General features: G+C 61.3%; 65 protein-coding genes (2 of these 65 running past the window's edge). 28 read left to right on the plus strand and 37 right to left on the minus strand.

The features are described 5' to 3' along the window. Together JL2886_RS07955 and JL2886_RS07960 are read left to right on the plus strand one after the other, a co-directional pair. Nucleotides 1–765, plus strand: the 3' portion of a protein-coding gene (locus JL2886_RS07955) for an acyl-CoA dehydrogenase family protein (RefSeq protein WP_065271517.1). Its footprint begins 921 nt before the window's first position; 765 of the gene's 1686 nt are visible here — the last part of the coding sequence; its start codon lies off the left edge, out of view; it ends in the stop codon at nt 763–765. Nucleotides 766–1040: 275 nt separating this feature from the next. Next, entirely contained in the window at nt 1041–1466 is a 426-nt protein-coding gene (locus JL2886_RS07960; RefSeq protein ID WP_237028438.1) for an META domain-containing protein, read from the plus strand. Here the strand turns inward: JL2886_RS07960 and recO are convergent, their stop codons facing one another. The 12 genes from recO to folK all read right to left on the minus strand — a co-directional run bounded on the left by recO (nt 1467) and on the right by folK (nt 10714). Continuing rightward, entirely contained in the window at nt 1467–2192 is a 726-nt protein-coding gene (gene recO, locus JL2886_RS07965) for a DNA repair protein RecO (RefSeq protein ID WP_065271518.1), read from the minus strand. Between the two features lie 3 nt (nt 2193–2195). Next, nucleotides 2196–2525, minus strand: coding sequence for a DUF1491 family protein (locus JL2886_RS07970; protein ID WP_065271519.1), 330 nt, complete (start codon nt 2523–2525; stop codon nt 2196–2198). Then, nucleotides 2522–3430: a GTPase Era gene (gene era / locus JL2886_RS07975; RefSeq protein WP_065271520.1), complete on the minus strand. Its 909-nt coding sequence runs from the start codon at nt 3428–3430 to the stop codon at nt 2522–2524. Before era ends, JL2886_RS07970 begins: the two co-directional genes overlap by 4 nt. Then, a complete protein-coding gene (gene rnc / locus JL2886_RS07980; RefSeq protein ID WP_065271521.1) occupies nt 3427–4113 on the minus strand; it encodes a ribonuclease III in 687 nt (228 codons plus the stop codon). The genes era and rnc overlap by 4 nt, the downstream gene beginning before the upstream one ends. Next, the gene (lepB, locus tag JL2886_RS07985; protein WP_065271522.1) at nt 4110–4946 is read right to left on the minus strand and encodes a signal peptidase I; all 837 of its coding nucleotides are present in this window, start codon (nt 4944–4946) and stop codon (nt 4110–4112) included. The genes rnc and lepB overlap by 4 nt, the downstream gene beginning before the upstream one ends. A 59-nt stretch (nt 4947–5005) precedes the next feature. After that, nucleotides 5006–5437 carry a holo-ACP synthase gene (gene acpS / locus JL2886_RS07990; RefSeq protein ID WP_065271523.1) on the minus strand — a complete coding sequence of 144 codons (432 nt, stop codon included), beginning with the start codon at nt 5435–5437 and terminating at the stop codon, nt 5006–5008. 16 nt (nt 5438–5453) lie between these two features. Beyond that, complete coding sequence (locus JL2886_RS07995) at nt 5454–5891, minus strand: ABZJ_00895 family protein (RefSeq protein WP_065271524.1); 438 nt, start codon at nt 5889–5891, stop codon at nt 5454–5456. Beyond that, complete coding sequence (locus JL2886_RS08000) at nt 5888–6658, minus strand: pyridoxine 5'-phosphate synthase (RefSeq protein WP_065271525.1); 771 nt, start codon at nt 6656–6658, stop codon at nt 5888–5890. The genes JL2886_RS07995 and JL2886_RS08000 overlap by 4 nt, the downstream gene beginning before the upstream one ends. Nucleotides 6659–6758: 100 nt before the next feature. Then, nucleotides 6759–7481: a DUF2062 domain-containing protein gene (locus JL2886_RS08005; protein WP_065271526.1), complete on the minus strand. Its 723-nt coding sequence runs from the start codon at nt 7479–7481 to the stop codon at nt 6759–6761. Nucleotides 7482–7514: 33 nt separating this feature from the next. Next, entirely contained in the window at nt 7515–9659 is a 2145-nt protein-coding gene (locus JL2886_RS08010; protein ID WP_065271527.1) for a RelA/SpoT family protein, read from the minus strand. A gap of 38 nt (nt 9660–9697) precedes the next feature. Next, nucleotides 9698–10051 carry a DNA-directed RNA polymerase subunit omega gene (rpoZ, locus tag JL2886_RS08015; protein ID WP_065271528.1) on the minus strand — a complete coding sequence of 118 codons (354 nt, stop codon included), beginning with the start codon at nt 10049–10051 and terminating at the stop codon, nt 9698–9700. A gap of 90 nt (nt 10052–10141) precedes the next feature. Beyond that, nucleotides 10142–10714, minus strand: a complete 573-nt coding sequence (folK, locus tag JL2886_RS08020) for a 2-amino-4-hydroxy-6-hydroxymethyldihydropteridine diphosphokinase (RefSeq protein ID WP_065271529.1) — start codon at nt 10712–10714, stop codon at nt 10142–10144. 135 nt (nt 10715–10849) lie between these two features. On the opposite strand from folK, the gene JL2886_RS08025 reads away from it, so the two are divergent. Beyond that, nucleotides 10850–11422, plus strand: a complete 573-nt coding sequence (locus JL2886_RS08025) for an NYN domain-containing protein (protein WP_065271530.1) — start codon at nt 10850–10852, stop codon at nt 11420–11422. A gap of 169 nt (nt 11423–11591) precedes the next feature. On the opposite strand, the gene JL2886_RS08030 is transcribed toward JL2886_RS08025, so the two are convergent. After that, the gene (locus JL2886_RS08030) at nt 11592–13793 is read right to left on the minus strand and encodes an ATP-binding protein (protein ID WP_065271531.1); all 2202 of its coding nucleotides are present in this window, start codon (nt 13791–13793) and stop codon (nt 11592–11594) included. A 267-nt stretch (nt 13794–14060) separates the two neighbouring features. Between JL2886_RS08030 and ispH the strand changes: the two genes are divergently transcribed. From ispH to JL2886_RS08060, 6 genes are all read left to right on the plus strand, one after another. Then, nucleotides 14061–15056 (plus strand): 4-hydroxy-3-methylbut-2-enyl diphosphate reductase, encoded by a 996-nt coding sequence (gene ispH / locus JL2886_RS08035; RefSeq protein WP_065271532.1) that lies wholly within the window; start codon nt 14061–14063, stop codon nt 15054–15056. Between the two features lie 142 nt (nt 15057–15198). Further along, nucleotides 15199–15813, plus strand: a complete 615-nt coding sequence (locus JL2886_RS08040) for a LysE family translocator (RefSeq protein ID WP_065271533.1) — start codon at nt 15199–15201, stop codon at nt 15811–15813. Beyond that, nucleotides 15810–16262, plus strand: coding sequence for a DUF3429 domain-containing protein (locus tag JL2886_RS08045; RefSeq protein ID WP_065271534.1), 453 nt, complete (start codon nt 15810–15812; stop codon nt 16260–16262). The genes JL2886_RS08040 and JL2886_RS08045 overlap by 4 nt, the downstream gene beginning before the upstream one ends. Continuing rightward, nucleotides 16259–16852 carry a class I SAM-dependent methyltransferase gene (locus JL2886_RS08050; RefSeq protein WP_065271535.1) on the plus strand — a complete coding sequence of 198 codons (594 nt, stop codon included), beginning with the start codon at nt 16259–16261 and terminating at the stop codon, nt 16850–16852. The genes JL2886_RS08045 and JL2886_RS08050 overlap by 4 nt, the downstream gene beginning before the upstream one ends. After that, a complete protein-coding gene (rnhA, locus tag JL2886_RS08055) occupies nt 16845–17315 on the plus strand; it encodes a ribonuclease HI (RefSeq protein ID WP_065271536.1) in 471 nt (156 codons plus the stop codon). The genes JL2886_RS08050 and rnhA overlap by 8 nt, the downstream gene beginning before the upstream one ends. 58 nt (nt 17316–17373) lie before the next feature. Further along, on the plus strand, nt 17374–17997 hold the full coding sequence (locus JL2886_RS08060) for a trimeric intracellular cation channel family protein (protein ID WP_065271537.1): 624 nt from the start codon (nt 17374–17376) through the stop codon (nt 17995–17997). Nucleotides 17998–18002: 5 nt separating this feature from the next. Here the strand turns inward: JL2886_RS08060 and JL2886_RS08065 are convergent, their stop codons facing one another. The 5 genes from JL2886_RS08065 to def (JL2886_RS08085) form a co-directional block, all read right to left on the minus strand. Beyond that, nucleotides 18003–18239, minus strand: coding sequence for a GlsB/YeaQ/YmgE family stress response membrane protein (locus JL2886_RS08065; RefSeq protein WP_065271538.1), 237 nt, complete (start codon nt 18237–18239; stop codon nt 18003–18005). 94 nt (nt 18240–18333) lie between these two features. Next, nucleotides 18334–19239 (minus strand): methionyl-tRNA formyltransferase, encoded by a 906-nt coding sequence (gene fmt / locus JL2886_RS08070; RefSeq protein WP_065271539.1) that lies wholly within the window; start codon nt 19237–19239, stop codon nt 18334–18336. Nucleotides 19240–19252: 13 nt separating this feature from the next. Further along, nucleotides 19253–19750 carry a peptide deformylase gene (def, locus tag JL2886_RS08075; protein WP_065271540.1) on the minus strand — a complete coding sequence of 166 codons (498 nt, stop codon included), beginning with the start codon at nt 19748–19750 and terminating at the stop codon, nt 19253–19255. Further along, nucleotides 19747–20253, minus strand: a complete 507-nt coding sequence (gene def / locus JL2886_RS08080; protein WP_065271541.1) for a peptide deformylase — start codon at nt 20251–20253, stop codon at nt 19747–19749. Before def (JL2886_RS08080) ends, def (JL2886_RS08075) begins: the two co-directional genes overlap by 4 nt. A gap of 36 nt (nt 20254–20289) precedes the next feature. Then, on the minus strand, nt 20290–20811 hold the full coding sequence (gene def, locus JL2886_RS08085; RefSeq protein WP_065271542.1) for a peptide deformylase: 522 nt from the start codon (nt 20809–20811) through the stop codon (nt 20290–20292). Between the two features lie 98 nt (nt 20812–20909). On the opposite strand from def (JL2886_RS08085), the gene JL2886_RS08090 reads away from it, so the two are divergent. After that, nucleotides 20910–22082 (plus strand): MalY/PatB family protein, encoded by a 1173-nt coding sequence (locus tag JL2886_RS08090; RefSeq protein ID WP_065271543.1) that lies wholly within the window; start codon nt 20910–20912, stop codon nt 22080–22082. A gap of 93 nt (nt 22083–22175) precedes the next feature. Here JL2886_RS08090 and JL2886_RS08095 read toward each other — a convergent pair whose 3' ends face one another. Next, nucleotides 22176–22544, minus strand: a complete 369-nt coding sequence (locus JL2886_RS08095) for a hypothetical protein (protein WP_065271544.1) — start codon at nt 22542–22544, stop codon at nt 22176–22178. Between the two features lie 223 nt (nt 22545–22767). On the opposite strand from JL2886_RS08095, the gene JL2886_RS08100 reads away from it, so the two are divergent. From JL2886_RS08100 to JL2886_RS08115, 4 genes are all read left to right on the plus strand, one after another. Beyond that, complete coding sequence (locus JL2886_RS08100) at nt 22768–23742, plus strand: glutathione S-transferase family protein (protein WP_065271545.1); 975 nt, start codon at nt 22768–22770, stop codon at nt 23740–23742. A gap of 143 nt (nt 23743–23885) precedes the next feature. Then, nucleotides 23886–24848 (plus strand): threonine-phosphate decarboxylase, encoded by a 963-nt coding sequence (locus JL2886_RS08105; RefSeq protein ID WP_065271546.1) that lies wholly within the window; start codon nt 23886–23888, stop codon nt 24846–24848. Further along, nucleotides 24845–25759, plus strand: coding sequence for an adenosylcobinamide-phosphate synthase CbiB (gene cbiB / locus JL2886_RS08110; RefSeq protein WP_065271547.1), 915 nt, complete (start codon nt 24845–24847; stop codon nt 25757–25759). The genes JL2886_RS08105 and cbiB overlap by 4 nt, the downstream gene beginning before the upstream one ends. Nucleotides 25760–25802: 43 nt before the next feature. Then, nucleotides 25803–26972 carry a lytic murein transglycosylase gene (locus JL2886_RS08115; protein ID WP_065271548.1) on the plus strand — a complete coding sequence of 390 codons (1170 nt, stop codon included), beginning with the start codon at nt 25803–25805 and terminating at the stop codon, nt 26970–26972. Here JL2886_RS08115 and JL2886_RS08120 read toward each other — a convergent pair. The 5 genes from JL2886_RS08120 to JL2886_RS08140 form a co-directional block, all read right to left on the minus strand. Further along, a complete protein-coding gene (locus JL2886_RS08120; RefSeq protein WP_065271549.1) occupies nt 26969–27346 on the minus strand; it encodes a hypothetical protein in 378 nt (125 codons plus the stop codon). The two genes, JL2886_RS08115 and JL2886_RS08120, sit on opposite strands and share 4 nt — an antisense overlap. 78 nt (nt 27347–27424) lie before the next feature. Further along, nucleotides 27425–27898, minus strand: coding sequence for a YbjN domain-containing protein (locus JL2886_RS08125; RefSeq protein ID WP_065271550.1), 474 nt, complete (start codon nt 27896–27898; stop codon nt 27425–27427). A 105-nt stretch (nt 27899–28003) separates the two neighbouring features. Then, nucleotides 28004–31459, minus strand: a complete 3456-nt coding sequence (locus JL2886_RS08130) for a chromosome segregation SMC family protein (protein WP_065271551.1) — start codon at nt 31457–31459, stop codon at nt 28004–28006. Between the two features lie 166 nt (nt 31460–31625). Beyond that, nucleotides 31626–31913 carry a hypothetical protein gene (locus JL2886_RS08135; RefSeq protein ID WP_065271552.1) on the minus strand — a complete coding sequence of 96 codons (288 nt, stop codon included), beginning with the start codon at nt 31911–31913 and terminating at the stop codon, nt 31626–31628. A gap of 51 nt (nt 31914–31964) precedes the next feature. Beyond that, complete coding sequence (locus JL2886_RS08140) at nt 31965–33224, minus strand: PLP-dependent aminotransferase family protein (protein ID WP_065271553.1); 1260 nt, start codon at nt 33222–33224, stop codon at nt 31965–31967. Between the two features lie 205 nt (nt 33225–33429). On the opposite strand from JL2886_RS08140, the gene JL2886_RS08145 reads away from it, so the two are divergent. Further along, nucleotides 33430–34200 (plus strand): FadR/GntR family transcriptional regulator, encoded by a 771-nt coding sequence (locus tag JL2886_RS08145; RefSeq protein ID WP_065271554.1) that lies wholly within the window; start codon nt 33430–33432, stop codon nt 34198–34200. Between the two features lie 53 nt (nt 34201–34253). Here JL2886_RS08145 and JL2886_RS08150 read toward each other — a convergent pair whose 3' ends face one another. The 7 genes from JL2886_RS08150 to JL2886_RS08180 all read right to left on the minus strand — a co-directional run bounded on the left by JL2886_RS08150 (nt 34254) and on the right by JL2886_RS08180 (nt 37945). After that, nucleotides 34254–34628, minus strand: a complete 375-nt coding sequence (locus JL2886_RS08150) for a CZB domain-containing protein (RefSeq protein WP_065271555.1) — start codon at nt 34626–34628, stop codon at nt 34254–34256. 191 nt (nt 34629–34819) lie between these two features. Further along, entirely contained in the window at nt 34820–35026 is a 207-nt protein-coding gene (locus JL2886_RS08155; RefSeq protein ID WP_065271556.1) for a hypothetical protein, read from the minus strand. A 211-nt stretch (nt 35027–35237) separates the two neighbouring features. Next, complete coding sequence (locus JL2886_RS08160; RefSeq protein WP_065271557.1) at nt 35238–35798, minus strand: F0F1 ATP synthase subunit B; 561 nt, start codon at nt 35796–35798, stop codon at nt 35238–35240. A gap of 4 nt (nt 35799–35802) precedes the next feature. Then, complete coding sequence (locus tag JL2886_RS08165; protein ID WP_065271558.1) at nt 35803–36351, minus strand: F0F1 ATP synthase subunit B'; 549 nt, start codon at nt 36349–36351, stop codon at nt 35803–35805. Between the two features lie 85 nt (nt 36352–36436). Then, entirely contained in the window at nt 36437–36673 is a 237-nt protein-coding gene (locus JL2886_RS08170) for a F0F1 ATP synthase subunit C (RefSeq protein WP_008205040.1), read from the minus strand. Between the two features lie 83 nt (nt 36674–36756). Further along, nucleotides 36757–37560 carry a F0F1 ATP synthase subunit A gene (locus tag JL2886_RS08175; protein ID WP_065271559.1) on the minus strand — a complete coding sequence of 268 codons (804 nt, stop codon included), beginning with the start codon at nt 37558–37560 and terminating at the stop codon, nt 36757–36759. 40 nt (nt 37561–37600) lie between these two features. After that, nucleotides 37601–37945 (minus strand): AtpZ/AtpI family protein, encoded by a 345-nt coding sequence (locus JL2886_RS08180; RefSeq protein ID WP_197492345.1) that lies wholly within the window; start codon nt 37943–37945, stop codon nt 37601–37603. Nucleotides 37946–38220: 275 nt separating this feature from the next. Between JL2886_RS08180 and JL2886_RS08185 the strand changes: the two genes are divergently transcribed. Then, nucleotides 38221–38571 carry an ArsR/SmtB family transcription factor gene (locus JL2886_RS08185; protein WP_065271560.1) on the plus strand — a complete coding sequence of 117 codons (351 nt, stop codon included), beginning with the start codon at nt 38221–38223 and terminating at the stop codon, nt 38569–38571. Between the two features lie 18 nt (nt 38572–38589). On the opposite strand, the gene JL2886_RS08190 is transcribed toward JL2886_RS08185, so the two are convergent. Both JL2886_RS08190 and JL2886_RS08195 read right to left on the minus strand, forming a co-directional pair. After that, the gene (locus JL2886_RS08190; protein ID WP_165832694.1) at nt 38590–39501 is read right to left on the minus strand and encodes a DMT family transporter; all 912 of its coding nucleotides are present in this window, start codon (nt 39499–39501) and stop codon (nt 38590–38592) included. Beyond that, a complete protein-coding gene (locus tag JL2886_RS08195; RefSeq protein ID WP_065271561.1) occupies nt 39489–40367 on the minus strand; it encodes a LysR family transcriptional regulator in 879 nt (292 codons plus the stop codon). Before JL2886_RS08195 ends, JL2886_RS08190 begins: the two co-directional genes overlap by 13 nt. A gap of 130 nt (nt 40368–40497) precedes the next feature. Between JL2886_RS08195 and JL2886_RS08200 the strand changes: the two genes are divergently transcribed. Continuing rightward, nucleotides 40498–41079, plus strand: coding sequence for an FMN-dependent NADH-azoreductase (locus JL2886_RS08200; protein WP_065271562.1), 582 nt, complete (start codon nt 40498–40500; stop codon nt 41077–41079). 98 nt (nt 41080–41177) lie between these two features. On the opposite strand, the gene rpiB is transcribed toward JL2886_RS08200, so the two are convergent. Further along, complete coding sequence (rpiB, locus tag JL2886_RS08205) at nt 41178–41627, minus strand: ribose 5-phosphate isomerase B (RefSeq protein ID WP_065271563.1); 450 nt, start codon at nt 41625–41627, stop codon at nt 41178–41180. Between the two features lie 49 nt (nt 41628–41676). After that, on the minus strand, nt 41677–42216 hold the full coding sequence (locus JL2886_RS08210; protein WP_237028439.1) for a prolyl-tRNA synthetase associated domain-containing protein: 540 nt from the start codon (nt 42214–42216) through the stop codon (nt 41677–41679). Nucleotides 42217–42531: 315 nt separating this feature from the next. Between JL2886_RS08210 and ffh the strand changes: the two genes are divergently transcribed. The 7 genes from ffh (at nt 42532) to rimM (ending at nt 47255) form a co-directional block, all read left to right on the plus strand. Beyond that, the gene (gene ffh, locus JL2886_RS08215; RefSeq protein WP_065271564.1) at nt 42532–44070 is read left to right on the plus strand and encodes a signal recognition particle protein; all 1539 of its coding nucleotides are present in this window, start codon (nt 42532–42534) and stop codon (nt 44068–44070) included. A 6-nt stretch (nt 44071–44076) separates the two neighbouring features. Further along, the gene (locus tag JL2886_RS08220) at nt 44077–44622 is read left to right on the plus strand and encodes a GNAT family N-acetyltransferase (protein ID WP_065271565.1); all 546 of its coding nucleotides are present in this window, start codon (nt 44077–44079) and stop codon (nt 44620–44622) included. After that, nucleotides 44622–45224, plus strand: coding sequence for a GNAT family N-acetyltransferase (locus JL2886_RS08225; RefSeq protein ID WP_065271566.1), 603 nt, complete (start codon nt 44622–44624; stop codon nt 45222–45224). The genes JL2886_RS08220 and JL2886_RS08225 overlap by 1 nt, the downstream gene beginning before the upstream one ends. 1 nt (nt 45225) lies before the next feature. Continuing rightward, nucleotides 45226–45525, plus strand: a complete 300-nt coding sequence (locus JL2886_RS08230; protein ID WP_065271567.1) for a chorismate mutase — start codon at nt 45226–45228, stop codon at nt 45523–45525. A 58-nt stretch (nt 45526–45583) separates the two neighbouring features. After that, nucleotides 45584–45961 (plus strand): 30S ribosomal protein S16, encoded by a 378-nt coding sequence (rpsP, locus tag JL2886_RS08235; RefSeq protein WP_065271568.1) that lies wholly within the window; start codon nt 45584–45586, stop codon nt 45959–45961. A 4-nt stretch (nt 45962–45965) separates the two neighbouring features. Continuing rightward, nucleotides 45966–46622 carry a 5,6-dimethylbenzimidazole synthase gene (bluB, locus tag JL2886_RS08240; RefSeq protein ID WP_065271569.1) on the plus strand — a complete coding sequence of 219 codons (657 nt, stop codon included), beginning with the start codon at nt 45966–45968 and terminating at the stop codon, nt 46620–46622. A 129-nt stretch (nt 46623–46751) separates the two neighbouring features. Continuing rightward, the gene (rimM, locus tag JL2886_RS08245; RefSeq protein ID WP_065271570.1) at nt 46752–47255 is read left to right on the plus strand and encodes a ribosome maturation factor RimM; all 504 of its coding nucleotides are present in this window, start codon (nt 46752–46754) and stop codon (nt 47253–47255) included. A 31-nt stretch (nt 47256–47286) separates the two neighbouring features. On the opposite strand, the gene JL2886_RS08250 is transcribed toward rimM, so the two are convergent. Beyond that, nucleotides 47287–48342: a phosphotransferase family protein gene (locus JL2886_RS08250; RefSeq protein WP_082996038.1), complete on the minus strand. Its 1056-nt coding sequence runs from the start codon at nt 48340–48342 to the stop codon at nt 47287–47289. A 55-nt stretch (nt 48343–48397) separates the two neighbouring features. Between JL2886_RS08250 and trmD the strand changes: the two genes are divergently transcribed. After that, nucleotides 48398–49195, plus strand: a complete 798-nt coding sequence (gene trmD / locus JL2886_RS08255; RefSeq protein WP_065271571.1) for a tRNA (guanosine(37)-N1)-methyltransferase TrmD — start codon at nt 48398–48400, stop codon at nt 49193–49195. A gap of 39 nt (nt 49196–49234) precedes the next feature. Here trmD and JL2886_RS08260 read toward each other — a convergent pair whose 3' ends face one another. Then, nucleotides 49235–51322, minus strand: coding sequence for a hypothetical protein (locus tag JL2886_RS08260; protein WP_065271572.1), 2088 nt, complete (start codon nt 51320–51322; stop codon nt 49235–49237). A 403-nt stretch (nt 51323–51725) separates the two neighbouring features. Here JL2886_RS08260 and rplS point away from each other — a divergent pair, with 403 nt between their 5' ends. The 3 genes from rplS to JL2886_RS08275 form a co-directional block, all read left to right on the plus strand. Then, on the plus strand, nt 51726–52097 hold the full coding sequence (gene rplS / locus JL2886_RS08265) for a 50S ribosomal protein L19 (protein ID WP_065273597.1): 372 nt from the start codon (nt 51726–51728) through the stop codon (nt 52095–52097). Between the two features lie 11 nt (nt 52098–52108). Then, a complete protein-coding gene (gene rpmE, locus JL2886_RS08270; protein ID WP_065271573.1) occupies nt 52109–52330 on the plus strand; it encodes a 50S ribosomal protein L31 in 222 nt (73 codons plus the stop codon). A gap of 189 nt (nt 52331–52519) precedes the next feature. Further along, nucleotides 52520–54146 carry the 5' portion of a tetratricopeptide repeat-containing sulfotransferase family protein gene (locus JL2886_RS08275; protein ID WP_082996039.1) on the plus strand. The gene runs 92 nt beyond the window's last position, so only the first 1627 of its 1719 coding nucleotides appear in the window; it begins with the start codon at nt 52520–52522; its stop codon lies off the right edge, out of view.

The raw sequence follows: 54146 nt of genomic DNA on the forward strand, positions 1-54146 counted from the left end.
CTGCGTACCCGCGCGGTGAAGAACGCCGATGGCGATTACGAGGTTACCGGCAACAAGACCTGGATCACCCATGCGGCCCGGACCCATGTGATGACCCTGCTGGCACGCACCAACCCCGACACCACCGATCACCGCGGTTTGTCGATGTTCCTGGCGGAAAAAACGCCCGGCACCGATGAAAACCCCTTCCCCACCGAAGGCATGACCGGCGGTGAAATCGAGGTTCTGGGCTATCGCGGCATGAAGGAATATGAGCTTGGCTTTGACGGTTTCAAGGTCAAGGGTGAGAACCTTCTGGGCGGCGAAGAAGGCAAAGGCTTCAAACAGCTGATGGAGACCTTTGAATCTGCCCGCATCCAGACCGCAGCCCGCGCCATCGGCGTGGCACAATCGGCGCTGGATATCGCGATGCAGTATGCACAGGACCGCAAGCAGTTCGGCAAATCGCTGATCAACTTCCCACGGGTGTCGTCGAAACTGGCGATGATGGCGGTTGAGATCATGGTTGCCCGCCAGCTGACCTATTTCTCGGCTTGGGAAAAGGACAACGGCCACCGCTGCGACCTTGAGGCTGGCATGGCCAAACTGCTGGGCGCCCGTGTTGCCTGGGCGGCAGCGGACAACGGTCTGCAGATCCACGGCGGCAACGGCTTTGCGCTGGAGTACAAGATCTCCCGCGTGCTGTGCGACGCCCGGATCCTGAACATCTTCGAAGGGGCCGCCGAAATTCAGGCGCAGGTCATCGCCCGCCGACTGCTGGCCTGACCCCTTCACACCTATCACTCCCCGGGGACATCCCCGACTGGCCCGGCCTTGTGCCGGGCCTCTTTTTTTATTGAGGTAACGGCTCCCGGCAGGCGGTTTTCCTTTCAATCATCGCTGCATGCCCCCCATGAAGTGAACCATTTGGTTACCGGTCGGCGCTGGTGTCCCACGGCAATCTGTCCTACCACGCGACGAACCTAGTCCCCCGTCGGTTGAAGACCCGCAAAAATTGACTGCGGATTGCTGCTCTGATTGAATACGAAGAAGGCTGCCCTATGCCCGTTTCCCATTTCACAAAAATGATTTCATGGCCCGCCCGTCTGGTACCGGTCCTGCTGGTTGCCCTAACTGCCTGCGCCGGGGACGAAACCCTGTCGGCCTATGGTGCAGCGGGCAAGACATGGCGGCTGAGCCAAATTGATGGCGCGCCCTTCAGCGCCGCCGCGACGCTGGAATTCCCCGCCCCCGGCAAGATCGCCGGACAGGCGCCCTGCAACGCTTACCGCGCCGAATCCACCGCACCCTACCCCTGGTTCGATACCACAGGCCTATCATCGACCCGCAAGGTTTGCCCCGAATTGCTGGAAGAAACCCGTTTCCTGGAGGCACTGCAAACCATGGGCGAGGCCGAAGTCACCGGCGACGTGCTGATCCTGCGCAATGGGTCAGGCCGCGAGATGCTGTTCAGGGCCGACGGCTGATCAGGGCCGACGGCTGATCAGATCCACCAGCCGCCCGCGCGTCTCGGGCAGGGGGCGGTTGCCCAAAGCGCGCGCCAGATGGCTTTCGAGGAAATAACCAGTGGTGCGCAGGGCAATCGCGATCTCGGGATCCTCTGCCGCCCCCTGCCCCAATAGCACCGGTGGCAGCGGCAACAGACGGTCCGCCCAGTCCCCTGCCCCCGCCGCCGACACCGCGCGCCCGGTTTTGGGGGAGACATAGACCAGCCCCTCCTCTGCCCCGGTGACAGCGCAGGCCGTCAGATCCAGGCCAAAGCCCATCTCCTCCAGTAGCGCCACCTCCCAATGCAGATAGGCCAGCGGCCAGAGGTCTTCTTGTTCGAGAAGATCCAAGAGTTGTTCCGTGCGCGCGTATAGCGCCGGGTAAGCTTCGCGTTCCGGCAGGCAAAAGGACAAAAGCGCTGTCACCGCATTGAGGCCCGCGAGAGCCAACCGCCCGGACAGGGCCGCCGCCGCGCGGCTGCGCAGGGGTTCAGCCTGATAACTGCCCAGATGTTCCTCAAGCCGCGCGCGCCAAGTCAGATCCAGCTGCGCCCCCGGTTGCAGGATCGGCGCCATCCGCCGCCCGGCGCCACCACGCACGACCCCGGCATGGCGCCCGTGTCCTTCGGTGAAGACATCGATGATGGCAGCGCTCTCACCATGGCGGCGCACGGTCAGCAATATACCGTGGTCACGCCAGTCCATCGCCTACTCGAGCCCCGGTTCATCCAGCAGGTGACGCCCCTGCCGGTCCTCGACCTCGATCACCCAGAGGTCAGGGTCAAACTCGCCCTGCCGCCGGACCGAAGCATCGACATCAGTCTCTGGCCCTTCGGCCAGCAGAACCCATTTGCGGTCGCCGCTCATCAGATCGTAAGAGCGGTGAAAGGCCTGCGCCTGCCCATCAAGTGTGTTCAGCTTGACCAGAACCGCGCCGGCGGTGTCATCGCCATGCGCGGTCACAAAGGCCGGAATGTCAGAAAACCGGAGCCGGGCAAGATAGGCATCGACCCAAAAGCGCGCGGTCAGACGGCTCATGCGTTTCCGTCTTTGAAATCAAGTCCCATCTCCGAATAGCGCTCGGATTCTTCGAGCCAGTTCGGGCGGACCTTGACCTGCAGGAACAGATGCACCTTGCGGTCCAGGAACTCCTCCAACTCGGCGCGGGCAGCCTGGCTGACGGCCTTGATGGTTTCGCCGCGCTTGCCCAGAACGATGCCCTTGTGACCATCGCGAACCACATAAATGATCTGGTCGATCTTGGCGGAGCCATCCTTGCGCTCTTCCCAGTTCTCGGTCTCGACGGTCAACTGGTAGGGCAGTTCCTGGTGCAGGCGGAGCGTCAGCTTCTCGCGGGTCATCTCTGCCGCGATCATGCGCATGGGCAGATCAGCGATCTGATCCTCAGGGTAAAGCCACGGCCCCTCGGGGACCTGCTCTGCCAACCAGTGACGTAGATCCTCGACCCCGTGGCCGCGTTCGGCGGAAATCAGGAAGGTTTCGGAGAATTCATAGGCGTCGTTCAGCTTCTTGGTCAGCGCGAGGAGGTCCTCGGCCTGCACCTTGTCGATCTTGTTGATCGCCAGCGCCACAGTGCGGCCCTTGCCGATGTCGGCCAGCCCTTCAAGGATGCGCTCCACGCCTTCGGTAACGCCGCGATGGGCCTCGATCAGCAGCACCACGACATCCGCATCCGCTGCGCCGCCCCAGGCGGCTGCTACCATGGCGCGGTCCAGTCGGCGGCGCGGTTTGAACAGGCCGGGCGTGTCGACAAACACCAGCTGGCTGTCGCCCTCCATCGCCACACCCCGGATCCGGGCGCGGGTGGTCTGTACCTTGTGGGTCACGATCGAGACCTTGGCCCCCACCATGCGGTTCAAAAGGGTGGATTTGCCTGCGTTCGGCTCTCCGATCAGGGCAATGAACCCGGCGCGTGTGGTCATGTGTCTTGCTCCAATCGTGTCAAAAGCGCCTTGGCAGCGGCCTGTTCAGCCTGCCGCTTCGACCCGGCGCTGGCCTGTTCCTCAGTCCCGTCATCCAGTCGGACCGCGATGGTAAAGATCGGTTGGTGATCCGGGCCTTCGCGGGCAACCTGCACATAGGCCGGCGGGTTCTGGCGGCGCGCCTGCACATATTCCTGCAAAGCGGTCTTCGGGTCGCGGGCGTCGTCCTCGACCTTGCCGATACGCGATCCCCACAGCCGCAGGATCATCTCCTGCGCTGCCTCGAACCCGGCGTCCTTGTAGACGGCGGCGATTACCGCCTCCATCGCATCGCCCAGCAGGGCCTCCTTGCGGCGCCCGCCGGACATCATTTCAGACCGGCCCAGTTTCAGCACCGAGCCAAGGTCGATCTCGCGGGCGACATCGGCGCAGGCTTCCTTGCGCACCAGCGCGTTAAAGCGCGGCGCGAGCTGGCCTTCGGTCGCGGTCTTGTCATGTTCCAACAGCGCGGTGGACATCACGAGGCCCAGCACCCTATCGCCGAGAAATTCCAGCCTCTGGTTGTCCTTGCGGTTCGGCGAAGACACCGAAGCATGGGTCAGCGCGCGCAGCAAAAGTTCGGGCCGGGCAAAGCTGTGCCCGATCCGATCCTCAAATGCCCGCATGTCTTTAGACAGTTTCACTCGATCCCCTTGAAGAAACGATCACCACGCCAGGTCCAGAAATACAGCATCGAGCGCCCGGCAGAAGAGAACATGATGCGATCCGCGCGCCCGATCAGGTTTTCAAACGGTACGAAGCCGACACCTCCGGCAGATTGCGGCAGGCGGCTATCGCTGGAATTGTCGCGGTTGTCGCCCATGAAGAAATAATGGCCTTCGGGCACCTGATAAACGCCCGTGTGATCCATGCCCTGATTGGCGATATTCAGGATTACATGCTCCACCCCACCCGGCAAGGTTTCGATCTGCCGTGATTTGGCACAGGTCGCGCCCTCACCCACCGGTGCGTTCTCGCAGCGCGGGTAAGAGCCGATCGGCCCCTGACGCTCCATCAGCTCCTCGAAATCGCCTGCGTCCTGCAGCGCGACAGCAGTGCCATTGATCTGCAGAACGCCATTGGTCACCTGAATACGGTCGCCGGGCAGGCCGATCAGTCGCTTGATGAAATCGGTGCCCGTCACCGGATGCCGGAAGACGACGACATCACCGCGCTCGGGCTCGCTCCCCAGAATGCGGGTGTTTTCCCCGTCCAGAAAGCCGCAGATGTCACTGGCATCGACGTCGATCCCGATACTGCCCAGCCGTACGCTGGGGCAGGAAGCATAGGAATAGCCATAGGCCATCTTGTTTACGAACAGGAAATCACCAATCAGCAGCGTTTCCTTCATCGAACCCGAAGGGATCCAGAACGGCTGAAAGAACAACGTCCGGAACACGCCGGCAATCAGCAGCGCGTAGACAATGGTCTTTATCGTCTCAAGGATCGAGTGTCCGGCATGGGATTTGGCCGTCATCAGGCTCTCCGGTGTTGTAGGTTGGGTCGGGGGCTACATGCGGCCCGGCTGGGTCTAAGTCAAGCATCCCCGCCGGATTCCCCCGCTGCGTCAGCAAAGGGTCGCGCTTCGATCATCACGATGGCCTGCGCCCAAGGGTGATCATCGGTCAGGGTGACATGGATATGCGCCTCGTGGCCCGGCGGGGTCATCTTGGCGAGTCTGTCCGCAGCCCAGCCGGTCACATGCATGACGGGCTGGCCGGTGCGCAGGTTGCTAACGGACATGTCTTTCCAGGCGATGCCCATGCGCAGCCCGGTTCCCAGCGCCTTGGAGCATGCCTCCTTGGCCGCCCAGCGTTTTGCATAGGTGCCCGCCACATCACGGCGACGCTCGGACTTGCGCTGTTCGACCTCGGTAAAGACCCGGTTGCGGAACCGGTCGCCAAAACGGTCCAGCGTGCGCTGGATGCGGTCAATGTTGGCCAGATCGGTCCCGATGCCAAGGATCATGAAGCACCCATGGCGGTCAGTCCCGCCCTTCTTTCTTGCGGATCGCGGTCAGTTGAGATTTCGCACCCATGCCGGTAAAGAACCGCACGAGCACAAGCCCCAGCGCCGCCTGCAGCAGCGCTCCCCCAAACAGGACGCTGGCGCCGACCGGATCGCTCATCATCTGGCGCAGCGGTGGCATGATGACGCTGAGAAGCACCACGAAGATCAGGCTCAGCCCAAGGATCATCAGCGCTGCAGCCTTTGCAAACCGCCACAGGACAGCGCTTTCCGGCACCGCACGTTCTGCCTTGGCGTATCGTTGCCCTTCGACCATCGCCGCAACGATGGCAGGAATGATGCTCATCCCGCCATTGGCAATGTTATGACCCAAAAGGACCTGCACGGCATAGACAACCGCGATCACCCCTAGAGCCGTAGCCACATAGACCAGCGTAAAGCGTTTGAGGTTCATGCCTCTGCCCCGCTGCGCGCGGCATCCATCCGGCGGCGCATTTCCGCGATGGCTGCAGGCAGCCCCACAAACAGGGCTTCGCCGATCAGGAAATGACCGATGTTCAGCTCCATGACCTGCGGAAGGGCGGCGATGGGACCAACGCTGTCGTAGGTCAGACCGTGTCCGACATGGACCTCCAGCCCCAGATCATGCGCATAGGCGGCCATTTCGGTGATCTTCGCCAGTTCGGCGTCACGCTCGTCCCAGCGACCTTCGGCCCAGGCATCCGCATAGGCACCTGCGTGCAGTTCGATCACCGGCGCGCCGATGCGGTGGCTGGCTTCGACCTGGGCCTTATCGGCAGCGATGAACATGGACACCCGGCTGCCCGCCTCGCGCAGGGGGGTGATGTATTCTGCCAGCGCATTGTCATTCCCGGCCACGTCAAGCCCGCCCTCGGTCGTGCGCTCTTCGCGCTTCTCCGGCACCAGGCAGATCGCATGGGGCTTGTGACGCAGGGCGATGGCCTGCATTTCTTCAGTGGCAGCCATTTCAAAATTCAGCGGTGCCTGCAGCACCTGCATCATGCCTTCGATGTCGCTGTCGATGATATGGCGGCGATCTTCGCGCAGGTGTGCAGTGATCCCGTCGGCGCCCGCGTTCTGCGCCAGCAGAGCGGCGCGCACCGGATCCGGGTTGTCACCGCCGCGGGCGTTGCGCACGGTGGCCACGTGGTCGATGTTGACGCCCAGCCTCAACCTGTTCTGTGCCTTGTTCTCTGCCATGGTCCTCGGTCCTGAAAGGAATGTCCTGCGCCAGAGACTAGACAGGCAAACTCTGGGGGCAACCCCGATTTTCCATCCTGATTAGGGAAACCACGGCAGTCTAATCCGCGCGGCGTTTCACACGCGCACCCAGCGATGACTTGAGGCTGGTTTTCAACCCCTTCTTCGCCGGAGGTTCTGTGCTTTCCGCACCTTCCAGCGCGGCGCGGCGTTTGATCTCTTCAAACTTGGCCTTGATCTTGGCCCGGCGGCGCTGCTGATAGGCCCGGATCAGCGGCAGGCTGACCATATAGCAAACCGTAGCGCAGATGATGCCCGGAATGATGCCGCCGATCATATAGGGATAGAACACCTCGTTGTAGAACACCTGCAACCCGTGCCAATCCGCCGGGCGGTCACTGTAGAGGGCAAAGAGGTTGTTCTTCAGATCGTCACCGGCAGCGAAAAATTTGCCCACCAGAGACTTGTCCACTTCCTCGTCAAAATGGGTGCCCAGCAGCCAGTGGCCGGTCTGCAGCGAGGCCACCCCGATCGGCACATAGGTCAGAGGGTTGCCGAAGAAGGTCGAGCTGAGCGCCGCAAGGATATTGCCATTCATCACCCGCGCGATGATCGCCGCCACAACGAAATGCATCCCGTAGAACGGTGTGAAGGTGGTAAAGACCCCAGCCCAGATGCCGCGGGCAATGCGTTCAGGCGAATCGGGAAGCCTGCGGACGCGGTGCTTGACGTAGTGAAACGCCCGGGTCCAACCGCCCCGAGGCCAGAAAAAATCCGCAACCGCACGAAGGGGCGGACGTCTGTCCCGGCGCCTGAATACCAACGGTCTGCGTCCTTCCCGGTTCCAGCCGAACCATTATCCCGGAATTGTGTGCTTTACCGGTTTTTCCCTGAACCGCACCACTTCGGCGACATGACTTTCCGCCTCCAACGTCAACATGAGGGAATGGAGCTGTTCCACATCCCGTAGCTCGACATTGATCATAAGCCGGTAAAAGTCTGGTTTCCGATCAACAAATTCCAGGTCCGAAATATTGGCCTTCTTCTCACCAATCAATGTACAAATCCGCCCCAGCACGCCTGCATCGTTGCCGACGATCATCTCAAGCGTGGTGTTGTAGACGGCCGGGTGGGTGCCGCTATGCCAATGCACATCGACCCAGCGCTCTGGCTGCTCTTCGAATTCGCCCAGCCGGTCACAATCGGCCGCATGCACGACTACGCCTTGGCCGCGGTAGGTGATGCCAATGATCCGCTCCCCAGGCAGGGGCTGGCAGCATGGCGCGCGTTCAAAGCTTTGCCCCGGCTCCAGACCGATCACCGCGCGGCGTGGGGAAATTTCCTCGCTCTCGTGGGCTGTCAGCTCAGGATAGACCGCCTGAACGACATCATGGGCCACGATCTCTGCCGCGCCCAGACGGGCAAGCAGTTCATCGACAGTACCGACGCGCAGCGCCCGGGCCGCTGTTTCCAGAGCCTTGTCTGTTGCCTTGCGGTTCACATGCTCAAAGGCCGAGCGCGCCAATTCATGCCCCAGCTTGACGAAGCGCGCCCGGTCCGCTTCGCGCAACGAGCGGCGGATGGCGGTGCGAGCCTTGCCAGTGGTGGCGATTTCCAGCCAGCTGACCTGCGGCGTTTGTCCCTCGGCGGTGATCACCTCGACCGACTGGCCATTGCGCAGCCGCGACCACAGCGGCACCCGGATGCCATCCACCTTGGCGCCAACGCAGGCATGGCCGATACGAGTGTGGATTGCATAAGCGAAGTCGATCGGCGTCGCGCCCTTGGGCAGCTTGATCACGTCCCCCTTGGGGGTGAAGCAGAAGACCTGGTCGGAATACATCTCCAGCTTGACGGCTTCGAGGAATTCATCGTGATCCTCCTCGGCGTCGAACTGTTCGGTGAGAGAGGAAATCCATTTCGCCGGATCCACCGCAAATGGGTTTTCCGAGCGCACGCCATCGCGATAGGACCAATGCGCGGCAACGCCGGTTTCGGCCACATCGTGCATCTGGCGGGTGCGGATCTGCACCTCGACACGCTTGCCGTCACGGCCAGACACCGTGGTGTGGATCGAACGATACCCGTTGGATTTCGGCTGACTGATGTAATCCTTGAACCGGCCCGGAACCGCCCGCCAGCGCTGGTGGATGGCGCCCAGCGCGCGATAGCTGTCTTCCTCGGACTGGGTAATCACACGGAAACCGTAGATATCGGAGAGGCGCGAGAATCCCTGATCCTTGGCCTGCATCTTGCGCCAGATCGAATAAGGCTTCTTGGCGCGGCCAAAGACTTCGGCTTCGATCCCGGCCTTTTCCAACTCGGCGCGCATATCGCCGGTGATCCGGTGGATCACATCGCCGGTTTCCCGCTGCAATGTCACGAAACGGCGGATGATCGACTGGCGGCCCTCGGGGTTCAGCACCCGAAACGCCAGATCCTCAAGCTCCTCACGCATCCACTGCATGCCCATGCGCCCGGCCAGAGGCGCGTAGATATCCATGGTTTCGCGGGCTTTCTGCGCCTGTTTTTCCGGGCGCATCGCCTTGATCGTGCGCATATTGTGCAACCGGTCAGCCAGCTTCACCAGGATCACCCGCAGATCCTTGGACATCGCCATGAACAGCTTGCGGAAGTTTTCCGCCTGCTTGGTTTCCCGGCTCGACAGTTGCAGGTTGGTCAGCTTGGTGACCCCATCAACCAGCATGGCCACCTCATCGCCAAATCGGCGGGCAACCTCGTCATAAGACGCTTTGGTATCTTCGATGGTGTCGTGCAGCAGCGCGGTGATGATGGTCGCATCATCAAGGCGCTGCTCGGTCAGGATCGCTGCGACGGCCACCGGATGGGTGAAATAGGGTTCACCCGAGTGGCGGAACTGGCCTTTGTGCATCTCTTCGCCAAAGGCATAGGCTTCGGCGATGCGATCCGCGTTTGTCTTGGGGTTATAGTTGCGGACCAGAGCAATCAGATCTCCGGCGGAAATTTCAGCAGAAGTCATATCCGGTCCGCAGCCTCAGGTAGCAATCTCTGCGCCGCTCAGCCCTGGCTCTGGGCCTCCATCAGCGCACGCAGCAGTTTTTCCTCAGACATATCGTCCTCGGAGGGTTTGTCGTTGTCGGCCCCCATCAGAAGCGCCATCGAATCCTCTTCGGGTTCGTCGACTTCGATCTGGGTCTGGTTGCTTTCGATCAGACGCTCACGCAGCTCGTCGGCGCTCTGGGTCTCTTCTGCGATCTCGCGCAGCGACACGACGGGGTTCTTGTCGTTGTCACGCTCCACGGTGATCGGGGCGCCTGCGGAAATCTCGCGGGCACGATGGGCCGCAAGCATTACCAGCTCAAACCGGTTGGGGACTTTGTCTACGCAATCTTCAACCGTCACGCGGGCCATGGGCGACTCTCCAAAATATTAGTGGGTCCGGAAGGGAGACTTCTACGCCCATATGTTTTTATTGACAAGCGAAGAAAACCCCGAAACGGGTCAATATATCGGGATAACGCTGTCGATATCTGCTTTTGGCAGGGCATCCCGCATCTGGGCGGCTGTTTTATGCAGCACAGGATGACACCAATCCGGCGCGATGTCGCACAGCGGCACCAGAACAAAGGCGCGGTCCTGCACCCGCGGATGCGGTAGAATCAGTTGGTCCGGCGTTGCCTTCATCTGCACTTCCAGCGGCAGATCGCGCCAGCGGACATATTCATCCTGATCCGGCAGGACACTGTCTCCTAACGAGATCAGATCGAGATCAAGCGTCCGCATACCCCAGCGCTCTCCGCGCTCGCGGGCATAATGCGCCTCGATCTCGTGCAGCCGGGTCAGCAGTGCCTGCGCAGAAAGGCTTGTTTCGATCTCAACGACAGCATTGGCATAGTCAGGCCCGGCCCCCGCAGGAAAACTGGGCGTCCTGAAAAACCGGGAAACCGCGCGCAAGGAAATTTCCGCACCGGGCAATTCCCCGACGGCCGCCGCAAGGGTGTCCTGCGGCAACAAATCGCGCAGGTTCAGGTTTCCTCCCAGTGCAATCAGTGATTTTGACCGGTTTTCGGTCATTTTGGCCTCGCTTCCGAAAATCCTTCCACTTGCGGCAGATGTCAAATAACTTACATTAAGTCCACCTGTTTCGCCGCTTTTTAGCATTCACTCACGGTACACTGGCGGAATAGTTATATCGGAAGGACAATTTTGATGTTTTACAAAGACGAACGGCTTGCGCTGTTCATCGATGGATCGAATCTATACGCAGCCGCCAAGGCATTGGGTTTTGACATCGATTACAAGCTTTTGCGGCAGGAATTCATGCGTCGCGGCAAGCTTCTGCGGGCCTTTTATTATACGGCACTGCTGGAAAATGACGAGTATTCTCCGATCCGTCCTCTGGTCGACTGGCTGCATTACAATGGCTTCACCATGGTTACTAAGCCAGCCAAGGAATACACTGACAGCATGGGCCGCCGGAAGGTCAAAGGAAACATGGATATCGAACTGACCGTCGATGCCATGGAGCTGGCGCCACGTGTGGACCATATCGTGCTGTTCTCAGGAGATGGCGACTTCCGCCCGCTGATCGCCAGCCTGCAGCGGCAGGGCGTTCGGGTATCGGTGGTCTCGACCATCCGCAGCCAGCCGCCGATGATCTCGGACGAACTGCGCCGTCAGACCGACAATTTCATCGAGCTGGAAGAGCTCAAGGATGTGATTGGCCGCCCGCCGCGCGAATACCCGAACGAGCAGCGCACCCCCGCAGCGGCCCAGTCCTGACCTCTCACAGCTGAATATTGGGGCTGCACAGGCCTTCAGATATCAAAACAAAAGAAAGGCGCCCAACCACTCGGGGCGCCTTTCTTTGTATTCCGGTCCCTTGTCGGACAGAAACTGCAGGAAACACCGGCCGTTCTCGGCTCCCCCGCCCCCTTCTACCTTCGGGCTTTTATCCTCCGGCAGAACGGGCAGCAGGCGGTGGCCGCCCCAGCCCCTGCGGCAGCGCCGAGCCCGATGGCATATGAACGTTCAAAACCTTTTCAAGCGCGGCAATGGTCACCGGCTTTGACAAGTAGTCATCCATGCCCGCCGCAAGGCATTTATCCGCCTCCCCTTCCAGCGCATTGGCCGTGACGGCAATCACCGGCGTATGACCGCGCCCGTCCCGGGCTTCGGCCGCGCGCAGGGCGGCCGTCAGCTCAAACCCATCCATCGTCGGCATCTGGCAATCCGTCAGCACAAGGTCAAACTGACCGGTCTCCCAGGCCTCAAGGCATTCCTTGCCGTCCCGGACAATCGTTGCGGAATACCCCAGCAGTTCCAACTGGGATTCAAAAACGGCCTGATTGATCTCGTTATCCTCAGCCACCAGGATGCGCCCGCCGACATGTCCCGACGCTTCAGAAACGGGGGCGCCCCGCGTCTGGTCCTGCGGCGCCGCCCTACCGGACAGGTAAGCCAGACCGTCCCAGAAATGTTTGGGGATCACCGGCAGGTCCTGAACCGAATACCGTCCCGGGGCGCGAATGCCCGTGACATCAGTCCGGTCGCGGCTCAGGGACAGCAGCTTGACGCCTGGCGCTTCTTCTTCGATCCGGCTGCGCAGCCATTCACTGGTGCGATCCTGCTCGGTCGGTGCCGTCAGCACAAAGATCTTGTCGGGTCCCGCCTTGCGCGCGATCGCCATGTACTCATCCCGGTTTGCGACCCATTTGATATCGCAATCCGCCGCCAGCGCATAAGAAGACCAGCAGGCCCGATCGGTGCCCTTGGGCAGCATGGCAACGACTTGTTTCCCCGACAGCCGCAGGCATTTGAGCGGGCCGGAAGCATCCGCCACCGGCAGCCGCAGGGTAAAAGTCGCCCCGTCTCCCAGAGTACTATCGACCGAGATTTCGCCGCCCATCTTCTCTGCAAGTTGTTTGACGATGGTCAGCCCCAGACCATTGCCCTGGATCATACGCTTGACCACATCCCCGGAGCGTTCAAAGGGCTGAAAGATCGCCTTCTGAACCTCTGCATCCATGCCGATACCATTATCTTCGACAACGAACTCGATCCAGTCGTCCCCCTGCAACTGCACCCGCAAGCTGACCTGGCCAACGGGTTCATCCGACTGCGGTGCCGAAAACTTGATCGCATTTCCGAGCAGATTCAGCAGCACCTGACGCAGACGACCGGCGTCTCCCAGGATAGAATCCGGCAGGTTCGCCTGCACCGACAGGGACAATTCGACCCGTTTCTGATCTGCATGGGCCCGCAGGGTTTCGGCGACGCTTTCGACAACGGGCAACAAACGCATCGGCGCATTCGACAGCTCCATCTTGCCCGCTTCGATTTTCGACACGTCCAGAATATCGTCGATGATCCACAGCAAGGAAGACGACGACTCCTTGATCGCATGCAGGATACGCCGCTGTTCCGGGGAAAGCTCGGTGCTCTCTAGAATTTCGACCATGCCGATGACCCCGTTCATCGGGGTGCGGATTTCATGGCTCATCGCGGCCAAAAATTCGCTTTTAGCACGATTGGCCTTGCGCTCTTTCTGATGCGATTTCCACAGTTCCTGACCATAGGAATCCGTCAGCTGCCCAAAGGCCATCATCTCGATCATGATAATGCCGAAGACGGTCAGCATGATCGGTATCGACAGGTAGGTCCGAGAAAATTCCTCGTCAAAGATCGGAGAGCCAAAGTAATCATAACCCAGAAGCCGGTACCCGATCCAGGCACACAGAACCGCCACGATCAGCCCGATAATATAGGGCTTTTCCCGCTTCAGAGAGAAGGCCATGAACGGCCCGCCGAGAAGCGCCACGAACATGAACTCGACGCTGCTGGCCGGGTGCAGGTTGAAAACCCCGCCCAGAACCGTGCACAGGCCGGCGACGAACCAGATTAGCCGCGCCGCCATTTTGTGCCGCGTGCGCATCAGATACCAGGCAGCCGCTGAACCGGCGCCGGCGATCAGGGCGATTTCGACGACCGTCAGCTCTCCCATGTAGATGCCAAAACCCATCCACAGAACACTCATCACCACAACAAGATTGGCCGTGGTCCGTACCGTACGGAACCGGCGTTCCATACTGTCCTCGACCGCGCGCCATTCAGCGGTGCTGCTGATTTTCTTTGTACTCGCTACGTCCGCCACTCCGGCCCCCAAGACCAAACGCTCGCCCTGTGAAGAGGGTTTCGCGAAAACCGGTGTTTTCAGTCCCGCACTCTAACCGCAGGCAAAGCACTGAAATCACCTTATCCAAAACAGCAGCCTGCCTGCATCAGGTTAACATTCCGTCATTTCTGCGACAATCTACAGTCGTTTTCAGCAGGATGCCCTAGGGTGGCCTGCAACAGGCAGCTGCCTCTGGACCTTGCGGCCGGAAAACCCTACCTCTGCCGTGCAAGGAGATGCGCGACCATGACTTCAGACCTGTCCTCCGGCCAGCAGGCCCAGACCAATCAGCCCGCGAAACCGGCCCTGACCCTTTACCTGGCCGCCCCGCGTGGTTTTTGCGCGGGCGTGGACCGGGCGATCAAGATCGTGGAGATGGCGCTGGAGAAATGGGGCGCACCGGTCTACGTGCGCCATGAGATCGTGCACAACAAATACGTGGTTGATGGGCTGCGCGCCAAAGGCGCCGTCTTTGTCGAGGAACTGGACGAATGCCCGCTCGACCGCCCCGTGATCTTCTCCGCGCATGGGGTTCCGAAATCCGTCCCCGCAGAAGCGGAAAAACGTCAGATGGTCTATGTGGACGCCACCTGTCCGCTGGTGTCCAAGGTCCATATCGAGGCCCAGCGCCACGCCGAGGCGGGCCTGCAGATGATCATGATCGGCCACAAGGGCCACCCAGAGACAATCGGCACCATGGGTCAGCTGCCCGAAGGCGAGGTTCTTCTGGTCGAAACCCCCGGTGACGTCGCCTCGGTCGAGGTCCGCGATCCGGACCGGCTCGCCTATGTGACGCAAACCACCTTGTCGGTGGACGACACCAAGGACATCGTCGCAGCGCTTGAGGCGCGGTTTCCCAACATCGTCGGCCCCCACAAGGAAGACATCTGCTATGCCACCACCAACCGTCAGGAAGCGGTAAAGGCCGTGGCGCCAAAATCCGACGCACTGCTGGTGGTCGGCGCGCCCAATTCCTCCAATTCGCGGCGGCTGGTCGAAGTCGGTGCCAAGGCGGGCTGCGCTTATTCACAGCTTGTGCAGCGGGCCGAGAATATCGACTGGCGCGCCCTCGAAGGAATCCGCAGCATCGCCATCACCGCAGGCGCCTCTGCGCCGGAACTGCTGGTGAACGAGGTCATCGATGCCTTCCGTGCCCGTTTCGATGTCACCGTCGACATCGTGGAAACCGCGGTCGAGCGGGTCGAGTTCAAAGTTCCCCGCGTGCTGCGCGCCCCGGCCTGAAGCGGACCAGAACCGGGTCGGCCTTTATAGCAGACGGATCCCAAACACGCGCGACAGATCTGCCGCGTGCCGGGACTCCCCTGAACGGGCGCGGCGTGTTAGCAGTTGATCAACACCACTGCGCCGCAAGGAGGCCCGAGAGATGATTTCAATGCAGTTCCTGATCACCGCCCTTGTGGTTGTCATCGCGCCCGGCACCGGGGTCGTCTACACGCTGGCACTTGGGCTTGGCCAGGGAACGCGGGCTGCCCTCTGGGCGGCGCTTGGCTGTACCTTCGGCATCCTTCCCCATCTGGCAGCTGCAACGTTAGGCCTTGCTGCCGTGCTGCACAGTTCCGCCCTGCTGTTTCAGGTCGTCAAACTGGCAGGGGTTGCCTATCTGCTGTATCTGGCCTGGCAGGCGCTGAAATCCGGTGGTGCCCTCTCGATCACGTCGGACAGCCGCCCGCAATCAGGCCTGCGCATCGCCCGGCGCGGCGCGCTGATCAATATCCTGAACCCGAAACTGTCGGTCTTCTTCCTCGCTCTGCTGCCGCCCTTCCTGTCGGGCATCCCGGAGAGCGCCACCGCCGAGATGACCCTTCTCGGCGCCGTATTCATGGTGCTGACCTTTGTGGTTTTTGTTCTTTATGGCGTCTTTGCCGCCAAGGCCCGCGACTTCGTTCTTGGCTCTGAACGGGTGCTGACTTGGCTGAACCGTGGCTTTGCCGCGATTTTTGCCGCTCTTGCCGTGCGGCTGGCGGCAGAACGGGCATGAACCGTATCCCGCTTGTCCCTCTGATCCTGGGCCTCACCGGTCTGATCCCCTTTGTCTGGGGCGCAACCACGCTGTGGCTGCCCGACCTGCAGGCCTGGGGCAGCAGCCATTTGGGCCCAAGGTTCGTCGGTCCCTATGTACAGCTTTTCTATGGCTCAGTGATCCTAAGCTTCATGTCCGGCGTTCTCTGGGGTTTTGCCACAAAGACGAGCGGCACCAAGGCCGCCGCCGGGTACACCCTGTCGGTGATCCCTGCCCTCTGGGCGTTCTTCATGACCGGCGGCGGACCGTTGAGCGCCGGGACCAACCTGATCTACGGTTTCGCAGGGCTGCTGCTGCTGGACTGCGTCTTTTCCATCTGGAACCTGACCCCGCACTGGTGGCTGCGTCTGCGGGTGCTGCTGACGCTGGTGGTCATCCTCTCCCTCTCTGCCGGAGTATACCTGTGAGCGATACCGAAACCATCAAGGTCTATGATGCCCGCGCGAAAGACTACGCCGCGCTGAACCAGGACTACCTCAGCAGCGATCCTAGGCTAGCCGCCTTTATCGCGGCCTGCCCTGCGAATGGCCGGGTTCTGGATCTGGGCTGCGGGCCGGGCACCTCGGCCGGGGTGATGGCAGAGGCAGGCCTGCGGGTGGACGCCACGGATGCCTCCGCCGAAATGACTGCCCTTGCCGCGCAGATTGACGGCGTCAACGCCCGGCAAGCGCGCTTTGACGAGATCACCGGAGACGGGATCTACGACGGGATCTGGGCCAACTTCAGCCTGCTGCACGCCCCGCGCAGCGACATGCCCCGGCATCTGCAGGATATCCACCGGGCATTGAAACCCAATGGCGCCTTTTACATTGCGCTCAAGCTCGGTAAAGGCGAGGCCCGCGACACCATTGGCCGCCTTTACACCTACTACGAGGAAGACGAATTGATCGATCTGCTGACCACCGCCGGTTTCACCCCTCTGGACCGCAGCCACGGCAAAGGCCCCGGACTGGATGGCTCGGTTTCCCACTGGATTTCGGTGGCCACCCATGGCTGATCTGTTTGCCTATACCGATGGCGCCTGCTCGGGCAATCCCGGTCCCGGCGGCTGGGGCGTGCTGCTGCGCGCGATGGACGGCGATGAGATCGTCAAGGAACGCGAGCTGAAGGGCGGCGAGCCAGAGACCACAAATAACCGGATGGAGCTTCTGGCGGCGATCAACGCGCTGGAGAGCCTCAGCCGTCCGACGAAAATTACCATCGTTACTGACAGTAACTACGTGAAGAACGGCATCACCGGCTGGATCTTCGGCTGGAAGAAGAACGGCTGGAAGAACGCTGCCAAGAAACCCGTGAAAAACGCCGAGCTGTGGCAGCGTCTGGATGCGGCGCAGCACCAGCACGACGTGACATGGGAATGGGTCAAGGGCCACGCCGGTCATCCCGAAAACGAACGCGCCGATGAGCTGGCCCGCGCCGGCATGGCACCTTTCAAACCCGGCAAACGTAAATCGGCCTGAGAGGGAACTCTCCCCGGCCCGGCCAACTCCGCAGCACCGCCCAAGGGTTATTGCGACCATGAGTTTTCTGACCCTGCTTGATTACGCTTCGGTGCTGGTCTTTGCCCTGACCGGCGCGCTGGTGGCCAGCCGGGCACAGCTTGATGTCGTCGGCTTTGCCTTTGTGGCCTGCTTGACTGCGGTCGGTGGCGGTACGGTGCGCGATCTGTTGCTGGACCGGCACCCGGTGTTCTGGGTGGATGATCCCAATTTCATCCTGCTGGCGGCGGGCGCGGCCGGTATCGTCTTTGTCACCGCCCATCTGGTGGAAAGCCGGATGAAATGGGTGATCTGGCTCGACAGTTTTGCCCTTGCCGTGGCGGTCCCGGCGGGCACCGGCGCCGCGCTTGCCATGGGCAAACCGCCGGTGATCGTGGTCTTGATGGGCATGGCAACCGGATCGCTCGGCGGGTTGATGCGCGATGTGGTCTGCAACGAGGTGCCGCTGGTGCTAAAACAGGGCGAGCTTTACATCTCCTGCGCCATGGCGGGGGCGATCACTGCCGTAACCGCCATCTGGGCGCGGCTGGACACCGGGCCTGCCCTGCTGGCCTGTGGGGCTGTCTGCTGGGGACTTCGCGCGGGGTCCATCGCCTTTGGCTGGCACCTGCCAGTCTACAAAAGCCGACCGCCGCGCAGCTGAGGCTGCTACTTTTGCAGGTATTTCTGCCAGAGCCAGATCAGCAGCAGCGCCCCCAGCACCGCCCCGACCAGACCGGAGAGCATCCCCATCACCGCCAGCAGCGTGCGCAGTACCAACCCGCCAATCAGGGCGCCCGCGATGCCGATCGCCACGGTGGTGATGATATCCGCCTCGATCCGCATCATCCGCGTCGCCAGAAACCCGGCTGCGGCCCCGATGATGATAAGCGCGACAATGGACATCTGATTTCCTCCAATGGCTTGGCACGAGGATCAGCGCCCCGTTAGAGAAGAGGATGGCATTCACGCCCGGCAAAGGAAAGACGCAGCAGACCCGTTAAAGCCTGACGCCCTTTGCCACCGGAAAGCCACGCAGAAAGATCTCGCGATCCTGCGCGCCCTTGCCCGCACGCTGCAGGCGCAACAGCTCGACCGCGCCGCTGCCGCAGGCAACGGTCAGGCTATCGTCCAGCACCTCACCTGCTTCGCCGCTGCCATCAGCAAGGCGCGAGGCAAGCAGTTTTACCCGCTGTCCGTCAATCTCACACCAGGCGCCGGGGAAGGGCGACAGTCCGCGGATCTTGCGATCCACATCTTCCGCCGGGCGCGACCAGTCGATCTGCGCCTCGCTCTTGTCGATCTTGCTGGCGTAGGTGACACCGTCTTCGGGCTGCACCTCAGGCACAAGCTCGGTCAGCTTCTCCAGCGCCTCAACGATCAGGCCAGCGCCCATCGCGGACAGGCGGTCGTGCAACTGCGCAGTGGTTTCTTCGGCCTCAATGGCGGTAGCGCGGCGCAGCAGCACCGGGCCGGTATCCAGTCCTGCCTCCATCTGCATGATGCAGATGCCCGTCTCCGCGTCCCCAGCCATGATGGCACGGTGGATCGGCGCCGCCCCGCGCCAGCGCGGCAACAGGCTGGCGTGGATATTGAGACAGCCATGTTTCGGCGCATCCAGCACCGCCTGCGGCAGGATCAGCCCATAGGCCACCACCACGGCGACATCCGCGCCGAGCGCAGCAAACTCAGCTTGTTCCTCGGCGCCTTTCAGCGAGACTGGATGGCGCACGTCAAGGCCCAGCGCCTCGGCCCGGGCATGGACCGGCGTTGGGCGGTCCTTCTTGCCGCGTCCTGCCGGGCGCGGCGGCTGGCAATAGACGGCAGCGATCTCGTGCCCCGCATCCACCAGCGCATCCAGAACCGGCACGGAAAAATCGGGCGTTCCCATAAAGATGACGCGCATGGTGCCTGCCCCCTTAGCCAGTCAGTTTCTTGGATTTGCGGATCAGCATGTCGCGCTTCACCTTGCTGAGACGGTCGATATAGAGCTTGCCATCGAGGTGGTCGATCTGGTGCTGCACCGAGGTCGCCTCGATCCCGACGAAATCCCGCTCGGTGATCTCGCCGCTCTCGTCCATGTAGCGCACGGTGACGGCCCGGGGACGTTTCACCTTGGCCGACACGCCCGGCAGGTTGGGCGAGGCTTCATCGTGTTCGCGCAGCTGGGTGGAGGCATGCAGGATCTCGGGGTTCGCCATCCGTACTGCCTTGCCGCGCTCGGTCGAGCCATCCACCACCGCAAGGCGCAGCATCACGCCAATCTGGTTGGCGCCAAGGCCAACGCCCGGCATCGCCTCCATCGTGTCGATCATGTCCTGCCAAATCTGCCGGATCTCATCTGTGATCTCGCTCACCTCTTCGGCGCGAGTACGCAGGCGTTTGTCGGGCCAGGGCAGGCAGGGGCGGACAGTCATTCGGAAGTCCCTTTCAGGGCGTTGTATTCGGCCTCGACCGCAGAGCGGGCTTCGGGATCGAGATGGTCAAAGGTCACGGTGCCGTTCAGATGGTCGAATTCATGCTGGATGCAACGGGCCTCGAACCCATCAAAATCGGCCATGTGGATGTCCCCTTCCGCAGCGGTCCATTGCACGGTGACCGCCACGGGGCGTTCGACCGGAACCATGACACCGGGGATCGACAGGCAGCCTTCTTCCATCGTCACCGGCACGCGTTCCACCGCCATGATCGACGGGTTGATCATCACCATCGGAGAGCGTTTCCCCTCTTTCCAGGTGCAATCCATCACGAAGAGGCGTTTCAGCACCCCCACCTGCGGCGCAGCCAGACCCCGGCCATTGGCGGCGTACATTGTGTCGAACATGTCGGCGATCAGATCGTCGAGCTGCTCCTGCTCCACCGGGGCGCAGTGCTGGCTGAGCCGCGGATCAGGCCATTTCAGGATCGGTAAAACGGCCATGGGCAAGCCCCCTCTTTCAACATTCCGGTCAGAGCCTTACTGCTCCCGGGCGCGCTCGCGTTTCAGCTTTTGCATCTTGCGGGTGATCATCTGCCGCTTCAGCGGTTTCAGATAATCGATGAACAGTTTTCCGTTCAGATGATCGATCTCGTGCTGCACGCAGGTCGCCCAGAGCCCGTCAAAGGTTTCCCGCTGCGCATTGCCGTCCCGGTCCATCCATTCCACCTCGACCTCTTTGGGGCGGGTGACTTCGGCGTATTGCTCGGGGATCGACAGGCAGCCTTCCTCGTAGACGTTGGTTTCGTCCGAAGAGGCAATAACAGCGGGGTTGAACATCACCAGCGGGCGCGCATCGCCCTCGCCTTCCTTGGCGCAATCCAGTGCGATCACCCGTTGCAGGATGCCAACCTGCGGCGCCGCCAGACCGATGCCCGGCGCCGCATACATGGTTTCCAGCATGTCATCAGCCAGGGTGCGCAGATCGTCCGAAATATCGGCAACCGGTACGCAAACCTTTTTCAGGCGGGGGTCGGGATGGATCAGGATAGGACGTTTCATGCGCTTGATTTAGGCGATTGCACCCCGCCCTGCAACGCCCCCCTTGCGCGCAGCGTCATTGTGCGTAGCTTCTCTGCCAAACAACCGGAGTTTAAACCATGGATTTTGACACCCTGATCGACCGTCGCGGCACCCATTGCGCCAAATGGGACATGATGGAGAGCCTTTATGGCGTCTCGCCCGATGAAGGGCTTGCGATGTGGGTGGCCGATATGGATTTCCCGGTGCCCCCTGCAGTCACCGACAAGATGCGCGAAATGGCAGATCACGGCGTCTATGGTTATGTAAACTGCGACGAGCCCTACAAAAACGCAATCCAATGGTGGATGCAGAACCGCCACGGCTGGCAGGTCGAGGCCGATGCGATCTTCACCACAACCGGTCTCGTGAACGGTGTCGGCATGTGCCTTGATACCTTCACCCAGCCGGGCGATGGCATCGTGCTGTTCACCCCGGTCTACCACGCCTTTGCCAAGGTGATCCGCAATGCGGGCCGCGAAGTGGTCGAATGCCTGATGACCAACAACGACGGTCGTTACGAGATGGATTTCGACGCCTATGACGCCCAGATGACCGGCAAAGAGAAGATGGTGATCCTCTGCTCGCCGCACAATCCGGGCGGCCGCGTCTGGACCCAGGAAGAGCTGCAGGCGGTTGCGGATTTCGCCAAACGCCATGACCTGATCCTGTTGTCGGACGAGATCCACCACGATCTGGTCTATCCCGGCCACACCCACATCCCGATGCAGAACGCCGTGCCCGAGGTGACCGAACGGCTCTTGATGCTGACCGCACCGTCGAAGACCTTTAACTTTGCCGGGCTGCACACCGGTCAGGTGATCATCCCCGACCCGCATCTGCGCGAACAATTCCAGCGCCGCATGCTGGCCCTGGCGCTGGCGCCGAATTCGGCCGGGCAATACGCCACCGCTGCCGCCTATTCCCCCGAGGGCGCCGCATGGGCAGACCAGCTGATCGCCTATCTGGATGGCAACCGGAAGGTCTTTGACGCAGCGATCGAAAAGATCCCCGGCCTGTCCTCGATGCCGCTGGCGGCCACCTACCTGTCCTGGGTCGATTTCTCCGGCACCGGGATGAGCCGCGAGGAATTCACCAAACGGGTCGAACAGGGCGCAAAGATCGCCGCCAACCACGGCACCACCTTTGGCACCGGGGGCGAGAACTTCCTGCGGTTCAACCTCGGCACCCAGCGTTCCCGCATCGAGGAAGCCTGCCGCCGCCTGACCGAGGCTTTCTCGGATCTGCAGTAATTCCACAGAAGCGGGCGCAGCGATCACGCTGCGCCCGAAAATATCGGCCCGATCTTCGGGCTCGGAATTGGAAGAGGTCAGAGCGGGCTCGGTTCAGGCCTCGCCATGCACCCCGTCATAAGCGATCAGAGCCACCGGCGCGTCCGGGGCGCGATAGAAATCCAGCGGCGCGGTTTCGGCGGCAGCAGTGGAACGCTTGAACTCGTACCGCATTTCGCCGCCCTCCGCCTCAGAGGCGACGATCAGGCACTGCGAGATGTGGCGGGCACCATCATAGAGATCGACGAGGCCCCGCAGTTGCGGCGCGGTTGCCTCTTCTACCGAAAAACCGGTCTTCCACATGCGCAGAACCGGAAACTGCGACTCTCCGACCTGCACGCGCAGGCGGCTTTTCTTTTTCAGCCCCTGAACGCGGGCGGCGTCCAGCGCCTCTTGAACGGCTTTCGGAACATAGGTGGTCATGGCATCTGCCTTTCCGGTGGATCATCTGATCGGCTCTGCTGAGCCTCTCTAGGGTGACTCATAATTGCCTAAAATCAAGTGAACTTTTTTCAATGCTGCGGCGCCCGTGGCTACTGCTTCCTGCAGGTTGTGCAGATCCGCAGGGAGGCTGCGCGCCTGTCGGCATGGGCGACCCCCTCCGAAGTGCCTAGTTTGCGGGCATGGAACGGAAGGAGCGAAAACAATGGGTCTTTTGATCGACGGTACCTGGCACGACAAATGGTATGATACCAAATCCACAGGCGGCGCCTTTGAACGCTCCGTATCGCAGTTTCGCAACTGGATTACGGCGGATGGCAGCGCCGGACCATCGGGCGATTCGGGATTTGCCGCCGAAAGCGGGCGGTATCACCTCTATGTCTCTCTCGCCTGCCCCTGGGCCCACCGGACGCTGATCTTTCGCCAGTTGAAAGAGCTGACCGACCATATCTCAGTCTCAGTGGTGCATCCCGACATGCTGGACCGGGGCTGGACCTTTGAGAAAGACGAACATGGTGCCACCGGCGACACCCTGTTCGGTCACGATTACGCCTACGAGATCTACACCCGCGCCGATCCGACCTATTCCGGGCGCGTCACGGTGCCGATCCTCTGGGACAAGCGGCGCGAAACCATCGTGTCGAACGAAAGCTCGGAAATCATCCGCATGTTCAACTCGGCCTTTGATGATCTGACCGGTAACCGGGACGATTACTGGCCCGAGGAGCTGCGGGAGCCGATCGAAGCAGTTAACGCGCGCGTCTATGACACGGTGAACAATGGCGTCTACCGCTGCGGCTTTGCCACCAGTCAGGCCGCCTATGACGAGGCAGTCACCCCGCTCTTCGACACGCTGGACTGGCTGGAGGACCTCCTGTCCGAGCATCGTTACCTGCTGGGCACACGCGTGACCGAGGCCGACTGGCGCCTGTTCACCACCCTCCTGCGGTTCGATCCGGTCTATCACCTGCATTTCAAATGCAACCGCAAGCGCATCATCGATTACCCGAACCTCTGGGCCTATACGCGCGAACTGTATCAGTGGCCCGGTGTGCAGCAGACCATCGGGATGGATCACATCGTGCGCCACTATCACTTTAGCCATGACACCATTAACCCGAACCGGATTCTGCCCATCAACCCGGTGATCGACTGGCTGGAACCGCACGGGCGAGGCTAAGGAATTCCTTACTTTTGGGGCTTTCGGGCCTGCATTGCAGCTTCTGATTGCGACATTCGGTTGCCTTATCACCCGGGCTGTTTCATACGGCCCGGGTCCGGCACCGGGATGTCCCGTGGCCTTTTCACGAGTCAGGGCCTGCAATGGTAGCAAGCAATACAGCAAGCAAGAACGCGCAGCGCGATCACGGCGGCAATCTCGCGGCCGCGATGGAACAATACGGCGGGACACGGGAGGGTTGGATCGACCTCTCCACCGGCATCAACCCGGCCCCCTACCCGCTTCCATGTTTCACAGAAGCCGATTGGTCGGCGCTGCCTGACAGCGCTGCAAGCCACGATCTGCATCAGGCAGCGCGCCGGTTCTGGAACGTTCCGGAAGGAGCCGAGATCCTTTCTGCCCCCGGTGCCTCCTCCCTGATTGCCCTGGCCCCTGCGCTGGCCGATCCGCGCTGGGTGCGGATTGAGACACCGACCTATAACGAACACGCGGCCGCCTTTCGCGCCCATGGCTGGAGCGTCACGGGCCAAGGCCCCGCCGAAGCCTGCGTCGCGGTACACCCCAACAATCCGACCGGCCGCCAGTGGCAAGCCGAAGAGCTGGCTGCGCCCTTCCGTATCATCGATGAAAGCTTCTGCGACATCTGCCCAGATCAGAGCCTGATCCATCTGGCGGCAGAACCCGGCACGCTGGTGTTGAAAAGCTTTGGCAAGTTCTGGGGACTGGCCGGTCTGCGCCTTGGCTTTGCCATTGGCGATCCTGAGCTGATCTCCCGCCTGTCCGAACTGCAAGGCCCTTGGTCGGTGTCAGGCCCGGCGCTAAAGACCGGGATCCAGGCGCTGTCGGATACCGATTGGGCGGCACAGACCCGGGCAAGGCTGGCTGAGGACGCTGCTCGGATGGACGACATGATCCTACCCAAAGGCGCGGAACTGGCAGGCGGCACCGATCTGTTCCGTCTCTATCACATCGATGATGCCGCCGCCTGGCAGCAGCGACTGGCGCGCGCCCATATCTGGAGCCGCATTTTCCCCTATTCAGACACCTACCTGCGCCTTGGCCTGCCTCCGGCAGCAGGCTGGGACCGGCTGGAGGCCGCCCTTTGATCACCGCAACCCTTCTGATCCCCGCCCTGATCCTAGATGCCATTCTGGGGGAACCCCGTTGGCTGTGGAACAGATTACCGCATCCGGCGGTGCTGATGGGGCAACTGGTTGGTGCCCTCGATGCAGGGCTCAACTCCGGCGCCGGGCGCCGGGCCAAGGGCGTGGTCGCCGTTCTGGTCCTTGTCATCACCGGACTGCTGATCGGTTGGCTGCTGTCACTCTTTGGCGCCTTGATGGAGATCCTCGTGGCCGCAATCCTGATCGCCCAGCGCTCGCTCTGCGATCATCTACAGGCGGTGGTTCAGGGCCTGCAAAAGGACGGTCTGCACGGCGGGCGCGCGGCAGTTGCCATGATCGTCAGCCGCGACACCACCGAGATGACCGGACCGCAGGTCGCCCGCGCTGCCATCGAAAGCGGCGCCGAAAACATGTCAGACGGTGTGATCGCCCCCGCCTTCTGGTTTCTGATCGCCGGGCTGCCCGGATTGCTGGCCTACAAGATGATCAACACCGCCGACAGCATGATCGGCTACCGCAACGCGCGTTATCGCGACTTTGGCTGGGCGGCGGCGCGGCTCGATGACCTGGTGAACTGGATCCCGGCGCGGCTGACGTCGCTTTTGATGGCGCTGTCCGGAGGAACCTTGCGGGACTGGTCCGCGATTGCCGAGGACGCCCGCAAGCATCGCTCCCCGAATGCCGGCTGGCCCGAGGCCGCCATGGCGCGGGCGCTGGATGCGGCCCTATCCGGACCGCGTTCCTATGACGGCGAGATGCAAGAATTTCCCTGGGTGCACGAAGATGGTGCCAAAGGCATCGGCGCCGAGGCAATTCGGCGCTGCACCGAGATGCTTTGGAAAACCTGGGGGCTTGGCCTGCTGCTGACGGTTGCTATTGCGGTAATCTTCTAGCACACACTTGGGGCAATCACGGTCTAGAAAGGACGCCCAAGACATGCGCAAACTGATCCTGGCCCTGGCAGCCGCGATGCTGCCCACCGGCGCCTTCGCCCAATGTGGCGGCAGCTTCTCTGACTTCGTACAGGGTCTGAAACAGGAAGCGGTGACCGCTGGCTACGATGCTGCCACCGTGAATGCGTTCTTCAAAGGCACCAAACGGGACCCCAAGGTGCTGCGCGCAGACCGGGCGCAGGGTGTGTTTCAGAAACCCTTCATCGAGTTTTCGCGGCGACTGATTTCCCAGAACCGGATCGACCGGGGCCGGGCCATGTCGAAAAAGCATGACAGCACCTTCCGCCGCATCGAAAACACCTACGGCATCAACCGCGGTGTGCTATTGGCGTTCTGGGCGTTTGAAACGGACTTTGGCGCCTTTCAGGGCGATTTCAACACCCGCAATGCGCTGGTTACCCTGTCCCACGATTGCCGCCGCCCCGAATTGTTCCGCCCGCAGATTTTTGCCGCGCTTGAGCTGTTCCGGCACGGCGATTTTGACCCGGCCCGCACCACTGGCGCCTGGGCCGGAGAGATCGGCATGGTACAGATGCTGCCCCGGGATATTCTGGACAATGGCGTTGATGCCGATGGCGACGGGCATGTCACCCTGAAAACCTCGGCGCCGGATGCCCTGATGTCGGGAGCCAAGATGCTGTCGCATCTGGGCTGGCAGCCGGGTCAGCCCTGGATTCAGGAGGTGACGCTGCCCAAGGGTCTGGACCTGTCGCTCACCGGACCTGCGCACAAGCTGTCGGTGGCGGACTGGCAGCGGATGGGCATCGTGCCCCGCGAAGGGCGCCTGCCCGATCCAGCCATGCGCGCCTCGCTGATCGTCCCGCAGGGCCATAAGGGACCTGCCTTCCTCGCCTATCCCAATTTCGATGTCTATTTCGAATGGAACCAAAGCTTTACCTACGTGATGACCGCCGCCTATTTCGCCACCCGGCTGGAAGGCGCGGCGATCTATGACGCCGGAAGCCCCGATCAGGGCCTCAGCGGCGCCGGGATGAAACAGTTGCAACAGAAACTGCAGGCGCGCGGTCACGACGTGGGAGACATCGACGGCATTCTGGGCGCCAAGACCCGGATCGCGGTACAAAAAGAGCAAGAACGCCTTGGCCTGCCCGCTGACGCCTGGCCCACTCCGGCCCTGCTAAACCGGCTCTAACGCACAGGAAACCTGTCGCCAGCCTGGTTGATCAGCACCACCCGGCCATGGCTGTGCACATAGAGATCGCAGCGCGAAAACCCGTCGACATAATCGATGCAGACGCTGCCATCTTGTGCGATCCGGTAGCTGCCCCAGCTGGTGGCCCCGCCATTGGCGGCCGAGTTGGTATAGGAATAGGCACCATCCTTGCCGAACCGCGCCTCTCCGTCATCAAAGAACACAAAGGCCTGCCCAGGCAGCGCCGCGAGCTCAGACGGAGCAAAGGGCTGGTCGGCGGGTTTCAGGTTCCAGTCTTCCGCATCGGCCGGGCCTGCGCCAAGACAGATCGTGGCGGCGGCAAGAGAGCAGGCAATAAGGGAAACACGTGTCATGCCCCCGGTATATCGCAAAAGCCGCCGGGCGCAGGTCACGATCCGGTGACGCCGAAAATACCTGTTCCGCGGGCGTGCCTACCAGTCGATGAAGGTTTCGAAGTCTTTCATCGCCCGTGCCCAGAGTGACACCTGCTGGGCAAAGTCATCAGCACTGACACCGTCCCGGCCCAGATAGATATCCATCTCGATGCGGGCCGACCCTTCATCCGAGATATAGGCACGTGCAAACCGGTTCTCCGTGTTCCATTCATTGATCTTTGCCAGCCGTACCGATCCTTCGGTCTGGTAGCCGGAAAAGAACTGGACGGCGTTGCAATCGGTGTTGTTGTCACAGCCATAGTAATAGACTGAGAAATCACTACCGTAATAAGTCACGCGCAGCTTGGGATCGCCAACATTGTCCGTTGTCGCTTCGACCTCTGCCCCTTCATTTTCGAAGAACCTGTAAAGGCTATCGCCATCCGTCGCAAAAACGGGTTCGGCCTGTGCTGCAATGGGCAGAGTCAGCGCAGCGGCCGTGAGGATGGCGAGGCATCGTGAAGGGTACATACTAGGTCTCCTGAAAACACTTGTACCGATCCTAAGCAGGACGTCTCGGCCACACAAGGAAGTCGCCCGCGCCCCAACCTAAAGCCGCACTGCTGAGACCGCGGATCAGGCGACCAGCGCTTCTGCCTTTTTCAGATCGACAGAAACCAGCTGGCTGACGCCTTTTTCCTGCATCGTCACCCCGAACAGCCGGTCCATGCGGGCCATGGTGACCGCGTGGTGGGTGATGATCAGGAACCGGGTATCAGTCTGGCGGCACATCTCGTCCAGAAGATCGCAGAACCGGGTCACATTGGCATCATCCAGCGGCGCGTCGACCTCGTCCAGCACACAGATCGGCGCCGGGTTCGACAGGAAGACGGCAAAGATCAGCGCCATCGCCGTCAGGGTCTGCTCACCACCGGAGAGCAGCGACAGGGTCGACAGTTTCTTGCCCGGCGGCTGGCACATGATCTCAAGTCCCGCATCCAGCGGATCGTCGCTTTCGACCATTACGAGGTTGGCCTCGCCGCCGCCGAACAGATGGGTGAACAGCATCGCGAAACTGGCGTTGACCTGCTCAAACGCGGTCAGCAGCCGTTCGCGCCCTTCGCGGTTGAGGCTGGCGATGCCACTGCGCAGGGTCCGCACGGCCTCTTCCAGATCCTGCTTTTCCGACACCAGCTCGTCATGTTCGGTCTGGATCTCCCGGGCGTCTTCCTCGGCCCGCAGGTTCACCGCGCCCAGCGCATCGCGCTGCCGCTTGTGACGAGAAACCTCGGCCTCCAGCGTCTCGGCCGTGGGCATCTGATCGGGGTCGGTATCAAGCTGTTCCAGCAGCGCCTGCGGCGCGCAGTTCTGCTCTTCTGCGATCCGTTCGGCGGCATGGGTCACGGTTTCCCGCGCTGCCTCGAACCGGGCTTCGGATCTGGCTCGCGCCTCGCGCGCTTCGGAGGCCAGACGCTCGCAATCGCGTTCGGCCTGCACCGTCTCGCGCAGCACCGCCTCTGCCGCGATCAGCGCATCGGTCGCTGCCGCCTTGCGGGCTTCGGCCTCTTCAATGGCCTCGTTCAGCTCTTCGCGCTTTTCGGCAATCTCGGCGGGCACCGCGTGGGCGTCTTCCAGCTCTTCCTGAGAGGCCTCGCGCCGTTCGGCCAACTCAGCGATCCTGCGCTCGGCAGTGTCGAGTCGGTGACGCCAGCCCGACAGATCCTTGGTGACCTGCTGCGCCCGTTTGGTGCGTGCTTCGCCTTCGCGGCGCAGCTCATCATGGGCCGAGCGGTGGGTCAACATGGTAATCCGCGCCGCCTCCACCTGCTGCTTGATCTCCTCGACCATGGCGCGGGCCTGCTCCAGATCCCCGAGTTCTGCCAGCGCGGTCTCGGCATCTGTCAATTGCAGGCGGGCGGCCATGGCGTCTTCTTCATGCCGGGTCACCGCGATGCCCAGGGTTTCCAGCTTGCCCTCGGCCATATTCCGGTCAGCCTCCGCCCTGCTCAGCGCCCGGGCGGCATCGGCAACGCGTTGATCGGCGGCGCGGCGGGCCTGGCGAGCCAGCTGATCCGCCTGAGACACCTCTTCCAATTTGCGCAGCAGCGCATCATGGGCGGCGCGGGCGCCATCCGCGCGGGCACCGACGCGTTCCAGATCCTGTTTCAGCGCCTCCAGCCGGTTCAGCTGTTCCAGCCGCAGGGCGGCGGCGCTTGGCGCATCCTCGGCCCAGGACCGATAGCCATCCCAGCGCCACAGATCGCCCTCCAGCGTTACCAGACGTTGCCCCGGTTGCAGCTGCGACTGCAGATCGCGCGCGGCGTCGCCATCTACCAATCCGATCTGTCCGATCCGCCGCCCCAGCGCCACCGGGCCAGACACATATTTCGCCAGCGGCTCAACCCCATCAGGCAAAGGCACATCGCGATCATATCCCGCAAGTGTGACCCAGCCGGTCGGCCCGTCCACGTCGGCCATCGGCGCGCGCAAATCATCGGCGAGCGCCGCGCCAAGCGCCTTTTCATAACCCGGGGCCACGCTCAGCTCATCCAGGATCTGGCCGCCTTCAGCGGTGTCCCGTTCCACCAGTTTCGCCAGTGCCGTGACCTCGGCCCGCAGGGTGCCAAGCTCACCCTCGGCCTCAGATCGCTGCGCGCGCGCCTCGGTCTCGCGTTCCTGCGTGTCCGCGCGCATTTCATCCGCAGCAGCGAGCGCCTCTTCGGCGGCTTCGGCGGCCTCGCGGGCGTCTTCCTCGGCAGTGACAGCCTCTTCGAACCGTTCGGTTGCTTGTTCCAGTGCCTCTTCGGCCTCTGCCTGGGCGCCACGGGATTTTTCGCCTTCATCCGTGGCCCGTTGCAGCGCGCGCTGGCAATCCTCGACCAGACGGCGCGCCGATTGGTGACGGGCCACAAGACGGGCAACATCCTCGGTCACCTGCGACAGGTGGTCCTCACGGGCCTCAAGGATCTGCCCGGCATCGCGCGCCAGATCAGAGGCCTCGGCCAGACGATCCTCGTGGCCTTCGCTGGCCTTGGCCAGTTCCCTCTGTTCCCAATCCAGCCGTTCGATGGTTTCGCCCGCATCCCGGTTCAGCCCGGTCTCGCGCTCGATATCGTTGCCGAGCTGCTGAATACGGGAGGTCAGCCGCTCAATGGCCTGGCGTGCCTGCGCGTCCTGATCGCTGAGCGCATCGCGCTGCACCATCAGCCGCTGCAGGATTGCCGCCGCGATGGCTTCCTCTTCGCGCAGGGGCGGCAGGGCGGCCTCATCCTCGGCCCGCTTGGCGCCCGCTGCGCGGCTCAGCGCCTCGGCCTTGGCCGCCTTGGTGACGCGGGTACTCAGCTCTTCCTCGGCTGCAGCGCGGGCGTCGTCTGCCTCACGCCAGCGGCGGTACAGCAGCATGCCCTCGGCGAGGCGCAGTTTCTCCCCGATATCACGATAGCGCTGCGCCTGTTTCGCCTGGCGCGCCAGCTGCGAAAGCTGCGCCGCCAGCTGTTCGATCACATCATCGACGCGCAGCAGGTTCTGTTCGGTATTCTTCAGCTTCAGTTCCGCCTCGTGGCGACGCTGATAAAGGCCCGAGATGCCGGCCGCCTCTTCCAGAATACGGCGGCGCGCCTTGGGTTTGGCATTGATCAGTTCGGAAATCTGCCCCTGCCGCACCAGCGCAGGCGAATGCGCCCCGGTCGAGGCATCGGCAAACAGCATCTGCACGTCCCGCGCGCGCACATCCTTGCCGTTGGATTTATAGGCGCTGCCTACATCGCGGGTGATCCGGCGCACGATTTCCAGCTGATCGCTGTCGTTGAACCCCGAGGGTGCCAGCCGGTCGCTGTTGTCGATCTGCAGGCTGACCTCGGCGAAATTGCGCGCCGAACGGGAGGTCGTCCCGGCAAAGATCACGTCCTCCATACCGCCGCCACGCATGGCCCGGGCGCGGGTTTCGCCCATCACCCAGCGCAGCGCCTCCAAAAGGTTCGACTTGCCACAGCCATTCGGCCCGACAACGCCGGTCAGCCCATCCGCGATGATCAGATCGGTCGGATCGACAAAGCTTTTGAAGCCATTGAGCCTGAGTTTGGAAAAGCGCAAAGCCGCCCCTGAGTGATTCCGTGATAGTGAACCTCAGCAGGTTCGCGGGTCTTGAGTCAACGCCACAGCCCCCAAATCGGGCAAACCTACCTGCTTTGGCCACTATATCTTGTGGATAATCCCGAGAAATACAGCCTCAGCGGGAAAAATTTCCGGAACTGGCCTTTTACGGGCAGGACAAACGCCCGACAAGCACCGCCTGATCACCGCTGACCCAGAGGACACGGCAGCCGGTCGAGGCCGCCATTGCCCGTCTGGCCCGGTGCCGCAGTGGTCCCAGCCGGGGCGCATATTGCGGGTTGATGCGCACCGCCTCGACCAGAGTTCCGCGCTGACGGATATCAAAGGCGCTGCCCTCAACCGTAATCCGCGCAGGCGCAATACCCCGGAAATGCGCACTCGGGGTATCACAGCCCGCCACCAGCAGAACGCACAGAAGACTCAGTACACGCATGGCCGCCTCACGGTTGCTTCCTCGCCCTCGATAGGAGAGCCTCGGAGGAGATTATACCACCTCTGCGCTGACCTGCCGAGGCGACACAGCGTCCTGCTCTGCCAGAGTCTCTGCGATCAGACGGGCCAGACGAGCGATCCCCTCTTCAATCGCCGCCTCATCCAGCACCGAGTAGCTGAGCCGGATCGTGTTGGGGCCACCGCCATCGGCAAAAAAGGCCTGACCGGGCACAAAGGCCACCTTCACGCTGTCCAGCGAGCGCGCCAGAAGTTGTGCCCCGTCCAGCCCCGCAGGCAGAGTAATCCAGATGAACATCCCGCCTTCGGGGCGGGTCCAATCCACGCCCGGCGGCATGTGCTGCTTCAGCGCGCGCAGCATGGCATCCCGGCGCGCCTTGTAAGCGGCGCGGACCTTTTCCACATGGCTGTCGAACTGCTGTCGTGCGACGGTGTTTACCGCCATCTGGTTCAGGGTTGGTGAGTGCAAATCCGCCGCCTGTTTGATCAGCACCATCTGTGCAATCACCGGCCGGGCCGCGACGATCCAGCCAACGCGAAGCCCGGGCGACAGGGTCTTGGAAAAGGTGCCGCAGTAGATTGTGCGGCAGTTGTCCAGCGTTCCCTTCTTCGCCAGCTCAAGCGCCAGAATGGGCGGCACCGGATCGCCGTCATAGCGCAGGTCCTGATAGGCACCGTCTTCGACGATGGCGCATTGCAGGTCTTCGGCGAGATCCAGCAGACGTTCCCGGTCGGCCTGACCGACGGTCTCCCCAGTCGGGTTGGCAAAATCCGCTGACAAATAGGCGAATTTGACCGCCCCACCATTCTGTGCGGCGCCATCGCGATAGCTTTGTGCAGTACGGTTCCCGGAAAGGTTCAGCTGATCATAGCGCGGTTCATAGGCGTTGAAGGCCGCCAGCGCCCCCAAATAGGTCGGCGCCGTCACGAGCGCGGTGTCCCCTGGCGACAGGAACAGTTTGCCAAGGTAATCAAGCCCCTGCTGCGAGCCTGAGGTGATCAGGATGTTGTCCGGATCACAGTCAACGCCCATGCGCGCCATCTGGCCAACGATCCATTCTTTCAGCGGCAGGTATCCTTCGCTGACCGAATATTGCAGGGACTGTGCTTGCTGTCCGCCGGACAAGGCGCCTTGGAACGCTTCGGCAAAAGCCTCGGCCGGGAACAGGTTCGGGTCGGGAATGCCACCTGCAAAGGACAGAATGCCCGGCTGATCCAGAAGTTTCAGCAACTCGCGGATTTCCGACGCCTTCATCCGCATCGCACGACTGGCAAATATGTCTTTCAGCTGCATGAGACCCTCCTGACGGCACGCCTTTGGGCGATTGGCAATCTTTCTTTCAGGTAAGTCAATATAACTGACCTTTTATTTCAAAAAGGTGATCGGGATTTTATGGATCTTGCGCATGACTTGCGGTCTTGCCTGAGATGCGGTCATATGATTTGACCAATTCGGGAAAACCACTCCCGTCCTGCAATACACAGATCCCGAGGCTCCGATGCCGTTTCAGAAAGTTCAGCCGGAAAAACTCTCGACCTCGGTCGTGCGCCAGATCGAGCAGCTGATTCTGCGAGGTATCCTGTCGCCTGGTGAGCGCCTGCCGGCCGAGCGGGAACTAGCGGAACGTCTGGGCGTATCACGCCCCTCGCTACGCGAAGCCATCGGCGAGCTGCAGGAACGCGGGCTTCTGACCTCGAAAGCAGGATCCGGTGTTTTTGTCGGCGATGTTCTGGGCTCGGCCTTTTCCCCCGCGCTGGTGCAGCTGTTTTCCAGCCATGATGAGGCGCTGTTCGATTACCTGTCCTTCCGCCGCGACATGGAAGGTCTGGCCGCCGAACGCGCAGCGCGGCTGGGGTCAGACGATGATCTGAAAGTGATCCAGACCATCTTTGACAAGATGAAAGCCGCTGGAAACCCCGCCGAATCCGAAGAAGCGGCAAAGCTGGATGCGCAGTTTCATTCCGCGATCATGGATGCCAGCCACAACGTGGTGATGCTGCATATGATGCGGTCGATGATCGATCTTCTGCGCGAAGGGGTGTTCTACAATCGCAAGGTCATGTTTCAGCAGTATACCTCGTATGAGGCGATCCTGGAGCAACACGAAGCCATCAATGCCGCATTGCAGGCGCGTGATCCCGCGGCAGCGCGCGCAGCCGTGGAACGGCATCTGGATTATGTGAAACAGGCCCTGATGGACCACCAGCGCGCCGAGCGGAACGCCGATGTTGCCCGGCAGCGGCTGGAACACGAAAAAAGCAAATCCTGACCCAGACGGGCGGACTTTGGATGACTGCGCCCACGCGACACAGCCATCTGCGCCTAGTGCAGGCTTTTCCGCCAGTCGATGATCGCCTTGCCAAGCCGATCCGCGATCTTCTGAAAATCGCCACTGCTCAGCAGCTCTGCCGCCGCATCCCGCCGGTTCTTTTCCACACAGGTCGCGATATGACCCGCCGCCTGATGAAAACGACTATGCGCCTGCGCTACAGCCCGAAAGTACGGAGAGTCACCGATTTCGGGATCCTGACGCAGCTTTACCAGCCATTTTCCAAAAGTGCATTGGTCGTCCTGGGAAATCTGCTCTGCCGACCAAGGCAGCTTCCCGGTCGCAACGGCCTCTTTCAGCTGTAGTTTCCAGCATCCATGCGCGCCGACCGCGTCTTTAATCTGCCGGTCCAGATCTACCTTGTCCATCCGGACACCTTTCAAAACTGCTACTCATAACAACCATAAAACCATAACCGAGCATACGTAAATGATGGTTAACGCCGCCGGGCTGCCGATCCGGGAAATACTACCGGCCCGGTGGCGCCACCTGTGGAGAGAGCACAGGGACGTCCATCCGGGCGGGAGAAGGGGCGCGTTGCAACCCGTTTTAACTTTCTTCAGGCGGCTGCAAAATCCATCAGGAAGCCACGCGACGGATCGGTCTCTGCCAGCCGTTTGCGAACCGGTCCCAAGGCGCCAAGGCATTGCGTGTCGATGATGCTTGCACCTGCGGTTTCCAGCGCCACGGCGATTGCCAGCGGTTCAAACGCACCCGACGGTCCCATCGGGTGAAATGTCTTCAGGCGGCTTTGCTGCGGCGTCATAGCGTCCTCCGGTTCCTTTGAACGTTGCTTAATCCACCATACCCGACAGGCCTGCGCGCCGCAGCACGGCAGGAGAACAGTCAGCGATGCTGACGGGTTAGCCCTCCTATCCAAAAGGATGGGAAACGGTCCCGACCCGCAGAAGACCCCGGAAACGCAAAAACCCGGGCGTTATCGCCCGGGTTTTCTAAGGTTTTAAACTGACTTTGGATCAGTGCAGTTTGGCGTCCACATCCGCGATGGCCGCGTCGATCAGCTTGTTCGCCTCGGTTGCAGTCATCTGCTTGGCGATAACCTGATCCGCAGCTGCAACCGCGATGGAAATGGCCTGATCACGCACTTCCTTCACAGCCGATGCTTCGGCAGAAGCGATCTGCTCTTCGGCTGCAGCCAGACGGCGTGCAATCGAGGTTTCCAGATCGGATTTTGCTTCATCTGCGGCTTTGACGGCGTCCTCGCGGGCGGCCGCAACGATGCGGTCGGCCTGCGCCTGGACTTCCTGCTGCTTACGCTCGTAGGAGGCCAGGATGGTCTGGGCTTCTTCCCGCAGGGCGCGGGCTTCGTCCAGCTCTTTCTGGATACCTTCGGCGCGCGAATCCAGCTGGCTGCCCAGCAGGCTCGGCACCTTCACGAACAGCAGAATGCCGACGAACAGAAGGAACGCGATCAGAACAACAAAGTTGGTGTTGCTCATGGACAGGAACGGACCACTTGCGGCAAAGGCCGGGGAAGTGGCGCCAAGGGTCAGGGCAATTGCCAGAACTGTGCGCATGTCCTTATCCTTTCATCCGTTCATCGACCGCAGCCGATACCGCTTTCGCGTCCGCCTTGCCGCCCAGGGCTGCAACCAGCGCCTCTGCGGTGTCGGTCGCCACAACCTTCACGCTTTCCAGCGCGCCGGCTTTGATCTCTGCGATGGCCTTTTCGGACTCGGCGGCCTTCTCGGCGATCTGTGCATCCGCCTTGGCGATTGCATCGTTCAGATCAGCCTGAATTTCCGCGCGGGTCTCTGCGGCGATGCGCTGCGCCTCGGCGCGTGCGTCGGCCAGAGCCTTGTTATATGCGTTTTCGGCCTCGACCGCTTTGGCTTTCAGATCTTCAGCCGCGGCGAGGTCATTGGTGATCGTTCCCTGGCGTTCCGCCAGTACCGCCGCAATGCGGGGCAGAGCCACGCGCGACAGAATGAGGTAGATCACGACCAGCGCAACGGCGAGCCAGAAGATCTGGTTTCCGAAGGTCGAGAAATCCAGTTGCGGCATGCCCGGTGCAGACCCGTGCGCTGCGTCCGCCGCGCCGTGTGCTGCCTCTTGCGTATTTGATGCCATGTCGTTCTCCTTGGGAACTTGCCGTTACACCGGGCAGCGCGATGATCCGCACTGCCCGGCCGTAAGGATTGAGGTTCCTGAGGTCTTAGACAGCGAACATCAGCAGCAGAGCGACCAGGAACGAGAAGATGCCCAGAGCTTCTGCAAAGGCGATGCCGATGAAGAGAGTTGCGGTCTGGCCGGCGGCTGCCGACGGGTTGCGCAGAGCGCCTGCCAGGAAGTTGCCGGCTACGTGGCCCACACCGATTGCGGCTGCGCCGGAACCGATTGCTGCCAGGCCTGCGCCGATGAACTGACCGAGTTGTGCGATATCGCCTTCCATGGGTTTTCTCCTTACGATGGAATTGGTGATTTAGGGTCTCGGGTGAGCCGGACAGCTCACCCGGATGAGGGAACGATCCTGCCTTAGTGGCTCGGGTGCAGTGCGTCCTTGAGGTACACGCAAGTCAGGATGGTAAAGACGTAGGCCTGGATGAAGGCCACAAGAACTTCGAGAGCGTAAACTGCGGTGATGGCAAAGATCGGCAGGAAGCTGAATGCGCCCAGAGCAGCGGCAAAACCTGCGAACACCTTCAGAACCGCGTGGCCAGCCATGACGTTACCCGCAAGACGAATGGAGTGGCTGACGGGGCGAACGAAGTAGGAAATAAGTTCGATGATGGCCAGGATGGGGCGCAGCGGCAGCGGCGCGCTCGACACCCAGAACAGGCCCAGGAAACCGGCGCCGTTCTTGACGAAACCGACGATGGTCACGGTGAAGAACACCAGCGCAGCCAGAACCGCGGTCACGGCGATGTGGGAGGTGGTGGTGAAGGACATAGGCAGCAGACCCAGGAAGTTCGCCATCACGATGAACATGAACAGGGTCATGATGTAGGGGAAGAACTTCACACCGTCCTTGCCTGCAACGTCTTCAACCATCTTGTAGATGAAGCCGTAGGCCAGTTCCGCAACCGACTGGGCGCGGCTCGGCACGATGGCGCGGCGCGAAGAGCCCAGAACCAGCAGCGCGAAGACTGCGACGACTGCGAGGCCCATCCACAGGGTCACGTTGGTGGGGGTGTACCAGGAAATGTGGTCACCGCCGAACAGCGGGGTCACGATGAACTGATCCATCGGGTGGATCGCCAGGGCGGCATGCTCGGGTGCAAACACAACCCCTGCTACAAGGGCCAGCGCCAGTGCCGCGTAAAAGAAAATCTTGCCCATCTGTCCGTGTCTCCTGTCGCCAGTGCCTTCCCCCTTGGGGTCAGCCCCGGTCTTGCGCATTTTTGTCGGCCTCTTCGGCCAGTTTCTCGTTCTGGATCTCCTGCGCCGTGCGAAGCATCGTCTTCACCCCGGCGGCAAGCCCCAGCATTATGAACAGCACCATGAAGATGGGCAGGGTTCCAAACAGGTGGTCCAGCCCGTATCCGATGCCAAAGCCGATCCCGAGACCGGCTACCAATTCGATCACCATCCGCCAGGCCTGATTGGCCAGAGAGTAGTGTTCATCCACGCGCGGCTTGGGCTCCTGGGCCTTACGCGCCTCCGCCAGCTTTGCCTCCAGCTGCGCCATGCGCTGCTTTTGGTCGTCATCTGTCACGGGCGCCATCCTCACGTGAATTCTGAAGAGGGTGCTAAGGGGTGCGGGGCTCAGAGTCAATTGCCCAGATAGGGCTGCGACAAGCAGTCTACCGCATTGAAATTAAACCACATTCCAAACCATCGCCATCGCCGGGTTTGTCGAACAGGAGGCCAGATGCGTCGATTCCGGGTAAAAACCCTTATTCAACTTTTCGGTTAAGTAAGAAAACAGCGCCTAAGCGCGCTATACGACAGAGCATGCTGGGCCTTGACCGGTGGGCGCGCTGCGTCTAACGCCAAAGGGTGACTAACCGCGCCGATCTCGATACCGTCTTTGCCGCTCTCGCCGATCCCACCCGGCGGGCGATCCTGACCATGTTGCTCGAAGACGACATGGCCGTCACTGATGTGGCCGATCCTTTCGAGATGTCTTTGGCTGCGATTTCCAAGCACCTGACCATTCTGACCCGGGCCGGGCTCATCGCGCAGGAAAAACGCGGCCGGGTGAAATGGTGCAAGCTGCAACCTGACGCCCTGCGCAGCGCCTCGGTCTGGATGCAGGGTTTTGGCCAGTTCGAGCCGGTGAACCTTGATGCCTTTGAACGGTTTCTCGCCACCGAACTCGGCAGCGATACGGCAGAGGCCAGCGAATAATCCCATCGGGCCCGCCCCTCAGGTCGGGGCGCGGGCCGGTTTCGCGTCATCTTCCAGCAACAGCACCAGCGCGATGACCGTCAGAGCGATCCCTACCAGCAACAGCCCAGATGGCACCGGACGCCCCAACGCAATTTCCCAGACAATCACCCAGCTGGGCGTCAGATAAGTATAAGCCATGACCTTGGCCGAGGGCAGGTGCAGGGTTGCGTATTGCAGCAGGACAAAGGTCGTCGCGCTGGCAAAGATCGCCAGATAGAAAAGTCCGATCCAGACAATGCCCGGCAGGTTCATCCAATCCGTGCTGCGGATATCGTTCCAGCCAAAGACGGTCAGGATCACCCCGCCAGCGATCAGCATCCCGAAGGTAAAGACCACCGCAGGCTCGCCCCGGTTCAGCTTGCGCACCATGGGGGTATAGACCGCGTGCGAGACACAGCCGATGAAATAGATCATCTCTCCCTGGCCGATCTCAAAGGCGGTGAAGGCGGACCAATCGGCGCGGAAGATGACCCAGAGCGCGCCAGTGGCTCCGATGGCCAGCGCCAGCGCCATACGCGGCGTTGTCACCTGCCGCAGCAGGATCCAGCCGAAGACGCCGCTCATCACCGGGGTCAGGGTAAAGACCGCTGAGGCGCTGACCGGATCCGCTGTCTTCAGCCCATAGAACATCAGCACAAAATAGGCCGCGAACAGTCCGCCCAGCACCAGGAACCGCCATGGAGCGCGAAAATGGCTGGCGCGGAACTTCCGCGTGCCGAGCGCCACAGCGCCGATCAGCACCGCCGCAAGGGCAAACCGCGCCGCGTTGAGCGCCGCCGGGGCGATTTCATTGGCAACCATGACCCCAAGCGAGAAAGACCCCGCCACCAGAGCCGAAAACAAAAGCATGGCGATGTGGCCGCGCAGCGCCGGGGTCAGGCCACCCATTCTTTCGACCTTTCCTTCAGGAACTTCAGGAAGCTCTGCACCTTGTTGGTGCGGTGCAGATCGACATGGGTGACCAGCCACAGGCTGCCTTCCCACTCCTTCAACGGCTCCATCATCGGCACCAGATTGCTGTGCCGGGCGGCTTCCCACAGGGACATGAAACCGATCCCGGCATCGGCAAGAATGGCCTCCTGCATCGCAACACCGTCCGTGCAGCGGAACATGATCGTCTCGGGCGTCGTGTGATCCCGCAGCCACCTGTTAAAGGGCGCCCGGCTGTCTGCGTTGTCGCTGCCGACGAAACGGTGGTTCGGCAGATCCTCGACACCGTTCAGCATGCCGTGCTTATCCACGTAACTCTGGGTGGCGAACAGCCCCACTCGCTGACTCAGGAAGGGTTGTACCACGTTGTCGGGCTGATCGGGGGCATTGCCTGCCCGCAGCGCCACATGCGCCTCACCATACTCCAGCCGAAACAGGCGCTCACCGGTCAGATAGCGGATGATCAATCCAGGATGCATCTGCTGGAACTCGGTCAGCACCGGCACCAGAAGATGCGACAGGGACGACAGAGAGGTCACCACCAGTTCACCCGTGACTTCATCCCCCTGCCCTTTGAGCCGCCCGGCCAGCTGGCTGAACTGATCATCCGTGGTCTGCGCCACCCGCAGCAGATCCTGCCCCGCTTCGGTCGGGGTATAGCCGCGCGCGTGACGCTGGAACAGTTTCACCCCCATCCGGGCTTCGATTGCGTCGATATGGCGGATGACCGTGGCGTGGTGGACCCCCAGAACCTCTGCCGCGCCGCTGACCGTTCCCATGCGAGCCACCTGATAGGCCGTACGCACCTCATCCCAGTTTTCCATTCCGGTCTCCGTCTGCAAATTACCCAGTTGCGCACGCACGCACACGAGCTGTGATTTATCAGCGATTGTGTTCAGTTTTGCAATCGTACATCTCAATAGCAGAGCTTCACTCGTGAACAGGAAAAAGACAATGACCAAGACCGTATTGCATATCGACTCCTCGGCCCGCCGCGAAGGTTCGGTGTCCCGTGACCTCAGCGCCAAGATCGTTGACCGCCTGGCAGCAGACACAGTTGTCCGCCGCGATCTGGCCACGCCGCTGCCGATGCTGAGCGAGGACTGGATCAACGCCAACTTCACACCGGCCGATCAGCGCAGCGACGAGCAGAAACAGCTTCTGGCCCAGTCCGATGCCTTGGTGGAAGAACTGAAAGCCGCAGACACACTGGTCATCGGCGCGCCGATCTACAACTTTGCCGTTGCTTCCAGCCTCAAGGCCTGGATCGATCTGGTTGCCCGCGTCGGCGTGACCTTCAAATACACCGATCAAGGCCCGGTTGGCCTGCTGGAGGGCAAGCGCGCGATCATCGCCCTCGCCTCCGGCGGCACCGAAATCGGCTCTTCCATCGACTTTGCCTCCGGGTACCTGCGCTACATGCTGGGCTTCATGGGCATCACCGACGTCGAAATCGTGGCAGCTGACACGCTGGCCGTCGATGCGGATGCAGCCCTGGCGCGCGCCAACACCCAGATCGAGTCGCTGGCGGCCTGATCCCCGGCCCTTCTCGGGACACACAAAAAACAAAAGAGCCCCCGCATCGGGGGCTCTTTGCGTTTAAAATGCTGCCTGAATGGCAACAGGCCGGGCGATCAGGCCTCGATCTCTTTGATCATGTCGACGCGTGTTGCGTGGCGGCCACCTTCGAATTCGGCAGACAGAAAAGCGTCAGCGATCTCCAGCGCCAGACCTTCACCCACCACGCGGGCACCGATCGACAGGATATTGGCATCGTTGTGTTCGCGGATCATCCGGGCCGAAAACGGGTCAGAGCAAACGCCGCAGCGGATGCCTTTGACTTTGTTCGCGGCCATCATGATGCCCTGCCCGGTGCCACAAAGGATGATGCCCAGGTCGCAATCGCCCGAAGCCACTTTCTGCGCCGCTGCTTCGCCGTGCTTGGGGTAATGGGTGCTTTCCGGCGTGGTCGGGCCGATGTCAACCACCTCCCAGCCCTGTGCCTCGATATGCTTGGCGATGGCCTGCCGCATGTCGATCGCGGCATGATCGCTGGAAAGAACGATACGTTTGGTGTCTGCCATGATAAAGGTGTTCCCTTGATGATGTTGCGGATCAGACGGCGGCTGTGCCTCAGATCCAGTTTACCGCAACCCCGATGCGGTCGAAGAATGCCAGAAGATCACCGCGCGGCATGACCACGGTGCGGTCGTTGACCAGCGGATGCATGTTGATCACATCCACGTCCTGCGCGGCGCGATCCAGATAGAATGTCACGTTCTTTTCGACGCCGGTGATCATCGCCAGCGGGCTGACAGCGCCGGGCCGGATGCCCAGATGCTCCATCAACCGGTCTGCCGATCCAAAGCTGAGCCCGGGCGCGCCGATCTCCTTGCCCAGTGCCTTGAGGTCAACCTCGCGGTCCTGCTCGACCGAGATCAGATAATTCCGCTTCTTGCGGTCACGCAAATAGAGGTTCTTGATCTTCAGCGCCGAGACACCCGGCTCGGCCATGTCGGCCTCGACCGTCTTGGCCTCTTCCACGGTGCGCAGCGGCACATGTTCATGCAGCCTGTAGGTCAGCCCCCAATCCGCCAGCCGCGCCAAGAGCGCGTCCGAGGAAACAGGCATGTCATCATGTTGATCGACTGTGGCGTCCACTTTCGCTTCCATAGGCTCATATTCCGCTCTATCTGAACTGTCCAGTTGGCACCTCTATTGCCGCAAATCGGCCGCAGGCACAATGCGGCCCCATCGCAGGCGCGCTCTGCACCGGTCTGCTCTGGTCCGCGCGGTTGACTCCTGCCCCCATCCGGCGTATCGACAGCCAACTTTCCGGAAGATCGCCCGAGTCTTCCGGTCCCCGTGCATTCGCCGGGGATCGCCCTCCACCAGCGTGTTACGCCCGTGGGGGCATTTGTGCATGGGCGTCATGGTCCCTACATTCGGGGGCAGGAAACCGTAACCGGCTCAAGGAGGCCGCAAGGCATGTTTGAAAATCTATCCGAACGCCTTTCCGGTGTATTTGACCGGCTGACGAAACAGGGCGCCCTGTCCGAGGAAGACGTCAAGACCGCCCTGCGCGAGGTGCGCGTCGCGCTGCTGGAGGCGGACGTATCGCTGCCGGTCGCCCGCGAATTCGTCAAGAAGGTGCAAAACCAGGCCACCGGTCAGGCCGTGACCAAATCGGTCACCCCCGGCCAGCAGGTCGTCAAGATCGTGCACGATGCGCTGGTCGAGACTCTGCAGGGCGAAGGCGATCCCGGCGCGCTAAAAATCGACAACCCGCCCGCACCGATCCTGATGGTCGGTCTGCAGGGCTCGGGTAAGACCACCACCACCGGTAAGCTGGCCAAACGGCTGAAGGAAAAAGACGGCAAGAAGGTCCTGATGGCCTCGCTCGACGTCTATCGTCCGGCGGCGATGGACCAGCTGGCTGTTCTCGGCACCCAGATCGGCGTCGACACCCTGCCCATCGTACAGGGCCAGAAACCCGTCGACATCGCCAAGCGCGCCAAACAGCAGGCGGCCTTGGGTGGTTATGACGTCTATATGCTGGATACCGCCGGCCGCTTGCAGATCGACGAAGTCCTCATGCAGGAAGTCGAAGACGTGCGCGATGTCGTCTCGCCGCGTGAAACCCTGCTGGTCGTCGACGGTCTGACCGGTCAGGTCGCGGTCGAAGTCGCCGAGGAGTTCGACGCCAAGATCGGCATCTCCGGCGTGGTCCTCACGCGGATGGACGGCGACGGTCGCGGCGGTGCGGCGCTGTCGATGCGCGCCGTCACCGGCAAGCCGATCCGCTTTGTCGGCCTGGGCGAGAAGATGGACGCCATCGAAACCTTTGAACCGGACCGGATCGCGGGCCGGATTTTGGGAATGGGCGACATCGTTGCGCTGGTCGAAAAGGCCCAGGAAACCATCGAGGCCGAACAGGCCGAGCGTATGATGAAGCGCATGATGAAGGGTCATTTCAATATGAATGACCTGAAGATGCAGCTGGAACAGATGCTCCAGATGGGCGGCATGCAGGGTATGATGCAGATGATGCCCGGCATGGCAAAGATGGCCAAACAGGTCGAGGATTCCGGCATGGACGACAAGGTGCTGAAGCGCCAGATCGCCATGATCCAGTCGATGACCAAGAAAGAACGCGCTAACCCTGCCCTGTTACAGGCCTCGCGCAAGAAACGCATCGCGGCCGGCTCCGGCATGGAGGTCTCCGACCTCAACAAGCTTCTGAAGATGCACCGCCAAATGGCGGATGTGATGAAGAAGATGGGCAAGATGGGCAAAGGCAAGATGCTGAAACAGGCCATGAAGGGCATGTTTGGCAAAGGCGGCGGTATGCCCGATATGGCAGGTGGTCTGCCCGGCGGCATGGATCCCAGCCAGATGGACCCCAAGGCGCTGGAAGCCGCAGCCAAGGCGATGGGCGGCAAGGGTGGCCTGCCCGGCGGTCTGCCAGGTCTTGGCGGCATGGGCGGACTGCCCGGTGGTCTCTCCGGTTTTGGCAAGAAGAAGTAACAGCTCATGACCGTGACTATTCCCACCATCGAAACCGAACGCCTGATCCTGCGCGCGCCGGAACTGTCGGACTTCGACGTGATGTGCGAATTCTATGCGTCCGAACGCGCCACCTACGTCGGCGGCCAGATGAAGCCCGAGCAGGTCTGGCGCCACCTCGCCTGCGAGATCGGTCACTGGCACATGCTGGGCTACGGCCGCTGGATGGTGGATGAAAAATCCACCGGCAAGGTTGCGGGCAACATTGGCCTGTGGAACCCGCATGGCTGGCCCGAGCCGGAAATCGGCTGGGACCTGTTCGAAGGTTTCGGCGGCAAAGGCTACGCCACCGAGGCGGCAACAGCTGCGCGCTCTTTTGCTTATGACGTTCTGGGGTGGGACACCGTGATCAGCCTGGTGAACCCGGAAAACCACGCCTCGCGCGCGGTGGCAAAACGCCTGGGTGCGCGCCGCGATGGTGATTACACCCATCCGCGCCTTGGCACGCTGGAGCTTTGGCGTCACCTGTCCCCGGCAGAGGTCACCGACGGCGGCATGGAGGCTTATGCCTGATGCCAGCCACCATCCCGACCATTGAAACCAAGCGTTTGATCCTGCGCGGCCCCGAGCCCGAGGATTATCCGAACTTTAAGGCGACATTTTCGTCTTATCGCGCGCGTTTCATGGGCGGGCCGCTGAACCCGTATGAATCCTGGATGCTGTATGCCGCTGAAATCGGCCACTGGCAGATCCGCGGCTTTGGCATGTGGATGATCCACGACAAGGTCACGGACGAGACCTACGGCATGGCGGGCGGCTGGAAACCCGCAGGCTGGCCCGAGCGTGAAATCGCCTGGATCATCTGGCCTGAAAAGGCTGGAAAGGGCTACGCGCTGGAGGCGACCAGCGCCGCGCGGAGATATTTCTACGACACCTTGGGCTGGGATGGGGCGGTCAGCTACATCGACCCCAAGAACCTCGATTCCATCCGCCTGGCCGAACGCCTTGGCGCCAAGAAGGACAATGATGCCGAGACCATCGACGGCAGCGACGCGGTCTACCGGCATCCCTCGCCCGAGGTGCTGAAGGGCAGCCAGATTGCCCATGGCATCGAGATGGAAATCAGCCACTACGCCGACCCGCTGTTCAAACCGAAAGGATGGGCCATTGACTGACATGAGCAATGATCCTGTTGCACGCGCCGCCGAAATCCTGAAAGGGCACCGCGAAAGCATCGACCGGCTGGACGCGATCCTTGTCTATACCCTCGGCGAGCGCTTCAAGCACACCCAGGCAGTGGGCAAGCTGAAAGCCGAACACGACCTTCCCCCGTCCGATCCGGCCCGCGAGGCAAAGCAGATCGCACGGCTTGAAGACCTGGCAACTCAGGCGGACCTCGACCCTGAATTTGCCAAGGCGTTCCTGAACTTCATCATTGATGAGGTCATTCGCCACCATAAGAAACACCAAGAATAAGCGGGATTGATCCGACAACCGGAAATCCCGTTCAACGCCATCAAAGGAGAATGAAACCATGGCAATGAAAATTCGTCTGGCCCGCGGCGGCTCTAAAAAGCGTCCCTTCTACCGCATCGTGGCTGCTGACAGCCGCATGCCCCGTGACGGTCGCTTCATCGAGAAGCTCGGCACCTACAACCCGCTGCTGCCGAAAGACAGCGAAGAGCGCGTGAAAATGGACATGGAGCGCGTTCAGGCATGGCTCGACAAGGGCGCCCAGCCCACCGACCGTATCGCCCGGATGCTGGAAGCCGCCGGTGTGCGCGCCAAAACCGAACGCAACAACCCCAAGAAAGCTGTTCCCGGCAAGAAAGCTCAGGAGCGCGCTGAAGAGAAAGCCGCCAAGGCCGCCGAAGCTGCTGAAGCCGCTGAAGCACCCGCAGACGCGGAATAAGACCATGACGCTGCGAAAGACCCGTGATCAGGGCGCCTTCCCTGAGGGCTTTCGCAGCGAATTGGACCGGTTGATGCGGCTTCGGCGCGATGTGCGCCGTTTCCGCAGGGACCCTGTGGACGAGGCAGTGCTTGCGCGCTGCCTCTCTGCGTTTCTGCTGGCGCCTTCGGTGGGGCTCAGCGAACCCTGGCGCGTTCTACGTATCGAAAGCGATACCGCCCGCGCCGCAGCCCTTGAGAATTTCAAGGCCGCCAACGCCGAAGCGTTGCAAGGCTACTCTGGCGCACAAGCCGAACGTTACGCCGGGCTGAAACTCTCGGGCATGCAGGAGGCGCCGGTGCAACTGGCGATCTATTGCGACGATGCCACCAGCAAGGGGCACGGTCTGGGCGCAGGCAGCATGCCGGAAATGCGGCGTTATTCCGTGGTCTGCGCCATCACCCTGTTCTGGCTGTCGCTGCGCGCCGAAGGGTTGGGCCTTGGCTGGGTCTCGGTGCTGGATCCCGAGCAGCTGAACCGCGATCTGAAGGCCCCGGAAGGTTGGCAGCTGATCGGCTATTTCTGCATTGGCCACCCCGAAGTCACCGAGGACGAGACCCCGGAACTGGAACAGCAAGGCTGGGAAAGCCGCCGGGACGGCCTGCCGGTCGAAACCCGCTGATCCCCAAGCCGGCATCTGCCGACCTCTTGGAGGCGGCCAGCGAAACTTCGCCTTGTCATGAACACCCCAATGGCTCAGATAGGGTTGGATGAAACCGGTCTGCGATCAACAGTTACACAGGATACAGCCATGAGCGATCTGATTTGCATCGGCGCGGTGGCCGGCGCCTTTGGGGTACGAGGCGAAGTCCGCCTGAAAAGCTTTTGCGCCAATCCCGAGGACATTGCGACGTATGGCCCGCTCAGTTCCGAGGACGGCAGCCAGAGCTATACCGTGTCACTGACATCGGTAGTCAAAAACGGCTTTGCTGCGCGCCTTGGCGGGGTGGAGACCAAGGAACAGGCCGATGCGCTGAAGGGGCTGCGCCTTTTTGCCCCGCGCGATCGCCTGCCAAGCCTGCCGGATGATGAGTATTATCATGCCGACCTGATCGGTCTTGATGTCTATGATACCGGCGGCACCCTGCTGGGGCAGGTGAAATCGGTACAGAACCACGGCGCTGCCGATCTGTTGGAACTGCACGGCCCGGGGATGAAGAACACGGTTCTGCTGCCCTTTACCCTTGCGGCGGTCCCGACAGTGGATCTGGAACAGGGCCGGATCATCGCCGACCCACCCGAAGGGCTGTTCTGAGCCGGGCTGTACGCTCCCCGACCCTTATGTTTCAGCCACGATCGTTTTTCTGAAACCAGTCAAAAACCATCTCCACCCCGCTCAGAAGGGTGCTGTCCCGCGCCTGCAGATCTGCGCCCGGCGCGGGCAGGCGCAGCCATGAGCGGTAGAGGCGATGCAGAAACAGGAACCGGAAAACCGGATCTTGCGTCACGGCCTGCCCGTAGCCTTGCTCAAAGGCGGCCCAGTCGCTGCACGCGACGCTGCCAAATCCAACCGCCTTCCCCTGCGCGCCGCCCCCTGTGGCCAGATGGTCGGGCAAGTTCGCCAACCAGAGATTGGCAATATCCGAATGCGGCAGGGAAAACCGGGCGTTGGAAAAATCGATGAATGAGACCAGATCCTCGGTGATCAGGATGTTCCTAAAATGCAGATCCCCATGCTGCAGCGCCGCCTGATAGGGCAGCCCTCGCGCCTCCCGCGCGAAGCGGTGCAGCATCGCACAGAGGCCTAAAAACCTATTTGACCTGCGGATCTGCAAATCGCCCGCCCGCACCTTGGCGGCCCGGCCCTGCACCCGCGCCAGATGCGGTTTTGGCCAAAACCGGCGCTGCTCCACCGCTCCGGCCGCATGCAACTGCGCCACGGCACCGCCAATCCGGCGCAGCAGAACCTCCCTATTGCCCAGACCGTGGTCCGCAAAGGACAACTCGCGATAGGCGGTTTCCCCGGGCGCAAACTCAAAAAGCGCGATGGGACGCTCCGGATCCAGCCAGACCAGCTCCGGCACATTGACGCCCAGAACCTCCCGGAGCGCCTGCGCCGCCGCACGATGGCGGTCGTGGTGGGCGCGCAAGGCCGCCAGATTGCCCTCAGCAAAATCCGCCCGCAGCACGAAACGCCGTTCGTCAGCCGTCCGGATCCCCAGAACCGCGCGGCTGTCCCGCCGGGACGAATTCACCTGCATCATGCTGAAAGCGGCCCCATCCGGCGGCAGGCCCGCGTCTGCGGCAATCCCCGGCCAAAGGGCCATCGCACGCTGCTCCACCTCTGCCACGGATGGCTTCTGGTGGAAGGCAGGCAGCCGGTTCATCATTTCATCGGGCATGGCAGGGGCAAAGCTTTCTGTTGCGACCGGCCCAGTTTCAACTAAACAACGGGATATGAGCAACCCGACAAAATCCCATGGCCGCAAGGCGATCCGCCCAACGCTGAAACCGCGTGAACTGATGACACCGACTCCGGATTTGGCCGGGGTGTGGAAGGTCAAGATCATGACCCTGTTTCCCACCGCCTTTCCCGGTGTGCTGGGCGAAAGCCTGACCGGCAAGGCCCTGCAGGAAGGGCTGTGGCAGATGGAGACCATCGACCTGCGCCAGTTCGGCGTCGGCAAGCATCGCAACGTGGATGATACCCCCGCAGGCGGCGGCGCCGGGATGGTGCTGCGCCCCGATGTGCTGGGCGAGGCGATCGACCATGCCATGGATGGGGTGCAGGGCAACTGGCCGCTGATCTACCTGTCGCCGCGCGGGCGGCGCATGGATCAGAAGATGATGCAGAACCTCGCGCGTTGCGACGGCATGACCCTGCTGTGCGGGCGGTTCGAAGGCGTCGATGAACGCGTGCTGGAACACTATGGCATTCAGGAGGTCAGCCTCGGCGATTTCGTGATGACCGGCGGCGAAATCGCGGCGCAGGCCCTGATCGACGCCACCGTGCGACTGATCCCCGGCGTCCTGGGCAACCAAGCCTCAACCGAGGAGGAAAGCTTTTCCTCCGGGCTGCTGGAACATCCGCAATACACCCGCCCCGCCGAATGGAAGGGTCGCGAGATCCCCGAGGTCCTGATGTCCGGCCACCACGGCAAGATCGCCGAGTGGCGTCACCAGATGAGCGAAGAGATCACCAAGGCGCGCCGCCCGGACCTGTGGGACGCCTATTGCGAGACCAAGCAGGACTGATCCGGGGGCGGCGCCTATACAGCCCCCGGCCCTACTGCGTCAGGGCGCGGCGTTGTTCTTCTTGACGGTCAGGTCCGTCCCCTTGCGGAAGGTGATGTCCCCCTTGGACTGCTTGCGCTCGGTCTCCCAGCCCAGCTGCCCCGAGGAAATGCTATCGTCGGGATAATGCGTCTTCAGCTTCCAGGCGCCGCCGCCTGCGCTGCGCTCCAGCACCACCCGGCAATGCGGGATCATCTTCACCCCGCCATCGCGTTCGATGAACTTGACGTTCAGCGCCTTGAACAGCTGATCCATGGTCTGTGCGCCGGTTTCGAATTTCTCCAGTTCGCTCTTCACGGTGGACACATCGACAGCGTCACCATCACGCTCAACCGCGTAGCCCCAGCCAACCGAACTGGATGGCTTGCCCAAGAGCACGGTCAGATTCTTGAACTCGGTGGTGACCGCCGTGTGGTCCGAGGTGTTGCCCTCGGCCCAATGGGTGAAATCCTTGAGCTTGTTGGCCACGTCCAGCGCTGCCTCTACCGCTTCTTTTTCCAGAACCGGCGTGGCCCACATAGACCCTTTGCCGCCGCTGTACTGGGTCCTGTCGAACTTGTTGACGATATTCTGCGCGGTCTTGTCGATGTCAGCGATCACGCGTTTGCCGTCCTCTTCGGTGTAGGTGACCTTGACCTGGTTCCAGGTTTCCGTCTGTGTCACCCCCTTTTCCTGGCGGCTGACGCCCGAAGTATTACCATCCTGATCCGGCGTGACGCCATCCTGCGTTGAAGCGCGCATCGCCTGCCGCTCCATCCCGGTCTGTGCGCCGTGGCGGCCGGTGCCATGTCCCTCGCCACCCTCTTCGGCCTTTAGCCTCTCCTCCTGCCAGGCCTGCGCCTCGGCCTGTTTCTTGATCAGCGCCTCGATCTGGGAGCGGGCCTGATCCACCGGCACGCTGTCCAGCATCTCATCCAGCGCCGAGATGCGTGATTTGATATTGCCCAGCGCGGTGACGAATGCCTTTTCCTTCTCCAGCTTCTCGCTTTTCATTTTCTCGATGTTGTCCAGCAGCTCGCTGCGCGAGGTCTCAAGCACTTTGCTTGCCGTGTCGAGCCGCTTCGAACTGGCCTCGACCTGTCGCTGCTTGGAGGCGATATCCTTTGGCTTGGTCAGCCCCGACAGAGTGTCCTGCAGATCCTTCAGCACACCTGCCTCGCGGGTCACGGCAGCCTCCAGTTTCTTCAGCTTTTCAGCCTCGGATTTGATGCGCGACGCGAGCATCTTGGCGGCCTGGCCCGCATCCGACTTGTCAAAATCCGCGCTCCGCTTCTCGACGCTCTGCTCTTCGGAGGCCAGCGCCTCCTTCACATAGCCGACCATTTCCTTATCCAGCAGTTCCAGCCGTTTCTGTCCCTCGGCCCATTCACCCTTCTTGAAATGCTCGACGACGGCGGCAAAATGCTGACGCAGCGCCTTGCGCTCATCATCCATGATCTTGCCTTTGACCTTGTCAAAGCGGGCCGTGGTCGCCTTCAGCCGGGTCTTGGCGTTGACCTCTTCACGCGACGCCTCTGATCCGCCGCCGATCAGGCCAATCAGCTCTTCCATCCGGGTGTTGAGTTTGCTCAAGATCGCGGCTGCCTTGTCCACCGCGCTGTCCTTCTGCTCCTCAATCTGGCCGAACAGGATGCGCAGCTCCTTGCGTTCCTCGTCGGTGATCTTGCCCTTGATCTTGTCAAACCGCGACACCACCGCCTGCAGCCGTTTTTCGAACTTACCATCGGCGCTGTCCGCCCCGCCTGCGTCCACATCGGCGTCCACGATCTTGTAGGCGAATTGCGTGCCCTTCATGACCGGCTTCAGATTCTTTTCCAGAATCTTGCCCTTGACCGGGCTCAGCTTCAGGGTGCCATCCTCGACAAAACAGCGGCCGACGGCGTGCGTCTTGGCCTTGGCTTTCAGCTCTTTCAGCAACGGCGCGGCGGTCTCTCCGACCACCAGAATAGTCTGCGGCGCGCCATTGAGCGCCACCTGATCGTAGTAATGAAACTCGCTCAGGTTCGCGTCGAGCTTTTTGAGTTCCTTCTTCAGCTCCGCCTTGTAGCTTTGCTCACTATTGAAAATATCCAGCTTTTTGAAAGGCATGGTCACTCCTCCTACCCATGAGGCACATTTAAACAGCACGGCCAGAAAGAGCCGGCGCAACAACTTGATCTATCAATTCCCCCAAACGGTAGCCCCATAAGCCCCGGCGAGCAAAACAAAAGCGTTGCGAAGAAGTGGGGTTACGGCACAATTCCCTTGAAACATTGGCGCCACAGGCCTAAAAGCCGCTCGTCTGGTACCGGATTCGGTTCCGGGCGTTCTGCCTATGTGCGCATATCCTGCCTGACTTTCTTCGGTCATCTGACAGGGCGCGGATCGGCACTCAGGAACGATCGGTGTGATCTCTGGCGGGCTGCACAAGCGGGACCCGGTGAAGACCAAGAGCTCTCATATCCGCGCAAAACTTCGTGGAACAACCACGAGCAAAATAGGAGAAGATCAGATGGACCTGATCGCACAGCTGGAGGCGGAACAAGTTGCCGCCCTGGGGAAAGAGATCCCCGATTTCAAAGCCGGTGACACCATCCGCGTCGGCTACAAAGTGACCGAAGGCTCGCGTAGCCGTGTTCAGAACTATGAAGGCGTCTGCATCAGCCGTAAGAACGGTTCTGGCATCGCCGGTTCCTTCACCGTCCGCAAGATTTCGTTTGGCGAAGGCGTGGAGCGTGTGTTCCCGCTGCATTCGACCAACATCGACAGCATCACCGTCGTACGCCGTGGCCGCGTGCGTCGTTCCAAGCTGTACTACCTGCGTTCGCGTCGCGGCAAATCCGCCCGTATCGCTGAAGACGCAAACTACAAAGCTAAAGCGTAAGGAGTGGTATCATGAAAGCCGACACCCATCCCGACTACCACTTCATCGACGTCAAAATGACCGATGGCACCATCATCAAGATGCGTTCCACCTGGGGCAAAGAAGGCGACCAGCTGTCGCTGGACATCGACCCCTCCGTGCACCCCGCATGGACCGGCGGTTCGACCCGCCTGATGGACGCCGGTGGCCGCGTGTCCAAGTTCAAAAAGAAATACGAAGGTCTGGGCTTCTAAGACCAACTATCGGTTTCGAAACGAAAACCGCTCCATTCGGGGCGGTTTTTTTTATTTTGGCGCAAGCACAAATTAGATAGAGGCCATGCATAGCCCGAGCAAAAATTGTAAAATCTTTTCAAATTGACAAGCTTTTTGAGGCACAGTTTTTCGAAATCGTGGATACACTGAAACGAAAGGCCGCAGCCAATGCTCTCCCAAGCCAGCCCTTCCCGCATCAAAAACCTCCCCGAGGCTTTGGCGGAGAATCGAGGGCATGGAACCCCCGTGAGCCAATCGGAAGTCACTGCGGCTGTTACTCTTTTCCGAGAAGGCAGAATCTCAGACGCCCTGTCCACAGCACAAGCTCTGGCGAAACGCTCCCCCGACTTGGTCCCATTGCTGGACTTGCAGGGCGCGTGCCTGAAGGCCCAAGGCGACCTGTCAGGCGCTCTGGATTTCTTCAAACGCAGCCTGGAGGCTGGAGGCAATCCCGCCATCGGGCATTTCAATATCGGCGCTATACTTCTTCAACTCAATTACCTCGATCTCGCAACCGAACACCTGAGCAAGGCCGTCGTCCTAGATCCGAAAAACCCGGCGGCGAGCAGAGCACTGGCCATGTCCCTGAACGAACAAGGCCACTATGCGGAAGCCGTGCATATCATCTCAGCTCTTATCGAGAACAATCCGGTTACCGATGAATTACTCAACGTACTGGGCCTATCACTACGCCGCCTTAACCGTCTGACAGAGGCGAAGGCCTGCTATAATTCGGTGACCCCGACCTCACCAGCTGGTGGAGAAGCCCAATATCAGCTTGGCCTCATTGCATTATCCGAAAACAAAAATGACACCGCAAAGCAGCATTTCCAGAACGCTCTGGACCTAAATCCCCGGCTGACGCCCGTGCACCGCAACATGTCCCTGGTGATCACCTATGACAAGGATCATCCCCACCTGAGAGACATGCAACAACTCCTCAACGAGGGCGACCTGCAGCCCAGCGCAGAAAGCGAACTGCGTTTTGCGCTCTACAAAGCTCTGAATGATACCAGGCAGTACGACGCCGCATTTGAGCATCTGGAACAGGGCAACAGCCTCAAGAAGCAAACGATCAGATATTCGATCGAGAAGGACGAAGGCATATTTGCGTACCTGAAGCATACCTTTGCTGAACCGGCACCGGTTGCCACATCTGAGCTCGGCTTTCGGCCAATTTTCATCGTCGGGCTGCCGCGCTCAGGCACAACGGTAACGGAACGCATCCTATGCGGCTGCGAAGGTGTGACAGGCGCTGGCGAATTGCAGTATTCCACAACTGCCATGTCCAAGCTGATGCAGCAGATGGCAACAAAGAAGCAAACGAAATTCACACAAGCCGACGCACAGGCCCTGCGAGACGCAGTTGGGCAGGCCATGCAGGGTCACGCCAATGGCGCACCTGTTGTAATCGACAAGATGCCGCTCAACTTTCGTTGGGTCGGCGGCCTTCTGGCAGCTTTCCCCGAGGCGCGGATCGTCTACACCACGCGCATGCCCCGCGATCAGCTCTGGTCTCTTTATCAGGTTTGCATGGCGGGTAGTGGCAATGGGTTCAGCTATGATCTCAGCGACATTGCCCAATATCAGGCTCTAACGCGGGACCTGATGCAACACTGGATGCGGCTGTTTCCGGACCAGATCCATCAACTGGACTATCACGCGCTCACGAAAGATCCCGAAGAGCACATCCGGCCATTGGTGGATTTCTGCGGGCTGGAATGGTCCGATGACTGCCTGCATCCAGAAAACCGTGAGAGCGCCATTCAAACGGCATCGTTGCAGCAGGCGCGAC

The sequence above is a fragment of the Phaeobacter gallaeciensis genome (assembly GCF_001678945.1).
Lineage (GTDB): Bacteria > Pseudomonadota > Alphaproteobacteria > Rhodobacterales > Rhodobacteraceae > Phycobacter > Phycobacter gallaeciensis_A.

Coding starts and splice junctions, on each gene's coding strand:
- JL2886_RS07960 (WP_237028438.1), top strand. CDS start 1,041: ATGCCCGTTTCCCATTTCACAAAAATGATTTCATGGCCCGCCCGTCTG.
- recO (WP_065271518.1), bottom strand. CDS start 2,192: ATGGACTGGCGTGACCACGGTATATTGCTGACCGTGCGCCGCCATGGT.
- JL2886_RS07970 (WP_065271519.1), bottom strand. CDS start 2,525: ATGAGCCGTCTGACCGCGCGCTTTTGGGTCGATGCCTATCTTGCCCGG.
- era (WP_065271520.1), bottom strand. CDS start 3,430: ATGACCACACGCGCCGGGTTCATTGCCCTGATCGGAGAGCCGAACGCA.
- lepB (WP_065271522.1), bottom strand. CDS start 4,946: ATGACGGCCAAATCCCATGCCGGACACTCGATCCTTGAGACGATAAAG.
- acpS (WP_065271523.1), bottom strand. CDS start 5,437: ATGATCCTTGGCATCGGGACCGATCTGGCCAACATTGACCGCATCCAG.
- JL2886_RS07995 (WP_065271524.1), bottom strand. CDS start 5,891: ATGAACCTCAAACGCTTTACGCTGGTCTATGTGGCTACGGCTCTAGGG.
- JL2886_RS08000 (WP_065271525.1), bottom strand. CDS start 6,658: ATGGCAGAGAACAAGGCACAGAACAGGTTGAGGCTGGGCGTCAACATC.
- JL2886_RS08010 (WP_065271527.1), bottom strand. CDS start 9,659: ATGACTTCTGCTGAAATTTCCGCCGGAGATCTGATTGCTCTGGTCCGC.
- rpoZ (WP_065271528.1), bottom strand. CDS start 10,051: ATGGCCCGCGTGACGGTTGAAGATTGCGTAGACAAAGTCCCCAACCGG.
- folK (WP_065271529.1), bottom strand. CDS start 10,714: ATGACCGAAAACCGGTCAAAATCACTGATTGCACTGGGAGGAAACCTG.
- JL2886_RS08025 (WP_065271530.1), top strand. CDS start 10,850: ATGTTTTACAAAGACGAACGGCTTGCGCTGTTCATCGATGGATCGAAT.
- ispH (WP_065271532.1), top strand. CDS start 14,061: ATGACTTCAGACCTGTCCTCCGGCCAGCAGGCCCAGACCAATCAGCCC.
- JL2886_RS08040 (WP_065271533.1), top strand. CDS start 15,199: ATGATTTCAATGCAGTTCCTGATCACCGCCCTTGTGGTTGTCATCGCG.
- JL2886_RS08045 (WP_065271534.1), top strand. CDS start 15,810: ATGAACCGTATCCCGCTTGTCCCTCTGATCCTGGGCCTCACCGGTCTG.
- rnhA (WP_065271536.1), top strand. CDS start 16,845: ATGGCTGATCTGTTTGCCTATACCGATGGCGCCTGCTCGGGCAATCCC.
- JL2886_RS08060 (WP_065271537.1), top strand. CDS start 17,374: ATGAGTTTTCTGACCCTGCTTGATTACGCTTCGGTGCTGGTCTTTGCC.
- JL2886_RS08065 (WP_065271538.1), bottom strand. CDS start 18,239: ATGTCCATTGTCGCGCTTATCATCATCGGGGCCGCAGCCGGGTTTCTG.
- fmt (WP_065271539.1), bottom strand. CDS start 19,239: ATGCGCGTCATCTTTATGGGAACGCCCGATTTTTCCGTGCCGGTTCTG.
- def (WP_065271540.1), bottom strand. CDS start 19,750: ATGACTGTCCGCCCCTGCCTGCCCTGGCCCGACAAACGCCTGCGTACT.
- def (WP_065271541.1), bottom strand. CDS start 20,253: ATGGCCGTTTTACCGATCCTGAAATGGCCTGATCCGCGGCTCAGCCAG.
- def (WP_065271542.1), bottom strand. CDS start 20,811: ATGAAACGTCCTATCCTGATCCATCCCGACCCCCGCCTGAAAAAGGTT.
- JL2886_RS08090 (WP_065271543.1), top strand. CDS start 20,910: ATGGATTTTGACACCCTGATCGACCGTCGCGGCACCCATTGCGCCAAA.
- JL2886_RS08095 (WP_065271544.1), bottom strand. CDS start 22,544: ATGACCACCTATGTTCCGAAAGCCGTTCAAGAGGCGCTGGACGCCGCC.
- JL2886_RS08100 (WP_065271545.1), top strand. CDS start 22,768: ATGGGTCTTTTGATCGACGGTACCTGGCACGACAAATGGTATGATACC.
- JL2886_RS08105 (WP_065271546.1), top strand. CDS start 23,886: ATGGTAGCAAGCAATACAGCAAGCAAGAACGCGCAGCGCGATCACGGC.
- JL2886_RS08115 (WP_065271548.1), top strand. CDS start 25,803: ATGCGCAAACTGATCCTGGCCCTGGCAGCCGCGATGCTGCCCACCGGC.
- JL2886_RS08120 (WP_065271549.1), bottom strand. CDS start 27,346: ATGACACGTGTTTCCCTTATTGCCTGCTCTCTTGCCGCCGCCACGATC.
- JL2886_RS08125 (WP_065271550.1), bottom strand. CDS start 27,898: ATGTACCCTTCACGATGCCTCGCCATCCTCACGGCCGCTGCGCTGACT.
- JL2886_RS08135 (WP_065271552.1), bottom strand. CDS start 31,913: ATGCGTGTACTGAGTCTTCTGTGCGTTCTGCTGGTGGCGGGCTGTGAT.
- JL2886_RS08140 (WP_065271553.1), bottom strand. CDS start 33,224: ATGCAGCTGAAAGACATATTTGCCAGTCGTGCGATGCGGATGAAGGCG.
- JL2886_RS08145 (WP_065271554.1), top strand. CDS start 33,430: ATGCCGTTTCAGAAAGTTCAGCCGGAAAAACTCTCGACCTCGGTCGTG.
- JL2886_RS08150 (WP_065271555.1), bottom strand. CDS start 34,628: ATGGACAAGGTAGATCTGGACCGGCAGATTAAAGACGCGGTCGGCGCG.
- JL2886_RS08155 (WP_065271556.1), bottom strand. CDS start 35,026: ATGACGCCGCAGCAAAGCCGCCTGAAGACATTTCACCCGATGGGACCG.
- JL2886_RS08160 (WP_065271557.1), bottom strand. CDS start 35,798: ATGCGCACAGTTCTGGCAATTGCCCTGACCCTTGGCGCCACTTCCCCG.
- JL2886_RS08165 (WP_065271558.1), bottom strand. CDS start 36,351: ATGGCATCAAATACGCAAGAGGCAGCACACGGCGCGGCGGACGCAGCG.
- JL2886_RS08170 (WP_008205040.1), bottom strand. CDS start 36,673: ATGGAAGGCGATATCGCACAACTCGGTCAGTTCATCGGCGCAGGCCTG.
- JL2886_RS08175 (WP_065271559.1), bottom strand. CDS start 37,560: ATGGGCAAGATTTTCTTTTACGCGGCACTGGCGCTGGCCCTTGTAGCA.
- JL2886_RS08180 (WP_197492345.1), bottom strand. CDS start 37,945: ATGGCGCCCGTGACAGATGACGACCAAAAGCAGCGCATGGCGCAGCTG.
- JL2886_RS08190 (WP_165832694.1), bottom strand. CDS start 39,501: ATGGGTGGCCTGACCCCGGCGCTGCGCGGCCACATCGCCATGCTTTTG.
- JL2886_RS08195 (WP_065271561.1), bottom strand. CDS start 40,367: ATGGAAAACTGGGATGAGGTGCGTACGGCCTATCAGGTGGCTCGCATG.
- JL2886_RS08200 (WP_065271562.1), top strand. CDS start 40,498: ATGACCAAGACCGTATTGCATATCGACTCCTCGGCCCGCCGCGAAGGT.
- rpiB (WP_065271563.1), bottom strand. CDS start 41,627: ATGGCAGACACCAAACGTATCGTTCTTTCCAGCGATCATGCCGCGATC.
- JL2886_RS08210 (WP_237028439.1), bottom strand. CDS start 42,216: ATGGAAGCGAAAGTGGACGCCACAGTCGATCAACATGATGACATGCCT.
- ffh (WP_065271564.1), top strand. CDS start 42,532: ATGTTTGAAAATCTATCCGAACGCCTTTCCGGTGTATTTGACCGGCTG.
- JL2886_RS08220 (WP_065271565.1), top strand. CDS start 44,077: ATGACCGTGACTATTCCCACCATCGAAACCGAACGCCTGATCCTGCGC.
- JL2886_RS08225 (WP_065271566.1), top strand. CDS start 44,622: ATGCCAGCCACCATCCCGACCATTGAAACCAAGCGTTTGATCCTGCGC.
- JL2886_RS08230 (WP_065271567.1), top strand. CDS start 45,226: ATGAGCAATGATCCTGTTGCACGCGCCGCCGAAATCCTGAAAGGGCAC.
- rpsP (WP_065271568.1), top strand. CDS start 45,584: ATGGCAATGAAAATTCGTCTGGCCCGCGGCGGCTCTAAAAAGCGTCCC.
- bluB (WP_065271569.1), top strand. CDS start 45,966: ATGACGCTGCGAAAGACCCGTGATCAGGGCGCCTTCCCTGAGGGCTTT.
- rimM (WP_065271570.1), top strand. CDS start 46,752: ATGAGCGATCTGATTTGCATCGGCGCGGTGGCCGGCGCCTTTGGGGTA.
- JL2886_RS08250 (WP_082996038.1), bottom strand. CDS start 48,342: ATGCCCGATGAAATGATGAACCGGCTGCCTGCCTTCCACCAGAAGCCA.
- trmD (WP_065271571.1), top strand. CDS start 48,398: ATGAGCAACCCGACAAAATCCCATGGCCGCAAGGCGATCCGCCCAACG.
- JL2886_RS08260 (WP_065271572.1), bottom strand. CDS start 51,322: ATGCCTTTCAAAAAGCTGGATATTTTCAATAGTGAGCAAAGCTACAAG.
- rplS (WP_065273597.1), top strand. CDS start 51,726: ATGGACCTGATCGCACAGCTGGAGGCGGAACAAGTTGCCGCCCTGGGG.
- rpmE (WP_065271573.1), top strand. CDS start 52,109: ATGAAAGCCGACACCCATCCCGACTACCACTTCATCGACGTCAAAATG.